This is a genomic window from Microvirga pakistanensis (genome assembly GCF_004458765.1).
GTDB lineage: Bacteria > Pseudomonadota > Alphaproteobacteria > Rhizobiales > Beijerinckiaceae > Microvirga > Microvirga pakistanensis.
The window spans coordinates 1-54,009 of the sequence record NZ_SPJX01000664.1 but is presented as its reverse complement, the minus strand read 5'-3'; the positions used below and the strand labels follow the sequence as shown (position 1 = coordinate 54,009).

Sequence of the window (54,009 nt, the reverse complement as noted above, 5' to 3'; positions counted from 1 at the left end):
GACGGTGCGTCAGGGCGAGGGCGCGGTGGCCGCCATCGGGCAGGCGCCGACCAAATTCGTGCTCGTGAGCCCGAACGACCGGGAGCAGATGCTGTTCTACATGAGCCTGCGGGAGGTTTTCCTCAATCTCCCGTCCTCGACGCTGGAGGTCCGGCAATCCAAAGCCGAAGGCGCCCGGCTCCAGGCTATCGCGCCCGAGGCCCGTACGACGGAGGACTGGCTGGCGCTTGCCGAGTTTCTGATGGGCTCCAGCGGCCGGCGTGCCGCGGAAGGACCCCTTGCCGAGGCTCTCGGCCGCCCGATGTCGGCAGCCCAGCGCGCCCGCGCCGATTATCTGAAGGCGCTCGCGGCTGGTGCGGAAAGGCGCTGGCACGATGCCATCCGTCTGTTTGATCGCGCGAGGCCCGGCCTGGATCCGCTGCGCCGGGGCTGGGCGGAGTATGGCCGCTACGCCGCGGCCTCCCTGGCGGACCCGAAGCGGGTCCAGCCTGCACCAAGGGTTGCCGTCGGTGATCCACGGACGGCGGAAATCGATGCCTATCTCACGGGTTTCCGTCAGGACCTCCAGGCAGCGGCCGCCGCAGCCGCGGCGGCCGAAAGGCGCTTCCCGCGCGATGTCGGCCTTGCCATTCTTTCTGCGTCGCTCGCACAGGACCTCGACCGCCGTGAGGACATGTATGCCGCCTATGAACGTGCCCGGGCCATCGATCCGACCGATCCGGTCGTGATCGCCTTCGGGGCGACCATCAAGGCGGATTATGACCGTGACATCGATGGCGCTCTTGCCGATCTCTACAAGGTTGCTGCGACCGATCCGACCTTCACGCTCCTGAACCAGATCGCCTCTCTGGAGGAGAGCCGGGGTGCCCATGTCGAAGCCGAAGCCGCCTACCGGCGCGCCATCGAGATGGAGCCGCACAATCCGATCCCGTATGTCAATCTGGCGATCTTCCTGCTTGATCAGAGCCGGGTCGAGGAGGCAGGCGCTCTCATCGACAAAGCGCTGGCTCTCGATCCGACGACAGCCTACTCGGCCCGCGGGCGCCATTTCCTGCAGACCGGCAGAATGGCCGAAGCGATCGAGGCCATGCTGGCCGGTTCCGCCGTGAACCCGGCACGTTCCAATGATCAGCTGATCCTTGCCGATGCCTATTTCCAGAACGGCGACTACGAACTCGCCCGGCAGACGCTCGACAATGCGGATCGCCTGGATCCCAGGGCGCCCATCGTTCCCATTCTGCGCACCGCCTTCGCCCTGGATCTCTACCTGGCCGACGAGGCGATTCTGGCCGCGCGCGAGGCCCTGCGGCGTTCCCGGGCGCGGGGCGGCGACTACGCCGGCATTTCCGTCAGTCAGCAGAGCGGGTCCTATCCGGTCGAAGCCTATCGCTTCATCGGTCTGCATGACTGGGCGCGGTTTTATGCCGACCGGACACTCGATCCGTTTCAGGCTCAAGGGTATTTCGATCAGGCGATCGTCAGCCGTCCGGGGCTGTTCCCGACCGAGCCGACGCTCGATACGGCGGAAGGCACCGAACTGAACGGGGCAGCCCTGAACCTTTCGATTCAGGGCCTTCTCCTGGACCCTCTGGCGGTTGCGGGTCGCATCGGGAGGTATGATCCGCTGCGGCGTCCCTTTCTGGACACGGAGATCCGCAGCAGCGTGATCACACGGGGCGGTGAGCTGGGCTGGGCGGGCGGGCTGCAGGTCAACGGGTTCTCGAACGAGCCCCTGCCGACGAGTTTCAGCGTGTCCGCCAGCGCAAACCGGGCACGGGGAGATCTCTCTGCGGATAACGAAAGTGGACGAGGCCTCACAGTGAGTCTCGGCACGGCCCCGACGGCGGCTGACCGCTTCATGTTCATGGGCTGGGCGACGGAGGGAAAGCCGGGCCTGACGGATCTCAACCGTATCGACTACATCCAGCATATCGAGCGCGACGCAACCGACCTCTTCGGTGTGGTGGGTTGGAGCCACACGTTCGGCTACCGGAATATCCTGTCGGCGGCCGTGTTCGCCACACGGAACGATACGCTCGATCGGGGAGAGCTGTGGGATTACACGTGGTTTCCCACGATCAATACCGTGTGGCAGGAAAAGCAGCGTCTCGATGGCGTTGTCGGAGCGGTGAGCCACGCAGTCGGGATCGGAGATTTCAATCTGCGTTACGGCCTGGAGGCTCAAGCCGGCAAGGCGCGATATAACGGCCTTAGCTTTACCCGCTATATCTATGGCGGAGGATACGAGGAATACGGGCAGGATTCGGCTGTTTTCGAAAGCCCGTTCCGCGGCGGCCGCAGCTACGCCGATCTCACATGGCGCCCGAACGACAGATTCGAAGCTCAGGCGGGCGTCCATCGCACCTTCCTCGACGTGAAATATGCCAAGCCCGACGTTTGGGTGTCGCCGCGCGTCGGCGTCGGCGTTTCGCCGCTGGAAGGGCAGTGGCTCCGTGCGGCCTATATCGAGAATGCCGAGCCCTTATTGACTTACACTCTCGGCCCGACGACCACCGTTGGACTGATCCCGCATGATGCGCCCGCCAGCGGACCGACGAAGAGCCTCGTCCTGCGCTGGGACGCGGAATGGACACCGCGTGTCTTCACCGCACTGGAGTATCAGCGGCAGATCTTGAACGACCTCAACATTCCAAGGATCAACACCCTCAGCAGCTTTCAGGACATCGAGAAAGCGCGCGCGGAATGGATCGCCGGAACGGTCAATGTCTGGCTGGGCTACGGCATCGGCGTCTTTGCCACGGTCGGCGGAACGACGTCTAGGATCCTGGAAAGCTCGTCGTTTCCCGAGCCGCGGGGCATCGGGGAGCCTGTGCCCTATATTCCGGAGCGCTTCGCACGTGCCGGCGTGACCTTCGTCCACCCGAGCCGCTTGCGTTTCACGCTGACCCAGAATTTCATCGGGGAGCGTTCCGGCTCCTATGAGAACGATCGGCTCGATTCCTACTGGACGACCGACGCGACGGTGAGCTGGGAAACATCGGACCGCCACCTGCAGGTGGGCCTCACGGCGTTGAACCTGTTCGACCAGAAATATGAATACGGGTTCGAGATACCGGCTCCAGGCCGTACCGTTGCTGCGACCGTGAAGGCGAGGTTCTAGAGCTGTTGCCACTTGCATGGAACAGCTCACTCCCTTGGCTCGCCGCGTTTCTTGAGCGGCGAACCGGCTCCAGCACCATCGGGACCTGGAATTGCAGCATCGCCGAGAAAGCTCGACATCCTTTCGATCAAGCGCACGTGCTTGGACCGATCATCTCCTTACCCGGCCGCTCTTCGTCGTGGCGAAGCCTTGTTCCGCTCATGGACCAGGCGGATGAAACTCCGTGCAGGGAGCCATCCGGATTAGTCTCGCAGCGGCAACAGGCTCAGGTATCGCTTACGGAGCTTGCCGTAGCATTCACATGCCGTTTGTTCGAGGCGTGAGCGGTCGCATATTGCGAGCCTTCCTCGACCCTGCTGAATCATTCCCCTGCTCTGAAGAGCATACAGGACCTCACTGACGGTCGAGCGCTGAACCCCGAGCATCTCCGCAAGCGCCTCGTGGGTAAGAGGCATATCGTTTTTGCCCGTGCGGTCGTGAGTCGCGACGATCCAGCGACAAGCGCGCGCTTCGACGCTATGAACCGCATTACAGGCCACATACTGGAGGGTAAGAGTCAGGAGAGCCTCCATGTACCGGGAGATCATATCCTGAACGGTCCGGCGGGAGGCAATTGCCTCCTCCATTTTCCTTGTGCTGATGCGCCACATCGAACCGGGTATTTGCACAACATAGCGTCCCAGGGACGCGCTTGGGGCGCCACATAGGGGCAGCCCGATCATCGCCTCCCGGCCGAAAGAGGCCATCTCGGCGATCCGGCCATCTCTCATATCACGAACGAGTGAAACAACCGCAGTGGTAGGAAAGCCAGTATATCGAAAGACCTCGTGCTCCCGCACAAGGATCATCCCCCGCTGAAGATCCACCTGTTCCAAGTGGGGCGTCAGCCAGCTGATGTCGTCTCGATTCAAGGTAGCCAGGAGGCGATTGGTCAGGAAGTCCACCATTCGGAAGTCCAGTATGATCCATCTCATGCGGATCGGATAATACGGATCATCGGCTGGTGGGCCAAGCCGCTCGGGTGCAAATGCGTTCACACGGAAACTCCGCCCGGGGTAGAGCCGGGCGGAGCTGTCTTTGGAGGCCTGATACGCAACGCAGCCTGCCGCTCTTGTACGGGTCATTCGTTAAAGAGTTCTACTCTGTGCAGCCATGACAAAAGGTCCAGGTGAAGTAGGCCCTCCAGGGTCATGCTCGACGCCTTGGCCCCAGCCCATTTTGGAGCGCGGAATCTTCATTCCAAGCTGCGACGTTAAAACAAAATTCAACACCATCGCGCATGGTAAAACAGCCTGAATTTTGCGCGTCAGGGGGCGTGCGCTTCCCGCGGCGTTGTGGGCAGGCAACAGAAGAACCATGCGACTTCTCATCCATTTCCTCGCGAAGCTCCTGCAGCAGGAGCCGCACCTCGCAGAATCGTGTGCGCCGCTCGGGCGCTCGTTCATCACTCAGCCTGCTCCAGTTGCGAAATCGGTGCGTTTCTGTCCGGCGTAGAAGCGGCCTGATCACACCACCGGGCTCGGGATACACCGATGCTCAACAAGTCACACGATAGCGAGAGTGGGCAGTCGTTATGGACGATCTCCTGATTGAGTTCCTCACAGAAACGTCCGAGCATTTGGACATCGTTGATGTGGAGATGGTGCGCTTCGAGCAGGATCCGAACAATCAGGCGATCCTCGGCAATATTTTCCGCCTGGTCCATACGATAAAGGGGACCTGTGGCTTTCTCGGGCTGCCGCGTCTTGAGTCGCTCGCCCACGCTGCCGAAACGTTGATGGGTCGATTCCGCGATGGCATGCCGGTAACCCCGCCCGCAATCTCACTTATTTTGGCCACATTGGATCGGATCAAGCAGATTCTCTCCGCGCTCGAACGTCAGGGCGCGGAGCCATCCGGTTCGGATCAGGACCTGATCGGCGCTCTGGGCGAGATGGCAGTCAATCTCTCGATCAATGAGCACTCCGTTGCGGCCGTACAAGCAGGAACGAATGGCACATTGCCTCATCAGGTTCTTGAACGCGAGCTGAAGCCAGGCGAGGTCTCCCTGGACGAGCTTGAAAAAGCCTTTCGTGAGGCCCCAGGTCCGGAAACGACTCAGCTTTCATCTGCACAAAGCGCTCCGCAGCCGCCATCGCTGACCAGGGACGCTCTGGTCGAGGCGAAGTCCGGCAAAGCGCCGGAGGTGGGCGAAAGGGAGGGCGCTTCGGCCAAAGTTCAGACGATCCGTGTGAATGTCGATACGCTCGAGCACCTGATGACAATGGTGTCGGAGCTCGTTCTGACACGCAACCAACTGTTGGAGATAGCCCGCCGCACCGCTGTCGATCATGGCTACAAGGTGCCCTTGCAACGGCTGTCGCAGGTCACAGCCGAGTTGCAGGAAGGTGTCATGAAGACCCGTATGCAGCCTATCGGCAATGCCTGGCAGAAGCTGCCGCGTGTGGTCCGCGATCTGTCGAACGAGCTTTCGAAGCAAATCGATCTCGTAATGGCAGGCGCTGATACCGAGCTCGACCGGCAGGTTCTCGATGTGATCAAGGATCCGCTCACTCACATGGTGCGTAACTCCGCGGACCATGGCATCGAGTCTCCTGCAGACCGTAGAGCCGCCGGGAAGCCCGAGAAGGGCACCATCCGCCTAAGCGCGTTCCACGAGGGGGGCTCGATCACCATCGAGATCGCTGACGATGGCAGGGGCCTCAACTTCGACGCCATCCGCAAAAAGGCTGTCGAGCGGGGAATTGCCTCTGAAGCAGAAGCAGAGCGGATAAGTGACGCGCAGGTCGCGAAGTTTATCTTCCACCCGGGCTTTTCGACGGCTGCCAAGGTGACATCAGTCTCGGGGCGCGGCGTTGGAATGGATGTCGTGAAAACGAATATCGAGCTGATCGGCGGGGTCATCGACATCCGATCTGAACAGGGTAGAGGATCTACCTTCATCATCAAGATTCCGTTGACGCTGGCGATCGTATCCGCGTTGATTGTGGCTGCAAAGAACCAGCGGTTTGCGGTTCCTCAGGGATCCGTGCAGGAACTGGTACGGGTCGGATCCGGCTCCGATCACATGATAGAGCGCATCAACGGCACTGCGGTGCTCCGACTGCGTGAGCGGTTGCTGCCGATCATACCGCTAGCCAAGGTGATGGGGCTCTCGGAGGACGATGGTGCCAGCGAGGGCTTCGTGGTTGTCACCCAGGTCGGGCCGCAGCGCTTCGGCATCATGGTCGACGAGGTTTTTCACACGGAAGAGATCGTGGTGAAGCCCATGTCCTCGAAGCTCCGCCATATTCCCCTGTTCTCCGGCAATACGATTCTTGGCGATGGCGCTGTCGTGCTCATTGTCGAACCCAATGGGCTCGCCCGCATGATCGGCTCGGGATCCGGTGACGGGCATCTTGCGACAGAGGGTGCGCGTGACGAGGCAGGCTCCGACGAAGACAGCGCGACAACGATGTTGGTCTTTCGCGGCAGCGGGCCTGCGCTCAAGGCCCTGCCACTCTCCTTAGTCACCCGCCTCGAGGTCATCGATGCGGCAGAAGTCGAATGGACCGGAGGGCGACCGCTCCTGCAATACCGCGGCAGGCTCATGCCCATCGTCCCGTGCGATGAGGCAATGGTCGTCAAAAGCCAAGGTAGTCAGTCGCTGATCGTTTTCTCGGATGGAGATCTGACTTTGGGGCTCGCGGTTGAAGAGATCGTCGACATCGTCGAGGATCGCCTCACCATCGAACTTGTGGCCGATCGCCCTGATCTGATTGGCTCGGCCGTTATCAGGGGCAGAACAACCGAGGTCGTCAATCTAGCCCATTATCTACCACTGGTCGCGCAAGCCTGGGTTCAGGCCGGCACGTCGGAACGGCGGGGCAGGTCAGTTCTGTTGGTCGATAACTCGGCTTTCTTTCGAGAAATGCTCGGGCCGGTGCTCAAGAGTTCCGGCTACAAAGTGCACATGGCGCCGAACACCATGGAGGCACAGCAGGTTCTTGTCTCGCGCGCATGCATCGACATCCTCGTGATTGACCTCGACCTTCTTGAGCGCTCCAGCTTTGACCTAATCGGGCAACTGCGGGGAACGGCAGCCCATGCCACGATTCCTGTGATCGGACTGACGCTCAAGCACGATCCTCAACAGGTCGCACTCGCTCGCAAATTGCGGGTCTCAGAATTGGTCTCACGGCACGATCGCAGAGGCCTCCTTGCTGCTCTCGCAGAGTCCAATCCCGTCATGGAACAGGCCGCGTAACAATGACCACAGCCGATATCAGAGACTTGCAAAAAGCCAAAACGTCTGCGGAGCCCATGGAATATCCAACCGTAGTCGTGGCGGGCCAATTGCTGGGCCTCCCCATCAGCCGGGTGCACGAGGTTTTCGTCACCAGCGAAATCACCTCTGTTCCACTGGCTTCGCCGGAAATCACCGGCCTCCTGAACCTTCGGGGGCGTGTCGTGACCGCCGTGTCCCTACGACGGCGTTTGGGTTTGCCCGATCTTGAAGACAGCCAGCGGCGATTAGCTGTCGGTCTTGAGCACAAGGGAGAACCTTATGGGCTGCTTGTGGACGAGGTTGGGGAAGTGCTGAAGCTCGATCCAAAGGTGATGCAACCGACTCCTGGTCATCTCGACGCGCGTTGGGCGGGTGTAGCCCAGGGAGTCCACCAGTTGGAGAACAGGCTCCTGATCATTCTTGACGTCGACGCCGTGTTGGAATTCACAGCCGAGCGGCAGGCGGCATAGCATCCAAAATCCCTAGGCAATCCTTTCAACGGTAAGATTTAAAATCGTGGCACTCAACACTTCCACTCCTGTTCTCGTTGTCGATGATTATCAGACGATGATCCGCATCATCAAAAACCTTCTCAAGCAAATTGGCTTCACCGACGTGGACGAGGCCAAGGACGGCAGTGAGGCCTTCGGCAAGCTGAAGGAGAAGAGATATGGCCTCGTGATCTCTGATTGGAACATGACCCCCATGACAGGGTACGAACTCCTGAAGATGGTGCGGGCCGATGGCGAGCTGAGCAGCCTCCCGTTCATCATGATCACCGCCGAAGCCAAGACCGAGAACGTGGTGGCGGCGAAGCAGGCGGGCGTCAACAACTATCTAGTAAAACCATTCAATGCTGAAACGCTGCGATCAAAGATCGTAGCGGTCCTGGGCGAGTGACGACATTGCGACCACCAAAGGATCTTTTTCAACCCTTGTCTCTAGACCAGATAACCATGGCGCGCGAGAGCATTGCGGCAAAGCGGCATGCTGAGATCATGCGGAGCTTCGCGGCCATTCAGGCCGCGCTCGAACCGGAGAGCGGGGCCTCGAAAGCGTTCATCGACCAGATCCGGGGGGATCTTCGAGAGGCTCTCAAGCTGAAGGAGGAACTCAGCGCGATCACGGAGTCGATCCAGCGCACCAAGCAGGAAATAGCCACACTCCGCTCCGTCAGTCCAGGAAACGGGGAGCCCTCCAGCGTCACCGATGAACTCGGAGCCGTGGTCAGTGGCACGGAGGTTGCCACGAACACGATCCTTGCTGCGGCGGAGGAGATCGACGAACTCGCCAATTCACTGAGCCGCAGCGTTCCTGATACAGAAGCGGACAAGGTCCTTCGAATCTCGAACTCGATCGTGACGATCTTCGAAGCCTGCAACTTCCAGGATATTACCGGTCAGCGCATCAGCAAGGTTGTGAACTCGATGCGGTTCATAGAGGAGCGGGTTGCCAAGATGATCGAGATCTGGGGTGGGCTGGAGAGCTTCAATGACGTCGAAGCCATAGAGACAGCCAGGAGAGAAGGGGATGACGCTCTTCTCAATGGACCTGCGCTGGACCGCGACCCGGCACGCATCTGTCAGGACGACATCGACAGCTTGTTTGGATGAGCTCGCGCGGTCGAGAAGAGTGAAATTTTCTAGATGGGAGCTACATGTTGCGTAGGCTTCCACTAACGCGTTTCTGAAGATGATCCTGGAAAGATGGTTCGCCAGTCACCGGAGCGACCGCCATGCCCAGGTCCATAGGGACACGTGCACTCCTCTCCCGTTTCCGCGCCGAAGGTCATTTTGTCGCACGGACGGCCTCGACCTGCAGTCGTGACGATCATCTTGAAGCACCGTGCTGATCGGGTGGGCGAAGTCTCAGATTTGTCTCGATAAAACAGTAGAAATCACAGAATTACGAATGTGTGGGCTCAACATATTGTTCTTAGAGCAGTCAGCCTCGCACAAGGTTAGCAGGCAATGGATATTCGGATTCCACTTGCTGCAGGTCATCAATGCGCGCGCTCAACAATTTCCCCCTCATCGTCAAACTTGCCATTCCCGCGGCGATCTTTGTCGCGATCACCATTGGTCTGGTCGCCATTGCTAAGCATGGGCTTGACGACCTATCGGCCGATACGAAAGAGCTGGCGCAGGTTGAGGCTGCCCGTCTGACAATGATCCTCAAGATCAACTCGGAAGTGAATGAGGCCAGTATTCAGGAGAAGAACCTGATCCTCTATTCGTCTGCGGACGTCGATAAGATGACCAACGCGGAGAAGAACTATCAGCAGTACAAGGCTCTCGCCCTGCAACATTCTGATGAGCTGATCGGACTGTCTGACACGCCAGAGCGCCGCACCCTCAATGAAGGGATCAAGGCAACAGTTTCCGGCTACTTCGCTCAAATGGACAAGAGCGTGGCCTATGCCGTGAAGGATCAGGATGCAGCTGCGCTCCAGATCTCTAATGGCGACGGACGGGATCTTCGCATCAAGGTCCGTAATCTCCTGAAGGACCGCGTCGAGGTCAACGAAAGGGCTCTCGATCAGGCTAGCGCTGAGGCAGAAGCACTCGCTTCCTCCACATCCACATCCCTGATTGTCTCATCTGCCGTGGGTATCCTGATCGCTGTCGCACTGCTGGGCTCGATCGTTGTGTTTGCCGTCGTGCGTCCCCTGAAGATCATGACCGGCGCTATGGGTCAGCTGGCGAATGGCGATCTCACCATCAATGTCACTGGTACCGAGCGTAAGGATGAAGTGGGAGCGCTTGCCCGCTCGCTCCAGGTGTTCAAAGACAATGCCATCGAGGCTCGTCGGCTCGCGGCCGAGCAGGAGGCGGAGAACCAAGCCAAGATGCGCCGGGCCGAGATGCTCGACCAGCTCACCAAGACCTTCGAGCGCAACGTCTCGTCGCTGACGCAGGGTCTGTCCTCGGCCGCCACCGAGATGGAAGCCACTGCTCGCTCCATGACGGGTGTGGCGAGTGAAACCAACCAGCGGTCCGTGACCGTGTCATCGGCGGCGCAGCAGACATCGGCCAATGTGCAGACGGTGGCGGCAGCCACGGAAGAGCTCTCCATCTCAATCCGCGAGATCGCCGCCCAGGTCGGCCAGTCCTCGCAGGTGGCCGAGCGCGCGGTCCAGGGCACCCGGCGCACCAACGAGACAGTGCAGGCGCTGGCGGCCTCCGCCGAGCGGATCGGTAACGTGGTCCAACTGATCAACACGATTGCGGGTCAGACCAACCTCTTGGCCCTCAACGCCACCATCGAGGCGGCCCGCGCGGGCGAAGCCGGCAAGGGCTTTGCCGTGGTGGCCACCGAGGTGAAGGAACTGGCGAGCCAGACCGCCAAGGCCACCGAGGAGATCTCGGCCCAGATCGCCTCCGTGCAGCAGGCCACCCAGGAGACGGTGGGGGCAATCCAGGAGATTGCCCGCACGATCACCGAGATGAGCCAGATCTCCACCTCGATCGCCGCCGCCATGGAGGAGCAGGGCGCCGCCACGTCGGAGATCGCCCGCAACGTCCAGGAGGCCGCCCGCGGCACCGAGCAGGTCACGGGAAGCATCGTGGACGTGCAGCAGGGGGCGGGTGAGACCGGTGCGGCCGCCAATCAGGTGCTGGGAGCGGCGCAGGAGTTGGCCCGCCACTCCAACGATCTCACTCATGAGGTGGCCACCTTCCTCTCTGGCGTCAAAGCGGCTTAGCGGGACGATGCTGCAGAGGATCGCTGATTCCAGCGATCCTTGACGTCTTTCTCTGCGCTGGTCAGGAGGCTCGCCTCGTCAGCGTGGGCAGGAGGGGCACATGTGCCGGGTTGTTTCGCCACGGAACTCAGTACGAATTTTGGACGAAGATCGACGACGGAGCCAGCCAGCCCCGTCTTAAGGCCAAGCTGACGCCTAATTGCCACGTTTGGCTGGAAAATCCCTCTCTGAAAATGAGGGATATGATGTTCGCTCGTCTGGTTCTAGGCATCGTTTTCGCCGCTTGTGCCCTGCCCGCATCTGCTTCCGACCGCGCCCTTATCGACGCTCTCGTGGCGCAGCATGCGAAAATTCACGGTGTGCCTGAAGCACTTGTGCATCGAATCATCCAACGGGAGAGCGGCTACAACCCTCGGGCCGCCAATCGAGACTTTCTCGGGCTCATGCAGATCCGCTACGCCACAGCGCGCGGCATGGGTTACAAAGGCCCTGCGTCGGGTCTGCTCGACGCCTATACGAACCTCGCTTACGCAGTCCCTTATCTGGCGAATGCCTATATGGTGGCCGGCCGAAACTCAGACCGTGCAGTCGCTCTCTACTCTGGCGGCTATTACTATGAGGCTAAGCGAAAGGGGCTGTTGCGACAGCTGAGGATCGCGACGAGCGAACCTGTATCGACAATTTCGGCTGCTCCCTCCGCTCTCGTGTCCGCCGGAAAGCGATAATCCTCGACGGACCTTGAGGGAGCGTCCAGGATAGACCGCGCCGGCGACAGCAACTACCCCTTTGTTTATTCACTGATGACGTAAACCTTACTTGAGAAGTCCGCGCCAACCCGACACAATCCAATGGCATGGCACTCATGGGACAGCACACGTGAAGCAGCAGGCTAGAGCGGAGCCGACATCGAGCCTCCAGCAGCATCCCCGCCCTGCAAAGGGCTCGTCCTTGGTCGAGAGGGTTTCAGAGAATGACTCTGCAGCACCGGACACTCACAGATCGGAGGGATGGATGACGCCCCTCAACATCCTGGCTGCCATCACTCTGGGCCTCCCTGGGCTGGCGATGATCTTGCTCATCGGTGGGAACCCCAGCATTCAGGAAGGAACCCTTGCGACGCTCGCCACGCTTCTGGTGCTGTCGGCCTTCGTGATTGCGGCCATATTCGAAATCAAGCGACTCGCGGATCAGCCATCCGACAAGAGACTTCCCTGAGAGTCGGCTCGGTCCGCTTACAGGGAGCAGACCGACAGTTCCGGCTCTCCGAATCGGCCAGGGTCATCACTGGACTGTCGGTTTCGGATCATAGCGTCATTGGGCATGCCGTGAGTGTTAATCCCTCATTTACCATGAAAGCCCATCGTATTGGCTCCATGATCGGAGCCTCGCCATGGCCTATGCTGAGTCGTTCTTCCGCACCTGTTCTGATTTCGGCGGCACAACAAGACAGATCGCGCTGAAAGCGGCGTTGGTAGGTCTCGCCTTCGCGGTGTTTCCCTGTTTTGCAGGCTCTGCTTCCGCCGAAAGTGCGTTCCACGCACGCGGCGCGGACTTCATTCGAGTGATAGGTGCTGCCGATCCCACCCAAGCCTGGACGAGGTTCTGCCGGCGCTATCCCCGTGAGTGTGGTGTCGATCTCTCCCAGCCTGCACGCATTTCGCTGTCTCCGGCTGTCTGGGCCACCCTCACTTCGGTGAATGAGCGCGTCAATGCATCGATTTTGTCAGTGACAGACCAGGATCGCTGGGGCGTTCTCGACCGGTGGGATTATCCTGATGACGGTCTCGGCGATTGCGAGGACATTCAGCTCCTGAAGCGGAAGCTTCTGGTCCAGGCAGGCCTGTCGCAACGTGCCTTGCGGATGGCTGCCGTCATCGATGAGCAAGGGCAGGGCCACGCCGTTCTGATGGTGCTCACGGATCGGGGGGACTTCATTCTCGACAATAAGCGCAACGATATCCTGTCCTGGCGTCAGGCAGGTTATACTTTCGTCAAGCGTGAAGGCACCAACGGAAAAAGCTGGGTCGCTCTTGGAGATCGGACAGCCCCTGCGATCACCGCCAACCGATAGCGCGGATGGAAGGCCGCGCTAGGCGGCCTTGTCCATTTCACGGCGCATGATGAACTTGGTCCTTGTTTCCTGCACGATAGAAAAGCCATGCCGTTCATAGAAGCGGCAGGCAGGATTATTCTTCAGAACGAACAGGGCTATCGAGCCCGCCGTTGCATGGCACTCCTGCAAAAGTCTTTGCATGACCTGGGAGCCAATGCCACGTCTTTGATGAACAGGCGAGATATAGAGCTGCTTCAAAAAGATCTCGTCGCCAGTCTTCCGGAATTCGATCCAGCCGATGTCCTCCTCGCCGTCTCGGGTGATGATCCGGGTGTCTTCCGGACGCCACAGGCTTGCAAATTGCGCCTCCTGTTCTTCATCGACCCACTCGATCCAGGCCCTTGCGAGAGGTTTGATCGTTTCGCGATAAAGATGAAGGGCAAACGTGTAATCGTCGGAGCGAGCAGGTCGTAAGGCAACAATCATCGGAATATCAGCGGGGAGGAAACGATGTGGTCCAGGCGAACGCACCATATTCGTGGCGCTCGTTACCAAAAACCTGCAGACCGGATCAAGTGATCCGACCTGCATCCGGTCAGGCGTTCAAGTCCACGAGATCGACCGCTTCGAGACATCGTTGCGGATTGTGGCCAAAACGCCATGGTGTTCCAACCGGCTGCTCGCCGACGGTCCGTATCTTCGGGAGGCGATTGCTGCGACAAGTATCAAGATAAGGACGGCTCCAACATGGCTCGTGAGCTTGTGCCAGCCTTCATCCCGTTTGGCTTTCGGCCCTTCATTTCCGCCCGCAATCTGGCGTTCTCGACTCGGAGGATTTCGGCTCTCTCCACGTGCTCACGGTTGGCACGGGTCAGCTCCCGGGTCTCGCTCCTCAGTTCCGCAATTTCGGCCTTGAGCTCCTCACGTTCGGCAGCCAGGCGATCGTCTTGCTTGGCTTGTGTCTGAAGCGCGCGAATCTGCTGCTTCTGATCCGTCACCTTCTGTTGCAGCTTCCTGATCTTCTGCTCAGCTTGCACGAGCAGCCGCTCCAGGTCTTTCGGCTGCTGCTCAGGTTTCCCTGGCCCGATGAGCTTTTCGCCTGATCCTGTACGAAGCACGTCTAACCAACCTTTCCTGTCTGCGCCTCAAAAAGAACAAACACAGAACATACCAAAAGGTCAAGCCAGGGCATGACCTTTCTTCGCTGATTTCCTGGGGCGAAAGAGGTGAAGGCGAAAAGACGAGGGATCCTCTCGTCAATGGTGCCACACAACCATAAAACCGAAGAAGCGGGATTCCTTGCGGACAGCATGAACCAGATGATCCGACCGCCACAGGCTGATCAGAGACCTGCACTCGAGACTCTCGCGGGTTCGGTGGAGCGCGTCACCTTCCATAATGCGGAGAACGGCTTTGCCGTTCTCAAAGTGCATGCGCGCGGAAAGCGCGACCTTGTAACAGTGGTCGGTCACACCCCAGCTGTTGCTGCAGGCGAATGGATCACTGCCAGCGGGGTGTGGGTCAGCGATCGTATTCACGGTCTGCAGTTCAAGGCCGAGGTGCTGAAGACGACGCCGCCAACCGGGGCAGAGGGGATCGAGAAGTATCTCGCGACCGGTCAGATGCGCGGCATCGGACCTGCCATGGCGAAACGGATCGTGGCAGCCTTCGGAACCGACACGTTCGAGATCATCGAGGCTCAGCCGGAACGTCTGACCGAGATTCCGGGCATCGGCCCCTGGCGAGCGTCGAAGATCGTAGCGGGCTGGGCCGAGCAGAGGGCCGTGCGGGAGATCATGATCTTCCTGCACGCCCATGGAGTCGGGACGGCGCGGGCTGTGCGCATCTTCAAGACCTATGGCTATGAGGCCATCCGGGTGATGACCGAGGATCCCTATCGCCTCGCGAAGGACGTCCGCGGGATCGGCTTCCGAACGGCGGATGCAATTGCAGCCAAGCTCGGCATGGAGAAGACTGCTCCGCAGCGTATCCGGGCGGGCATCTCATTCGCGCTTCAGACCGCCACGGACGAGGGCCATTGCGGTCTGCCGGTCGAAGCTCTCACCCGTTTGGCAGGACAATTGCTCGAAGTGGATGCGACGCTGATCCGCACCGCAATCGCCGAGGAGCTTGCGAACGGGGAGGTTGTCTCCGATACGATCGGCGGGGAGATGTGCCTGTTTCTCAAAGGGCTCTATTCGGCCGAGAAGGCGATTGCCTCGCGGCTGATCGAGCGGGCATCTGCTCCAGCGCCCTGGCCTGAGATCGATCTCGACAAGGCGGTGCCTTGGGTGGAAAGCCGCACAGGAAAGACCCTGGCGGCGTCACAGCGTGATGCTCTCACGCTGGTGCTCAGCGCCAAGGTGGCCGTGGTGACGGGAGGGCCGGGGGTCGGCAAGACGACTCTTCTCGATTCGATCCTGCGCCTGCTCGTCGCCAAGGGCGTCAAAGTAGCGTTGGCGGCTCCCACGGGACGTGCAGCCAAGCGCATGGTGGAGCAGACCGGGTTGGAGGCCAAGACCATTCACCGCCTCCTCGAAATCGATCCTCAGCACGGGGGATTCTCGCGCAACGAAGAGAATCCGCTCGATTGTGATCTGCTCGTTGTGGACGAGACCTCCATGGTCGACGTGCCGCTCATGAATGCCCTGACCAAGGCCATCCCGCCCCATGCCGGTCTGCTGCTCGTCGGCGATGTCGATCAGTTGCCCTCGGTCGGCTCGGGCCAGGTGCTGGCCGACATCATCGCCTCCGGGCGTATCCCCGTTGCCCGTCTGACCGAGGTCTTCCGACAAGCCGCGGAGAGCCGGATCGTGGTGAACGCTCACCGCATCAACAACGGCCAGATGCCGGAGCCACCCAGGGCAGGAGAGAACAGCGACTTCTACCTTATCGAAATCGATGATCCCGAAGAGGGAGTGCCGAAGATCATCGAGATGATCAAGAACCGCATTCCACGCCGGTTCGGCCTCGATCCGGTCAAGGATATCCAGGTTCTCTGCCCGATGAATCGAGGTGTGCTGGGAGCCCGCAACCTCAACATCCAGCTTCAGGAGGTGCTGAATCCAAATCCTCCCGCCAAGGTGGAACGGTTCGGCTGGCGCTTCTCTCCCGGCGACCGTGTGATGGAGACGCAGAACGATTACAACAGGGAGGTGTTCAACGGCGACCTCGGGACGGTCGCCAGGATCGACGAGGAGGAGGGAGCGCTGATCGCCTCGTTCGATGGCCGGGAGGTGTCGTATCCGTTCGGTGAACTCGACACCTTGGTGCCTGCGTACGCGACCACGATCCATAAGTCCCAGGGGTCGGAGTATCCGGCGGTGATCATTCCAGTTGTGACACAGCACTTTACGATGCTTGCTCGCAATCTGCTTTACACGGGCGTCACCCGAGGCAAGCGCCTGGTCGTTCTCATAGGACAGAAGAAGGCCGTCGCCATGACTGTCAAAGGCGGGAAGGCGAAGAGGCGTTGGACCAAGCTGCAGGAGTGGCTGTCTTCGGCCTGATGCGCTCAGGGGCAGATGGCTCAGATCTTCACGGCATCCGCTTGCCGGCCCGGGAGAGGTATGGATCGCCCTCCCTCTGACGCACACGTTCTTTTCTGACGCCGCTGCAGGGTGGCAGGTTGCTCCAGCTATAGGTGCTACTTCTTTCTATCAGAACGGGACGAGCCGGCTGCCATGGCATCCCATGGGGCTGCTTGTCCAACCTCCAGGCCCGCACTAACATGTTAATCGATCCAGGCTCGCGCCAGACGAGCCAGATCTAGGAAGGACGTTGCCCTGGAGGATCAGATGACACGCGCCACTCGCCTGTCTGCACTCGCTTTTGCCGGCTTTCTACTCTCATCCGTCTCCGCCTTTGCCGGACCTAAGATCGTGTCCGGCCCGGGTCCAGACCCGAACTGCTTCAAACCTTGGAGCGCGCAGACCAAGTACATGCAATGGGACAAGAAACCCGGCCCATACCGCATTGCGGTGGTGAACGGTTTCGTCGGCAACACCTGGCGCATCCAGATGCTCCAGACCGCCAAGGCTTATGCCGAGCAATCCGGAGTCAAGGAGAAGATCAAGGAGTTCAAGGTTGTTTCGACCGGTACCGATGTGGCCGCACAACTCGGCGCCATCGAGGATTTCATCAACCAAGGCTTCGACGCAATCATCACGATCGCGGTGGCGCCCGATGGATTCGACCGCGTGATTCGCTTGGCCGACCGCAACAATGTAGTCATCGTGCCCTTCGACAATGTGCTCGACACCGACAAGGTCATGCAGGTGAACGAGGATCAGCTCGAGATCGGCCGTCTCTCGGCGCGACATCTTCTGAAGGAGCTGGGTCAGAAACGGGACGGCAAGATCCTCGAGGTCAGAGGCTTGCCTGGCAACTCCGTCGATCGTGACCGCCACCTCGGCTTCCGCGAGGTGATGGAGAAGGAAGGTAAGTTCCAGATCGTCGAGGTCGTCGGCAATTGGGATGACGGCACCGCCCAGAAAGCCACTGCCGATGCGATTGCCGTGCACGGCAAGTTCGACGGGGTGTTCACCCAAGGCGGGTCCACCGGCTCCGTTCGCGCCATGATGGATGCCAAGCACCCCTTCGTGCCTATGGCAGGAGAGGGCGAGAATGGATTCCGCAAGCTCATCGCGCAACATGCGAGCGCCGGGCTCAAGGGATTCTCCTACAGCCAGTCACCCGGACTCGTGTCGATCTCCATGAAGGCTGCGATCTCGGCGCTTGAAGGCAACCCGATGCCTCAGCTCATCTCGGTGCCGATCCCTGCGGTCGATTATACGACGCTCAAGGACAACGTGAATTACTGGTCGAACCTCTCGGACAACTTTTTCGCCGCGAACGAATTCCCGGCCTGCGGCGTGAACGTCACCGCACCGGAGATCATGGCGAAGGACGCCAAGAACACCCAGTAAGACACGGACGACCCGCTGCTCCTCTCCTGCTGCCGTTCAGGAGAGGAGTACCTCCCGAGCCTCCAAGGGGTCCCATGACCGAGCCTGAGCCTTTCTTCGTTCTTGAGAACGTCTCGAAACGCTATGGAGGCGTCCACGCACTACAGGACGTGAATTTCGCATGCGCCCGAGGCTCGATTCACGCGGTTCTCGGAGAGAATGGCGCCGGCAAATCGACGCTCATGAAGATCATGGCCGGTGTCGTGCAGCCCGATGTCGGCCGCATGATGCTCGAGGGCTCTCCGGTCGCGTTCCCCAATCCCGCGGCAGCCAACCGGGCCGGCATCGTCTGCATCTTTCAGGAGCTCTCGCTGATGCCGGAGCTCACAGTGGCAGACAACATCACCCTGTCGAACCCGCCGTACCGCTTTGGCCTGATCGATGGGCGAGCCCAACGCCGACGCTCCGAGGAGTTGCTGGCCCGGGTTGGTTGCGAGGACATCAACCCCTCCAGCCGCGTGGCTGATTTGCCGTTGTCCCGCCGACAGATGGTTGAAATCGCGAAGGCGCTCGGCCGAAACCCGGATCTCCTCATCCTTGACGAGGCGACCTCCGCACTCACGGCTAAGGATGTGGATCGGGTTTACCGTCTGCTCTTCGACCTGAAGGCGAGAAATCTAAGCATTCTCTACATCTCCCACCGCATGCATGAGATCGAAGCGCTGGCCGATCGCTGCTCCGTCTTTCGCAATGGGCGGCATGTGGAGACCTTCACCAAGGGCGCGCGGAGCCGTGACGAAATCATCGGCCTCATGATCGGGCGCGAGATCGAAGGGCAGTTCCCGCCCAAGCCCAGTCGACCGAGGCCAGCTCCGCTCATCGAGATCCGGGATCTCGCCTGGGAGAACCGCCTCACTGGGGTGACGCTCGAGGCCGGTCGCGGTGAAATCGTGGGGCTGGGTGGCCTCGATGGTCAGGGCCAGAAGGAATTGCTGCTTGCTCTGTTTGGTGTGCTGCGGGGCGTGAGCGGAAAGGTGATGGTCGAGGGCAACGTCGTGGCGCCGTCGTCACCCAACGCCGCCAAGAACGGCAGAGCCCGTCTGGCGCTGGTGCCGGAGGATCGCAAGAGCGAAGGTCTCATCCTCTCGATGTCGATCTCCGATAATCTCTCCATGGCCTCGCTTGGCCGTCTCTCGTGGGGACCTTTCATCAATGCAGGCCGTGCCCGGGCCGCGGTGGAGAGAGCCATTGAGCAGCTGCGGATCAAGATTGGTGATCCGAGCGATCCGGTCTCGACCCTGTCGGGCGGCAATCAGCAGAAGGTGGTCATCGCCAAGTGGCTCGCGACGAATCCGGACGTGATCCTTCTGAACGATCCGACCCGCGGCATCGACGTAGGGACAAAGCAGGAGATCTACCGCCTCATGCGCGAACTCGCGGAGGCTGGGGCCTGCATTCTGTTCTACTCCACCGATTACGAGGAACTCATCGGGTGCTGCGATCGGGTCGCCGTCATGTACGACGGACGTATCGTGCGCGAACTCGCAGGTGACGCCATCAATGAGCACAACCTCATCGCGAGCGCATTGAACATTGTGGAGCAGCGGGAGCCGACCCATGTCTGATGCCGTTCTCACGCGCGACGCCGCCGAAGCAGGCGATGCCGCACGCCGGCGAGGCAGCCTCGGCCTGAAGCTGCAACAGCAGGCAGGCATTCTCGGCGCCCTGGCGCTCTTCATCGTTCTCTATCTCTTCTATCAGGCGAACCATCCCCGCGGCTTTACAGGGCAGATCCTGATCCAGAACGCCAACGAGGCTTTTGCCCTGGCGCTGATCGCGATGGCGCAGACGGTACCGGTTCTCATGGCAGGACTTGATCTCTCGGTGGGCGCCGTCATGACGCTTTCCGGCTGCATTGCCAGTCATCTTGTCAATGGGACGCCAAGCGAGATCGCGCTCGGTATCGCAACCTGTATTGGAGTCAGCGCCAGCTGCGGCTTCATCAACGGCTGTGTAGTGGTTTATGGGCGCATTCAGCCGATCATCGCGACCCTCGCCACGAGTGCGATCTACATGGGCTTCGCCCTCATTCTACGGCCGACACCGGGCGGCAAGGTGCATGAGGATCTTTCCTGGGCATTGACGAACGACGTGAGGGAGTTCGCGTTGACCTTCGGCCTTTTCGAGAACGGCGAGGCGGCGTGGCTGCAGCCATTCGCCTGGGTCCCGGTGCCGTTGGTCCTTCTCGGCCTCATTGTTGTGCTGATCTGGGTGCCGTTCACCCGCACCGTGACAGGCCGGACCGTCTATGCCATCGGGTCCTCGGAGGGAGCCGCCTACATGTCGGGGCTGCCCATCAATCGGGCGAAGCTCGCGGCCTTTACCATGGCCGGTCTCTTCGCCGGGCTCGGCGGCCTTTTCCTGGCGCTCCAGACTTCCTCCGGGAATGCCGACATCCCGCAGGCGGGCGCCTACACGCTGAATTCCATCGCGGCGGTGGTCATCGGCGGCACATCGCTTCTTGGTGGGACCGGAAGCGCTATCGGTTCCGTGATCGGCGCCCTGGTGTTGCGCACGATTTCGTTCAACTTCCGCATCTTCGACATCGCACCCCTCCTCCAGCCGCTCTTCGAGGGTCTCGTGCTTCTCGCCGCCGTGAGCCTCGGCGGTCTGAAGCTGCTGCGCCTCAAGAACAAACTCGAGGTGTTCCGGTGACCAGAGCCGCCGCTACCAGAAACACTCCGCAAGCCTATCGTCTCGGGCCCGACGACAAACCCGTGGTCTTCGCGGCCGGTTTCGTGCTGCTCATCCTGATCGTAGGGACGGGCTACACTCTCTTCACGCAAGGCAGCATGCCGCTCCTGCAGCCGCAGTATCTCCTTCAGCAGCTTCAGGTGGGATCCTTCCTGGGCATCGTGGCGGCCGGCCTCATGCTTGTGATCCTTCTCGGCCACATCGACCTTTCAGTGCCCTGGACCCTCACGGCCGCGGCCATGATGGCCACAGCCGCCGGAGGGGCATGGGCTCTTCCTGTCGGACTTGGGATCGGCCTTCTGGTGGGGGCCATCAATGGCCTCGGGGTCGCCTATCTGCGGGTGCCGTCCATGATTTTCACGCTTGGCGTGAACGCGGTGATGCGCGGCCTCATGGTAGCCCACACGGGCGGCTTTGCCCCGCAGACGGCAGCCACAGATCTGATGCAGTATCTTGCGGTCGCCCGCATCGGCGGCGTGATCCCTGTCGCGCTCCTCGTTTGGCTCGTCGTTTCGATCGTCGTCGTTGTGGTCCTGACGCGCACCATTCTCGGCCGCGCCATCTACGCTATCGGCAACCGGGAGCGGGCGGCCTATCTTTCGGGTATCCAGACGAACCGCGTGATCCTCGTCGCGTTCGCCCTGTCGGGCGCAATGTCTGGTCTTGCTGGCGTTCTTCTGGCGGGCTATTCCACGAAAGCCTATCAGGGCATGGGAGATGCGTATCTGCTGCCGGCGATCGCCGCCGTCGTCATCGGGGGTACCAACATCCTTGGCGGACGTGGCCGCTATCTCGGAACGCTTTTAGGCGTTATTCTGATCGTGCTCCTCAATTCCGTGCTTTCGATCATGCAGATGCCCGAGGCGGGCCGGCAGATCATTTACGGCACCGTTATCATTGCGATGCTGCTCGTTTACGGGCGCGGAAATACCGTTACAGGGTGACGCGCGCCTTGGCTGGAGAGGTTCGGATCTGACCCGGGCAGCGGTTCAAGTGATCAAATCATAGGAAGGGCGGAGATCCCGTTTTCGGCTCAAGACGAACTCTGTTTCGCCCATGATTAACGAAATAACGAGAACTGACGGTGGATACTGGCGATGATCGCCCTTGAGAATCCGAGTCGAACTGCGCTGTGTCAGCATATCTGATCCTGTTCCTGAGCCTTTTCGCCGCCATTCTGGTGATGGGCACGGCCATCCTCTTCCTGCACGGATACAACGACGATCTCGCACGAGCTGAGGGCGATTTGGCGAATCTGGCACTTGAACTTCAGGAGCGGACGGAGGGAACCTTTCGGGCCATCGAGAATGTACTGTGCGACGTCGTCGGGAGAATTCCTGAGCCCAGCCTCAAGGCGGGCGAATTAGATGCTTTCTCCGCATCGCAGGCGACAAAAGCCATTCTGGTGGGGGCGGCTCATTCCCTGGCTCAGATCATCCGCATCGATCTCATCAATGGCCGGGGGCGAATCGTAGGCTCATCGAATCCCCACCTGATCTCGGATTCGATCTATGTGACGGACACCTCCTATTTTCAGACTCTCTCGACGGATGCGTCTCTGCTTTCGTATCTGGGAGAGCCTATGACGATCAAGACAACCGGTAAAAAGGTTCTTTCCCTGGCTCGGAAAATCAGCGACGCCGAAGGAAATTTCCTCGGCATAATCGTGTCCACCATCGATCTCAGCCATTTAGAAAGAATTTACAAGGATCATCTCGGAACACGCTCGTTGGCGATCACGCTCTATCGACGTGACGGCATCGTTCTTTCCCATAGCCCGATCGCCCAGGGAGCGCTTGGGCGCCGATTCTGGAAGCCCAACACCCCTCTGCAGCGGGTGATCGCAAAAAACAACCCGACTCTCGTTCGCGACATGAGCAGGATCGACGAGAAGGAACGGTTGTTCGCGCTTCATCCTCTCGCCAACTATCCAGCCGGCATAGCGGTGAGCAGAACCATCTCCGAGCTCATGGCCGGACGCCGCCTTGAAGCTCGCTTGATCCGCTTCATCGCCTATCTCATGGATGTCGCAATAGACACTGCCAGCCTCCTCGGCCTGAGGCATGTCAGAACCGGCATTCTCAGGGCCGCCAGCGAGAGCTACCTGTCGCGCCACGATATTCTGACCAAGCTGCCCAACAGGCTGCTTTTCAGTGAGGAACTGAAGCGAACATTCCTGGCATCGCAAAGGTCTGGCTCAGATTTCGCTTTGTATCTTCTCGACCTCAACCGGTTCAAAGATATCAATGACACTCACGGGCATGGTGCGGGGGACGAGATCATTCGAACCGTGTCACGTCGATTGCGCGAGCGTCTCAGAAAGAGCGATTTCATCGCTCGAATTGGCAGCGATGAATTTGCAATCATTCAAAGGCCAATCAAAGGCCGGCAGCAGGTCATAGACCTTGCCATGGCCATGCAAGCCGCCATGAAGTTTCCATGCACTGCCAACAACGCGGAAATCGAAGTTGGGATTTCCATCGGGGTCGCGCTTGCATCCTCTGACGGCAAGACTGCGACCGAACTCATGAAGTCGGCCGATGTCGCCCTCTACGCGGCGAAGTCCGATTCCGAGAGCAGCTACCGGCTATACGATCCGAACATCAAGGATTCTCGGATCGAGCGCCGCGCCCTTGAAGGGGCCCTGAAGACCGCCCATGAGAACAGGGAATTCGAGTTGTTCTATCAGCCGATCCTTGATCTGGCGACCAATCGGATGTGGGGGTGCGAGGCCCTGGTGCGGTGGAAACACCCCAAGAAAGGAATGATCTCACCTCTCGAGTTCATCCCGACCGCAGAGGAATCCGGTCTCATCGGCCCCATTGGCGACTGGGTGCTCGAGGAAGCCTGCTTGACGGCCATGACGTGGGATCTCCCGTTGAAGGTCGCGATCAATCTCTCTCCGGTGCAATTCAGGCGGCGGGACGTTTATGCCAGCGTTAAAAAGGCCTTGGCCATATCCGGAATGCCGGCTCATCGACTGGTTCTGGAAATCACGGAATCCGTCAAACTCACCGAGGAAGCGACGGCAACCCTCAAACGACTCAAGGGGCTGGGAGCGTCGATCTCGTTGGATGATTTCGGCACGGGTTACGCATCAATGAGCTATCTCAGGAGTTTTCCGTTCGACAAGATCAAGATTGATCAGTCTTTCGTGCGGGGAATGATGGACTCATTGGACAGCCGTGCGATCATCAAAGCCACCATTGGTCTCGCCAAAGACCTCAAGATGAGTACGACCGCCGAAGGTGTCGAGACCGAAGAGCAACTCAACGCTCTGCGACTGGCCGGCGCCTCCCAAGCCCAGGGCTATCTCATAGCAAAGCCAATGCCCCGGGAAGCCATCGCAGATTTCATCGCGAATCTTCGAAAGGCTCAGCAGAATGCAAGAGACGATCAGTTTGCAGCCCGAGCCATAGCTTAGCACCTGGGCCGGATCATTGAGACTGCCAGCAACCTTGGATACACAGCAATGAGCAGTTCCAAGACGAACCGCTCTGTTGTCTCTGTTCAAGCACTAAGTCGACTGCCCCTGAAGATATCCCTTAGCCGCTCTAACCGGAGCGTTGCACCGCGGTGCTATGGTCGTGAGTACATCCTCGGGGGCGGTACGACCCAGCCAGACATCCAAAGCCGTAGTCGCAACCCAGCCCGGTTCACTCACCGCACGATCAGTAAGGATTGGGAGTGCAGCATCGGCGCAGGCTCTGACATCCGCAATGACCGCCTGAGGCGCGCGTGCCTCGGCGAGACGTTTGTCCATCTCAGCCTGTAGTGGATCAACAATCAGCAAATTGACGATGAAAGCCAAAATCTCGTGGAACATGTCCACCTCCCATTCCCGACAGTCAGATCAGATACGATCCGACATCACGTAAGTGTGGGCACAGCTTACGCCAGAGGGGCCCGGATCAGGGTCCCTACCAAGGTAGGTAGAGTTCGTAAGGGTTCAAGGCACGGGATACTAGGATCCGAAGATATCCTTTCAATCAGCGACTTCAGGCGGTTTGATCCAGTCCTCGGTAACAGGCTCCCGATATGATGGTGTCGGCCGGATTCATGTCGTCTGCATGGGCAATCGCAGAGCTTGGCTCAGTGGAGGTCTGCCTCCACCCGCGCTGAGATCGACCGTCCTGCCATGCCTCACTTGTGGTCAGCTTCGTCGCAGATCCTGGTTCAGTGACCTGAAAGAAAGCTCTATGAGCCGGAGCATCGATTGCCTCAACAGACCGATCCGAGGATCATGCCGGCTCCATGCCATTCCGGCGCTTTGTCGCTTCAGACTCGGACGAGTTCAGGTATTCGATGAAGGCACGCGCTTCCGCCGGCTGGGAGGCCGTTCTCGAGATGCCGACGGCGAACAGAATCAAGGCTTGAATCTGCGGAGGAAAAGGGCCGAGGATTTCGATGCCGGCGACACGAAGAAGCTCAATCAATTATTGAGAACCGAGTTCTGCTTCCCCGCTTGCTACGCGGCGCCGACCGGCACTCCTGGAGGAGCCTGGACCCGGCGCTGCGACACTGGTCCGGCGATGCCCCACCTGTCCAACAGTCAGATGACGTGATCGCCACTGGGTCCTGTAGAATAGCAGATGCTCCTTGCAGCGAGAACAGCTTGCCTCACCGCCTCCTCGCTGTCGATACGAACCCGTGACGAGCCTGAACGGGCGGCAATGGCAATGCCGGAACGGGCGAATCCCACAAGGCTTCTGGACTGGATGTATCCTCCTGACATCAGCTTCTCCATTGCGGTGGAGGCAAGGGCAACGATATCCGTGCCCGTGAATGCGTATTAAGCGCAACGGCAAAGTCATTGTCGTCATTCACATGCCGTAAAACAAAGCCCATCCTAGGCAGGATCAGTGACGCGAAAAGCCAGTCCGGTATTACCTGCGGCGCGTACGAGCGGCACATTCCTTCAGTCAAGAAGAAAAAGACAAAGAGGACGTGAGTCGTCGCAAGGACAATCAGTTTTTACCCTGAAAACTTCCGAGAGTCCGGTTCAATACAGGCCTTCTCCCCGAGGCTGGTTTCTGTTGCTCTTCCTGCTTCTCGGGTCTGAGTTAACCTTGGGAGACCTCGACTTTATTGGCTGTCTCTTGGATCCTGACAACGATGCTGTTGGGGGTCCTGTAGTCGGAGAAAGGGCTATTTATGTAAGGTCTTAAGCCTTCATTTGCCTTGGCTTCGTTCTTCTGCAGGTCAGGCACTTACATCCGATCGGCTTGATGAACGTTTCGAAATAGTTCTTGCCATAGTTGTAGGTGATTTCGTCACCTGGCTTGATGCGCTTGATGGCCTTGATGCGGATCCTCCCGCGCGAGACTACGGCTTCAGCATTCGGCCGGCAGGCGTGATTGATGTAGCGGGCCGTGTTCCAACGCGGTGAACCGTCGATTGTCCAGCGGCTGTTGATCTCGAACAGATAACGGGTGTTCCGGCGACGCTGGACCTCTTCATTCGAGATCTTTGGGCCCAGGTACTCAATGATGAACGCCCCCTTCTCGATCACTTCAGTTGCGAACAGGCCAAGGCCGGTTTCAGACCGCCTGACGCGAAAAGGCTCCTGCAACGCTATGACTCTCATGGACCGTGAATGCTCCGGTTCTTTTAAAAACACGCAAGTGTCTGTCAAACGTTCTGCAATTGATCAAGTTCGAAGAACGGATGAGCCGCCAAGCGCGCCAGGAGAGGAGGAGCCCCCAAAGGGCAGTGAGACGCTCCTGAGATGTGTTCCCACGAACAGCGTCATTTCAGCGAAGGCTGACAGGCCATTGTAGGGGCAGCCAATGATTCCAAGAAGGCGATGTGCTTGTGATTGGCCGGGCGCCATAGGCATCCCGACTCGCGTTTAAGAAGCTCGGCCGAGCGACTATGACGCTCCACGCAACGTTGCTTGAACGGCAAAACGGAGAGCGCAGGCGGAGATAACCCCGCCTGCGCTCTGGCAAACCAACGCCGGGTAACGAGCGATGTCTCAGCGTCAGAAAGGCAAATTAGTCACTGCTGTCCGCGACAGAGGCCCGGTACTGAACGCGCAAGTCTTCAACGGCTTGAACGAAAGGAAGGCGACTTGCCTCATGATGGCCCAGAATGTCCTGCCGCACGAAGTCCTTCAGTTCCTCCTCGGCGGAGCTTCTATTGACCCGCTCGAGTTCCAGCGCGATCCTTTGATCCATGTTTTCCAGAACATTCAAAAGGTAGTGCAGTTTTGCTTGTGCCTCTGAACTAAGGAGCGCTGGATAAGTGTCCGCGATCGTCTGCGTTTCAGACTTGAGCATATGCTCCATGGCTTGCCTCGCTGGTGGAACCTTAAGCAATAGTTTTTAGGCGAGGGAGAATAGGAGTGTGATCAGGCGTTCCGCAACACTTCCGGTGGTACTTGATACTTCTTGGCTAGTCACGGCCTCTATGAGAGGCTGTGATATACCCCGTTAGGATGATCCTCGGCATGAGAAGATTTGTTGGTTATCCCGTCTAGCGAACGTCTCAGCGCTTGCCGGTCGCGATGTGGCTTGGCAACAAGATGTCAGTCTTTCATAGGCCATGACATAGATCTTTGTGCCTTTATGAACGGGATTTCTGAGACTCAGCCGTCAGTCTAGGCAGATCCCTTGTCATCCAGGCGATCATGCTATCGGCCGTCTTGAGATGCTCAGGCATTGAGATGAAGGGGCCGTCCATAGCAGCGGTGGATGCTGGATCTTCTGGGTCCAGAATAAGATCGGCAGCGTTCTCTGGCTCCGAGTCTGTGGTCCTGCCGAATCCCAGGAAAAGCAGCAGAAGCATACCTAGTGAGCCGAGAGCCACAGCAAGCAGAGATATTGCTAAATCGACAGCCAACCCATTACCCTTGTCGTCGACAATCTTGGCAGACTAACACCATCCTGTCGCCCCTCCAACAACAAGCAACCGTCTTTGAACTCTGCTTCCAAGTTAAACATGGGGACAGGATTGATGGGTTTTTGTGTCCGCTGGCGCGGTGCCGCGCCCTGTCTCTTGCGAGACCTGCACATCGGACGCTTCGCTGGTTCGGCGTCGCACCAACTCTGAACCAGAGCATTGGGCTCAGCTGCGTGCTGGTCGGCGGCCCATTACAATCAAGGCCTCTTGCCAGTGTGGCGGAGTACAACCTCGCCAAGAGGTCATTTGCCTCTTCGTGGCGGGCATAGCGAGACGAGGGGCACCTGCTCTTGAAGAGTGCGCCGGGGGCCAAGGTCGAGGGAGCAGTCCTCCCTATGCTATAGAATTCCCTGCGCCAAACAAACAATCACCTCGACCCCGCATCTAGGAACTCGCCACGGGGTTCTGCTGCGAAGAAATCGCTGCCCGAGAAGCATTCTTGCGGTCTGATGCATTGAACTCGCGGCCGCCGCTCAAGTGGGAGAAGAGGGACGGGAAGGTTCTGTTGAGCAACCAAGCAGCCGCGAACGATATAACGAGAGTGAGGAACGTCGTACCGAAGTAATTCGCGATCAAGCCAGCATCTCCTTGAGGTGGCAGGAGTACCGCAAGGCCATCCTTGACGAAATGATTCAGCGGCCAGTGAATGGCGTGCAGGAAGAATGCGAGCGCACCCCAGGTCACGATCTGCCGTCCGATAAAGGTTCGCATCAGGAAGGGCGCGCAACCCCAGAAGGCATAGACGCCGAGCAGCCGCATCAAACGAGTCAGAGGCTCCAGAACAATATAGCCGAGCACGGTGCTCTCCGTCACGAAGGCTGGTGCGACAGTCCTCATGCCGACAACGATCAGGTAAACCACCATCGCGGCAATTGCTGCCTTCGGGGGAATGAAATCAAGGTTCCAGTTGCGGCTCTGAATCACGCCGCCGAGATAGAAGAAGAAGAGCACGTCGTTTCGGAAAAAGACCGGTACATCGAAGTCGAAGAGCCAGATCAGCCCGATGGCAGCAAGCCCAATGTAGGGGATCCTCCGAAGGATAAGACCTAGGAGAGGAGTGCAGAGAACCGTTAGGAAGAGGTCACGCAGAAACCAGAACTGGAAATTGACGGGGCGGCGAGTGATGCCCGCGAGTGCGTTGACGAGCTGAGTGAAACCGAGATCATCCAGATTGTAGTTGTCTATCAAAATCAGGAACCCGGAGTTGGGTGAGATCATCCGGATAACAAAGAAGACGACGAGGACGATTGCGCACCAGGAGATCATGGGAAGAAGGATCGAGAACGTCCGACTCCTGATCCGCTTCCAGTAGAATTCGATTCCAGGCCTCCAGTTTCTGAAGAACAGGTAGCCTGATATCGCGCCCAGGAGCGGTACGGAACTATAGAAGAGATAAACGAAATAGATGTTCACGAATGTCGCGAGCGCGTGCTCTTTGTCAAAGCCCGTGAAGCCATCGAAGGGGGAGGTGACCGAGCCCGGGAAGTTGCCGTAGTGCAGGAAAACGAGACCAATCACCAGAAGGAGACGTAGAAAATTTATCGCATCCCGATGCCTTTCTTCCATGGTGCAGCTCCTTGTTTCTGCGTCGCAATGCGCCTCGTCGAATGCGTCTCACACTTGGGCAGGCCCGCTATCTCAGAGGCGTGCCGAAGCGATCGGCAAGCGGAGAACCCCGTTCATGAAGCGGTTTGGACCAACAGCGGCATTCCCCGTGTAACACCTCGACTACTCACGGCGGTTCGGTGAGGCTTGTTCGCCGTAACATGCGCTTGATGGGTTGGCACGATAATCCCTTGGTGCAGCTCGATAGTGCGGATCTCACGAAGAATCTCGTGGAACAAAGCGTCAGATCGGAGATTCCTTCCGGCGTGAGCCGTTTCGCAACTGGCAAAACAGGACTTGCCCGGGACCTGTGATCTTCACGACGATTGCCAGTAGAGCGATTGCCGGACTTAGAACCATGATAAAGATAAGCGCCAGCACGAAGCCAAAAGGCAGATTTGCGGAAGATCGGCATCGGATCCAACACGCTCAAGGCATCCTGATCTATTCTCGTTGGACTGCACCATCCCTCGGTATTCGGAGCCCTCCATCTTGAAAGAATCAGCGGCAGCGTCGGGGGGTAGGCTTACTTATGGGGATAATACCGTCTATTACTACAACGGGTGATTGTTTGCTCGGAATGTGAGAGCTGTATCTAAGGGGTTATACCTGACGGTAGGAGTGTAGGCTCCGAGCTGTCTTGCAGCACACAGGCGACAACGTATTGGATGGTCGCATACCCCCGGAACACCCTCCTGAACAAAGCTCAAACTGATGGGACATGTAGGCGGATGTCGGTTCAGTAAGCCATATGCTTCATGAAAGAGATCCTGCTAGCGAGCGACCGGGAGCGAGCCATCCGTTGGGCCTTGGGTGCTCGGGAGATATCCTCTTTTCTGAGCTTTCCGCATCCGGGGTACTCGTCAATTCGCAACAATTTGCCTCTCGTGGCAGGCATTGTGAGACGGACGGGTCATCTTGCACCCTCACGTATCTCTCGATCCGGCCACGCGATCGATGTGACGATAGCATCCTCGGCTCCTTCCGGTATGGCTGAGTGATCGATAAGAATGGATGGAGTCACAGGGGATGATAGGAATTGGCTGCCTGGCGCCTCTCGTGCTGTTCGTGGCGGGAGCCATCCTCGGACATGTCGTGATGGGCTCGGTTGGCGTGCCGTGGGGAGCCGGCCTCGGATTTGGAGCCGGAGTGGCGATCCTGGGCCTCCTGGGGTGGGCCCTTGACAGGATCAAAAGACGGTAAACCTGGACAATGCGCCAAGTCGGTCGCGATAGCATGCTTCCCCCAAATCCGAACTGGCGCTACAGCTTCGGCTTCGATTCACATGAGACGGCCGATCCGGGATGGCAAGCTGGCGTGACGAGAAAAATCAGAAGGCACGTGTCCGCCTGGAGAAGCGCCTCACCGAATTTTTTCCGCCCTGCGTGCTCTCTCACGCGCTCCGACAGCCCCTGATCCCGCCGACCCAGCGGCGGGCGGTGGAGTCGTACTGGCGACATCGCCCTCTCCTGGCCGATCGGCTGGCGCGGGCTCTCTCGGCCCGAAGTGGCCAGCCTGCAGGCTGGCAGTGGCGTATCGGATCGGACAAGACATCCGGCGTGGCCCTATCCTTCCGCACGCCGCCGGCGCCTTACCGGGAGGCAGCCTTCGCCCGGGGATCGGGGCATTGCTGTGTCTGCGGCCAACCGGTTTACAGACTGGGATGGCATCGGGATCTCTGGGGCGACGGGAAGCCGAACCGGAATGCCACCTGGCATGCCGCCTGCGTTGTCGCGTGGCAGCTTTGGACTTCGCCGGCCGATCACCTGAAAGCGCTGAAAAGGCGCCAAGGGAGGAAATGCGCCAGGACAGGCCGACGTCTGCTCAGGAGCGCCGAGGTGGATCACCGTGTTCCACTCTACGCTGTCTGGTCGGAGCATCGCCTGCTGTCATGGCCTGAGCTGCTCGCCTTCTGGGGTGTGCCCAACCTCCAGGTGATCAACAGGGCGGCTCACCTTGACAAGTGCGCCGAGGAAGCGACGGAGCGGGCCAGGCGCCGCGCCGTCCTGCTGTCCCCGAGCGAGAGCGGCGCGGACGAGCCCATCTCGTGATCATTCAGCGTCAGTCCTCAACGGACTTGCGAAGGGGCCGCCGAGATACTGTTTCTCTCGAGAAGGATGCGTCCGTGCATCGTGCGGCGCTACGCTTCCCCCGCCTTGCCCAGGGCGGATCTCATCGTGAGCCGGATCAACGTCGGGGCTTCTGGCAACTCTCTCCTGCCGGGCTGGTTAATAGGAGTTGATCAGACGACCGCGTGGGGAACAAACCAATGCTTGAAATCGACGAAGGGCAGGTTCGTCAAAGTGAAGCTGCCTATCCTCAGCATGCCGCCTCAATTGCCCTGACCATCAACGGCGAGAGCTGTCAGCTCCAGGTCGATGCACGCACGACGCTCCTTGATGCGCTGCGGGACCGGCTTCATCTGACGGGAACGAAGAAGGGGTGCGGCCTCGGTCAATGCGGCGCCTGCACGGTGCTCGTCGATGGCCGCCGTGTCGTGTCATGCCTAACCTTGGCTGTTATGAACCAGGGCAAGTCGATCACCACGATAGAAGGAATCGGCGACGGCGAGCTGCATCCGCTCCAGAAGGCTTTCGTCGAGCACGACGGATTTCAGTGCGGCTATTGCACCCCGGGTCAGATCATGTCGGCCATCGGCTTGATCCAGGAGGGCCGAACCCGATCTGACGATGAAATCCGGGAGAATATGAGCGGCAATCTGTGCCGGTGCGGCGCCTACACCAATATCGTCAAGGCCATCAAGGATGCTCTCGTGCAGGGGGTCGACGCGCCTGAAGCCATGCGGCAGGCCGTCGAGGCGATCCGGCAGGATGCCGAGAAGGGGGAATAGCGTCATGGTCCCTTTGTCCTATATCGCCGTCGCGACTCCGGAAGCTGCAATCCGCCGAACCGCCGAAGGGCAGGGTGCCGAGTACATCGCGGGTGGCACCGACATGATTCAGCTTTTGCAGGAGGGCATCGTTGCGCCCTTGGAGCTCGTCGACATCAACGGCATCGCGTTCGATGATGTCTCCGTGGCCATCGATGGGATCCGGATCGGCGCGATGGCCCGGCTTTCCGATGTGGCGGACGATCCCGTGATCCGTGAACGTGTTCCGGTCGTTTCGAGAGCTCTGTACGAGTCGGCCTCGCCCCAGGTCCGCAACATGGCAACGGTCGGGGGAAATCTGCTTCAACGAACCCGCTGTCTTTACTTTCGCGATGCGACAACGCCTTGCAACAAGCGCGTGCCAGGGTCCGGATGCTCGGCGCTGGACGGGCAGAACCGCGTCAATGCCATTTTGGGCGGAAGTGATCACTGCATCGCAGCCTATCCTGGAGATCTCGCCGTGGCTCTTGTGGCGGTCGATGCCGAGTTGATGGTCACAGGTCCGACAGGTGAGCGCACGATTCTGGTCGAGAACCTGCATCAGCTTCCGGGCGACACGCCTCATATCGAGACGGTGCTCAAGCCTGGCGACCTGATCACGGCGATCTGGATCCCGCTCGCTGCTGCGGGACGACGCTCGCATTATCTGAAGGTTCGGGACAGGACCACATTCGAGTGGTCGCTCGCCTCCGCTGCCGTGTCCCTGGGCCTGCACGACGACGTGATCCTGGACGCCCGGGTCGCGGTCGGTGGGGTCGGGACGAAGCCCTGGCGCCTGCGGCACGTGGAGGACATGCTGGTCAACCAACGCCTGGACCAGGCTCTTGCTCGGGCCGCGGGTGAGTGCTCCGCAGATGGCGCGGAGCCGCGCGGGCAAAACGCCTTCAAGGTCACGCTGCTCCGGCGGACCGTTGAACGGGCTCTGCTTCAGATCGGAGGTCTGGCATGAATGCGCCCCTCACCCCATCCGTGGGCCAGCCTGTCAGCCGTGTGGACGGTCCGCTGAAGGTCACGGGCCATGCCCGCTATGCCGCCGAATTCGATATCCCCGACATGCTGCATGCCGCGTTGGTGTTGAGCACGGTGCCGAATGGAACCATCGCGGCGATCGACGATGAGGCTGCAAGGCGGGCTCCGGGCGTTCATGCCGTCATCACGCACGAGAACGCACCGCGCCTTCCCTACAGGCGCATGTCTCAGCGCCCCCAGGTCGACGCGCAGTCGGGCGACCAGCTGCAGGTCTTCCAGGGGCCGAAGATTCACTTCAACGGGCAGCCTGTTGCGGTCGTGGTGGCAGAGACGCTGGAGCAGGCGACCCATGCCGCGAGTCTGGTGAATGTCGCTTACGAGGAAGACGAAGCCTTCACCCGGTTCGAGCTCGACAGAGGCCAGCGTCCGAGCTCCGGGAACGAGAAGGCCGGCCGTCCGGCCGAAACCCAAATGGGAGATGCGGATGCGGCGTTTGCTGCCGCACCGGTGAAAGTGGACGCCACCTACATCCAGCCCCGTGAGCACCACAACGCCATCGAACCGCACGCTACGATTGCCCTTTGGGACGGTGATTTCCTGACCCTCTACGACAAGACGCAATGGGTCGATAACGACCGGAAGGAGATCGCCCATGTGTTCGGCATCCACGAGGATGCGATTCGGGTGGTGTCCCCCTTCGTCGGCGGCGCCTTCGGGTCGGCGTTGCGAACATGGCCCCATGTGACGGTCGCAGCCCTTGCGGCCAAAGTCGTAAGGCGGCCCGTCAGGGTCGAGCTGACCCGCCGCGAACTCTATACCTCCGTGGGCTTCCGGCCCCACACGGAACAACGGGTGGCGTTGGGAGCCGAACGGGACGGCACGCTCACGGCGATCATTCAGGAGGCCTGGACCCAGATCTCGGATTACGAGGAATATGCGGAGGTGACCCTCGACCCGGCGCGCAATACCTATGCGTGCCCGAATGTGCGCACCCGCTATCGCCTGGTCGAGATGAACACCAACTCGCCTTGCCCCATGCGCGGACCGGGCGTCGCCACAGGGCTGCTGGCCCACGAGACGGCCATGGATGAACTCGCGGTGGCGCTTGGCATGGATCCCATCGCGCTGCGCCTCAAGAACTATGCCGAGAAGGATCAGCACAAGGATCTTCCCTGGTCGAGCAAGGAGTTGCGGGAGTGTTACCGCATCGGGGCGGAGCGGTTCGGCTGGGCCGGACGCAACCCGGAGCCGCGCTCCATGCGGGCGGACGGGCAGTTGGTCGGCTATGGCATGGCGACGGCGGCCTACCCAGCCCACCGTTCCAAGGCATCTGCCGAGGCGACGCTGTTCTCGAATGGAACGGCGCTCATCCGCACGGCTGCATCCGACATGGGGCCGGGCACCTACACGTCGATGACACAGGTAGCCGCCGATGCTCTCGGGTTGCCCTTGGAGGCCGTCCGCTTCGAACTCGGCGATACCGATATGCCGTTCGCGCCCGTGCATGGCGGCTCGATCACGCTTGCCAGCGTCGGAACGGCTGTCGAGGCCGCCTGCCGGGCCTTGCTGGATGATCTTTCGCATGTGATCGGGGCGGATCTGAGCGGCCCCTTTGCCGGTCTGAGTGCCGACGACCTTGAATGGCGCGACGGAGGTGCCGTCAGGCGCGGCGGCGGAGAGATGGTGCCTTTTGAAAAGCTTCTGCGCGAGCTCAAGCTCGACAAGATCGTCGGGCATGGGACCTCGGCTCCGGGCCAGGAGAGTAAAACTTACTCGAGCTGCGCCTTCGGAGCCGTGTTCGCGGAGGTGCGTGTGGATCCGGACCTCGGCACCGTCCGCGTTCACCGCGTCATCGGCGCCTACGACATCGGGCGGGTCGTCAACCCCAAGACAGCTCACAGCCAGTGTATTGGCGGAATGGTCGGGGCCATCGGCATGGCACTTCTGGAGCAGGCGGAATGGGACGAGCGCTTCGGGCGGGTCATGAACAGCAATCTCGCCGAGTACCTCGTGCCGGTCTGTGCCGATATCCGGGAACTCGATGCATTCTTCGTGGAGAGCGAGGATAGGATCTTCAATCCGCTGGGAGTGAAGGGCGTCGCGGAACTGGGAATCTGTGGGGTCGCTCCCGCCATCGGCAATGCCGTCTACCACGCCACGGGCAGACGCATTCGCGACTTCCCCATTCTTCCCGACAAGCTCCTCTAGAGTATTTTTCGGCGAAGTGGATCCGGTTCGCCGAAAAATGCGGCACACCCAGGAAGAGATGATTCCACGCAAGTGGAAACAGCTCTAGTCCCGCGGGAAGGCAGCCAGGATTGCGACGCAGGAACAGAAGGAGGAGGCGGTGCAGCAGGAGCCTGCTGCCTGTGCATCTTAGCCAAGCGGCCAGTGCAGTTCTCGGATCCGGCCTTCGTCGGTTATCCGCTTGCCAGCCTGTCTGCAACGAAGGCGCCTGTCGGGCGTCGCGAACACTATCATGAAAAGCGCCCCTATGCTGTCATTCGCCAGATGTCCTGACCAAAGCAGTCACGGCCGCATGCCGTCCTTTCCTGAATTCGTGCTGCTCATCGCCCTGGTGATGAGTCTCGGTTCGCTGTCGATCGACAATCTGCTTCCGGCCTTCGGTCCGATCCAGGCCGACTTCGCCATCTCCAATCCCAACGACCTCCAGCTCCTGATCACCGCCTACATGGTGCCTTTCGCCATCATGCAACTGGTCTACGGTCCAGTCTCCGATGTGATCGGACGACGGCCGACCTTGATGATGGGTCTGGCGATCTATGTTGTCGGCGGGCTGATCGCGACGTTCGCCTCCAGCTTCGCCATGTTGCTGATCGGGCGGGCCGTCCAGGGGGCTGGATTGGCGTCGACGCGTGTGCTCACGGTCGCGATCGTGCGCGACCGGTTCGCCGGCCGGGAGATGGCGCGTGTCATGTCCATCACGATGATGGTCTTCATCATCGTGCCGATCCTGGCGCCCGCGTCAGGCAGCCTTCTGCTGCTTCTGGGCAGCTGGCATTGGATTTTCGGAACGATCGTCGGGGTCGCGGTTCTGGTGGCCGCCTGGTTCTACACCCGAATGCCCGAAACCCTTCACCAGGAGCACCGGAGATCCTTCTCGCTCGGTCAGATCGCATCGGCCGTCAGAATGACTGTCTCCACCCGCATCAGTATCGGGTATGCGACCGGGATGGGGCTCATGTTCGGCTGCCTCATGTCCTATATCGGTTCGTCCCAGCAGATCTTCGAGACGGAAGTCTATGGGCTCGGAGCCTGGTTCCCAGTGGCTTTCGGCAGCATCGCAATGCTGATGGGGCTTGCTTCCTTCACGAATGCGCGGCTCGTGCGGCGACTGGGAATGCGACGGCTGTCGCATATCGGCATCTGCGGCTTTACCCTTGTCGCCGCGACGCAGGTGGCCGTGGCGCTCCTCTTCGATGGGCGGCCGCCGCTTCTGCTCTACGCATCGATCTTCGCGATCAACCAGTTTCTGTTCAGCCTGACCATGCCCAACTTCAACGCCATGGCGATGGAGCCTCTCGGGTCCATCGCGGGCACGGCCTCGTCGTTCATCGGGTCTTATACGACTCTCGTGGGAGCGGTGTTGGGGTTTGTGATCGGCCGCTCGTTCAATGGAACGGTCATCCCGTTGAGCCTCGGCTATCTCTGTCTTGGAGCCGCATGCCTTCTCGTCGTTCTCTGGACCGAGCGAGGGCGTCTTTCCATTCGAGGCCAAACGGAGACCAGACCAGAGGAGCGTTTGTTGAAGAGTGCCGCAGAATAGAGACAGCTGCGCTCCGGCACAGAGTAGCGCCTCCCTTTTTCGACGCCGCGTGAACATTCTGCGGAGGGTCCGTCAACTTGGCCAGTTGATGCGCTCTTCCTGTCCCGCTCGCTCACCCGGGGTCCCTCATGATCAATTTCAAGGTCAACGGTGGAGATCGAAGCGTCGATGTGCCGCCGGACATGCCCCTGCTTTGGGCTCTCCGCGACATCATCGGCCTGACCGGAACGAAGTTCGGGTCGGCATCGCCCAATGCGGGGCCTGCATCGTTTACCTGGATGGCAAGCCGACCCGGTCCTGAATTCTGCCCGTCTCCTCGGTCGGCACCCGGCCGATCACACTCACTGACGTGGCCGCGGCACGTAAAATCGGTTCGTCCGGCCCATCTTGGATCAACACTGCAACGATATCCGTGAGGGAAGCGGAGGCCCTTCGCCGAGCTCCCGTATCGTGGCATGCATCCGATGAGCATAGCCGACCTCATCAGAATACCTCTGCTCGATAGGGGCCCGGCACCCGTTTAAATGGCAAGCCCGTACTTTATGGCACATAATGTGGTCAAAAAAGTACAGATCGGGTTCACTAATGGCCGTAGTCGACCCCAGATTGCCATCGTAGGCTCTCCCAAAGCTCCTCATCGAAGGGGCGGCAGGGTGGAAACGATGGCGGCTTCAGGTCCAAAGCTGAGCTACGACTTCATCATTGCGGGCGGAGGTTCCGCCGGATGTGTGGCGGCGACACGGCTGGTCCGTGATTTCGGCTGTCGTGTGCTCCTGATCGAGCGAGGACCCGCCAAGACGGCATCCATCATGCGCATGCCGGCCGGATATATGAAATATCTCGCCCGGGACGATTTTCTCGAGATGCACCAGACCGTGCCTCAGCGGCACCTCGGGGGAAGAGCCCCGATCGTTCCCCAGGCGAAGGTCCTCGGTGGCGGCAGCGCCGTGAACGCCATGGTCTACATGCGCGGTCAGCGAGAGGACTACGACAGCTGGAGCGCCTATCTCGGAGACGGGAGCCGCTGGTCGTACGCGGACGTGCTTCCTCACTTCAAGGCTTTGGAGCGAAACACGAAATTCAACAACGCCTACCATGGCATCGATGGCGACCTGCTCGTTTCCGACCCGGGAAGTCTGTGCGACACGACTCAGGACTTCATTCTCGCCGCACAGGGTCTGGGCCATCCTTACAATCTCGACTTCAACGGCGAGCGCCAAGAGGGCGTCGGCGTGATGCAGCACACCATGGGGCGCGCCGCCAACGGCCGGATGGTGCGCTGTGACGCCGTGGCGGCGTTCCTGTCACAGGTCATGGGGGATCCGCGCCTGACCGTCGTGACGGACGCTCTCGTCACCAGGATTCTCATCAAGGCCGGCCGCGCCGTCGGCGTGGAGTACAGCACCAACGGGCAGCAGGCTCAGGCCTATGCCGATGGCGAAGTGCTCGTGGCGACGGGCACATACAACACGGCGAAACTGCTTATGCTGTCGGGGCTCGGCCCAGCCGATCACCTGAGGGAGCATGAGATCCCCGTGGCGGCCGACCTTCCGGGAGTGGGAGCCAATCTGCAGGATCATCATGAGGTGCCGCTGATCGCATCGACGCACCGGCCCAGCGGATACTTCATGCAGGACAAAGGCTGGCGCATGGTGCGAAACGGCCTCCAGTATGTTCTCTTCGGGACCGGACCCGTCACGACGACCGGAATTGAAGCCTGTCTGTTCTACGATCCGGACGGTGGCGAGCGGCCGACCGTTCAGCTGTACTGCGCGCCGATCGTGTATCTGGACCGGGACGTATCGAGCGCAAAGCCAACCTATGGCGTTACGCTGACTTCGTGCCTGCTCCGACCAAGGGCGCGCGGCTCAGTCCGGCTGCGCTCCTCGAACCCTGCGGACAAGCCCATCGTCGACACGAATTTCTTTGGTCATCCGGACGATCTGCGCCTGACATTGGCTTCCCTCCGCTTCGCCCGCCGGCTGCTTGCAACGAAGCCGATTGGACCGAAAATTGCGGACGAGCTGCTGCCCGGACCCGGCGTGGAGAGTGACGAGGCTCTCGCCGATTATTGCGGCAAGACCGTCAAAACCAATTATCACCCCTCGGGCTCCGCCCGGATGGGTCCGGACAGCGACCCGACGGCCGTGCTCGATGCCCGGATGCGGGTGCGAGGGATCGAAGGCCTTCGGGTGATCGATTGCTCCGCTATACCGTTCATCCCTTCCGCCAACACGAATGCGGCCGCCATGATGCTGGGACATCGTGCGGCTGAATTCGTGGCAAATCCAAGCCAAGAAGTCGCCAAGGATCGACGCTACGAAATGGTATCCTAAAATCAAATCTGGCCCGGGAAGCGAGATTCACTGGGGAAGCCTGTAAAACAGTCAGCGTATTCGGCTCAATTCGACGAACGCGGATCTGTCGAAAGGACGCGAGAACGATAACCGCCAATGAGCGGAACGATGAGGAAACGGTCTGCTGCACGACATGGAGGGCGGCGAGAATGGAACGCAAGTCGGTCCCAGTCTATGAAGTTATTGTCTTTCCACCATCCGCATCGTTTCGGTGGAACGTGCATGACTACCCTCATCACCTAGCGAAATGGCATTATCACGCCGAATACGAACTCCATCTCATCCAGAACTCTTCGGGTACCATGATGATCGGGGATTTCGTTGGTCCTTTCGAGCCCGAGTGCCTTGTCCTGACCGGCCCCAACCTGCCTCACAACTGGCTGAGTGATTCAGGAAGCCTGACCGTTCCTGACAGAGACATGCTGATCCAGTTCAGCCCCGAATGCGCCGATCGGATTTGCACGAACTTTCCTGAATTCGAGGAGGTTCAGGTGCTGCTGTCCGAGGCTGCATTCGGACTGCTGTTCTCTGGTGAAACCGCGCGTCAGGGGGCCGCCCTTCTCAGGCAGATCGGTGGCGCTCAAGGTGCGCGACGGATGATCCTCTTTCTGGAACTGATGGCGATACTGGCAAGAAATCCTTCCGAGCGCAGAACGCTGTCCCATCGTGCTCCCGCTGCCACGATCCCGTCGCGCCCGTCGGAAAAAGCGGAGCGTGCCATCAACTACATTCACAACAATTATTATTCGGACGTTCATCTGACCGCCGTTGCACAACTCTGCGGGATGGAGCCGAGCGCCTTCTCGCGCTTCTTCAAGAAGCAGACCGGGCATACCTTCGCGAAATATGTCAACCAGACGCGTATTTACTCTGCCTGCACGCTCTTGGCTCACACCGACCGATCCGTCACCGAGATCTGCTTTGACGTCGGGTTCAACAATATTGCGAACTTCAATCGACAATTCGTGAAGTTCTGCGATCAAACACCTTCCGCCTATCGTCGAACGGCGCGCCGCTGCACCACGCCGGGGCCGGCTCCGCTTCAGGACCATGTTTTCCTGTCGTCCAGATACGGATTTAACCCGACGGCGGACAAAAAAGTACAAATCCCGATGAGGAGAGGCGTGGAAGAGTTCGCCGGCGCTTCATAAAATTTCCTAGGAAGCGGCACGAGACGTTCGCGCAGCTTCCGGGAGCCGGGTCAGACAATCACCTTCTGATTTGTTCGCCCCGAGCCTGCCAAAACAATACGGCCAGCTCCCAAGGAGGGGCGCCGCATATTCTGTTCTCGGCGAAACGACAATGCGTCTTTCGCCAGAACGAGTTCGGGAGGGAAAACGCCATGTATCACTTCAAGGGACTGATCGCCTCTGCATTTGCGACTGCATTGCTCTCAAGCACGACTCCGGCGCTTGCCGACTTTTGGTCTGACGCTGCGAAAGGACTGGAAGGGACGACCATCCGAGGCATCTCCGAGAGCACGCCGCCGTCCAACTACGCCAAGGACGTCCTGGGTCCTGCATTCACGAAGGCAACCGGCATCAAGGTCGAGTTCGAGGCAACGTCCTGGGACCAGATGTACGACAAGGCGATCAAGGACATGGAAGCCAATACCGGCATCTATGACTTCGTCTATATCGAGCAGGACATCATCTACAGCTATCTCGCCCGCAATTTCCTGGTGGATATCACTGCGGATCTGAACGAAAGCCCCAATCTCAAGTCGCCCACTTTCGACATATCGAAGTTCACGAGCTTCGTTGACAACTTCAAGAACGACAAGGGCAACCTGTTCGGCGTTCCGATGGAGGCTTTCATCAAGGTCTATCTGTACCGCAAGGACCTGTTCAACGATCCCAAGGTCAAGGAGGCCTACAAGGCCAAATACGGCGCCGACCTTGCCCCGGCAAAGGATCACAAGGAATATCGCCAGATCGCTGAGTTCTTCACGGAATGGGGAAAGTCCAGCGGCGGGGAGCTTTGGGGAACAACCGTCCAGGCGGCCTCGGGCCATCCTGCATCGGTTTATGAGGTGGTCGAAAGCGTTTTCCCGACCTATGGGATCTACAACTGGGGTATCGATGCGAAGACCTATGGCGCATCGGTTGCGAATGGCGGGCGTCTCAACAGTCCCGAAGCCAAGGCGGCTCTCGCTTGGTGGATCGGCAATCTCGCCTATGCACCACCGGAATCGACATCGAGCACCTGGGACGAGATTGCCGCGACCTTCGCTGCGGGCAGGGCGGCACAAGGACTCGTATACGGAGAGAATGCCGCCTGGATCGCAACGGATGACAAGAAGTCGACAGTCGTCGGAAAGGTCGGTGTGGCGCTCCCGCCCGTTGAACCCGGCGTCATCGAGCAGGCCACATCGGGCCAGGGCTATATCGGCTATTACGACGGCGGCGCCTTCGGCATCCCGCATTCGTCGAAGAACAAGAAGGCCGCTCTGCTCTGGCTGCAGTACATCGGGCAAGAATCCGTGCAGGCGGACTGGGCACTTGCCGGATCGCGCATCACCCATAATGCCACCTACGATGATCCGAAGGTGAAGGAGCAGGACAAGAAGGTCGACGGCTATTACACCCTGATGCGCGAGAAAGGACCGCTCTTCCGTGGTGCTCCTCCCTTCCCGTTCCACAATCAGGTGCGTGAGGCTATCGCTCCCTTCATCTACCAGGCGATCACAGGCGAGCTGAAGCCTGACGAAGCGCTCGACAAGGCGGCTGCTGCAGCGGATGCAGAGTTGAAGAATCTGGGCTACCGTAAGTAAAGCACCTATCCTCCTGAACTCTCTTGGCCACCGCGTTCCGCTGCGGTGGCCATCAAACCCAAATCGCTGATCCGTCGGGATCGGTTGGCAGGAGCACACGATGCGTTCGTCCTCGGTGGGATGGCTATTCCTCGCGCCGACCCTCCTCATCCTGTTCGTCTTTGGGGTTCTACCCTTCCTCTACGTGCTTGTCATCGGCTTCACGCAGTGGAACAGTTTCGCTGCCGACCCTGAGATGCGGTTTACGGGAGCCGACAATTTCAGGCGCCTCGTCTTTGACGACCAGTTCCTCTACTCCCTGTGGCTGACGCTGAAATTCGCGTTCTTTGCCGTCGTGAGCGAGATCGTGCTGGGATACTTTCTGGCCCAAGCGTTCATGCGGGACTTTCCCGGCAAGGGGTTCTTCCGCACCATTCACACATTGCCGCTTGTGATCGCCCCGATCGCTGTCGGCGCCACTTGGCGCCTTCTGACGGTGCCCGGCCTCGGACCCTTGCCGTATTACCTGAACCGCTGGTTCGGCTATGAGTTCAACATCAGCCGATATATCGATCAAGCCTTTTTCACCACGGTTGTCATGGATGTGTGGCATTGGACGCCACTCGTCACACTAACCCTTCTCGCGGCGCTCTCCTCCTTGCCGAAGGAGCCGTTCGAGCAGGCCCAGATCGATGGCGCGAACCGCTTTCAGATTTTCTGGCATATCACCCTGCCGCTGCTGAAGCCTGCCATTCTCGCAACGGTCTTCATCAGGATGATGGATGCGCTGCGCACCGTCGACGAGGTCTGGATGCTGACCGGCGGCGGGCCCGGGGCCGCCACACGTTACATCGGGCTGCACATCTGGCGTGTGGTGTTTCCAAAAACCGATTACGGGTATGGATCAGCCATGTCGCTCATCACACTCTATCTTACGATCGTCCTTTGCTGGATGCTCTACGCGGGGCTCGTCGCACGGCGCGACTTGAAGAGGGCTGACTGATGCGTCACTTGCGCAACAAAGCGTCGGCTTCGCTTGGGGCCATTCTGTTCTGGCTTATCTCCAGCATCGTCACGCTGCTGCCGATCTACTGGATGTTCGTCGTCTCCGCCAGGAGCCGCGTCCAGCTGTTCGGCAGCCCGAGTTTCCTGATCACGAGCTTCTTCACCGAAAACTATACGAGCACGGTGAGCGATCCGGCGTTCCAACGGTACATGGTCAATTCCATTGTTATTGCCACGGCAAATGCAGTTCTCGTGACGACCCTGGCCCTGTTCGCAACCTATGCCTTGTCGCGCTACAAGCTGCCAGGGAAGGAAAACCTGTTTTTCTGGACGATCACAAACCGTATGGCGCCGCCGGCAGTATTCCTGCTGCCGCTGTTCCTTCTCTATACCCAGGTCTTTGTGGTGGCGGATGTAAGGCTGTTCGACACGAAGATCGGCCTGATCCTTCTCTATTGCGTCTTCAATCTTCCGTTCGCGATCTGGACCTTGAGGGGGATGATCGACGCAATTCCGAAGGAGCTTGATGAGGCTGCCTTCGTCGACGGCGCCAACACATGGCAGGTCCTGACCAAAGTCATCCTGCCACTGGCCAAACCTGGTCTTGCTGTCACCGGAATTCTCACCTGGGTGTTCGCGTGGAACGAATACCTGTTCGCGGCAACGTTGACCAGCGTGCACGCGCGAACCATTACGACTGGACTTGCCGAGTTCGTGACCGTCACCGGCACCAATTGGGGTCGGATGGCTGCGACGGCGATGTTGACCCTTGTCCCGGCCCTTCTCGTGCTCGGCCTAGCGCAGCGTCACATCGTGGCGGGTCTTACCTTCGGGGCTGTCAAGGAGTGATCTGTGAGCGATCGAGCGGAGAAAACTGAGGGGAGGCGGCACGGTTTCCTACCTATTGAGACCAATGCGTTTGACCGTGTCTTCATCGCGGTCTTGCTGTTCGTGGCCTTGCACCTGTTCTGGATGCGCTTCGTCGAAGCTGCTCTCCCTCTCGGCGTTGCCACGGTGTTGTCGCTGGTCCTTGGGGCAATCATTGTCATGCGTGGATAAGGAGGAGCTTCGATGAAAGCGCTCGTTCTTGAGGAAAAGGGAAAGCTCGTTCTCCGTGATCACGTCGTCGAGGAGGAGCTTGGCCCGCGGGATGTTCGTATCCAGTTGAAGGTCGTGGGCGTGTGCGGCAGCGATGTGCATTATTACACGCATGGCGCCATCGGCCCGTTCGTGGTTCGGGAGCCTATGGTTCTCGGCCACGAGGCAGCCGGTGTCATTTCCGAGGTCGGCGCTGCCGTTCACGAGTTCAATGTGGGGGACCGGGTTTGCATGGAACCGGGAGTCCCGGATCCGGCCAGCCGGGCGACGCGCCTGGGATTGTATAATCTCGATCCCGCCGTCAGGTTCTGGGCCACGCCTCCGATTCACGGTGTCCTCCGTCCGAGTGTCGTTCATCCTGCGGATTTTACGTTCAAGCTGCCGGACAATGTGTCTTTCGAAGCGGCGGCCATGGTTGAGCCCCTGGCTGTGGGGGTTCATGCGGCGACGAAGGCTCAGGTCAGGCCCGGGGACATCGCGGTCGTCATCGGTGCTGGACCGATCGGTCTCGTGACGGTCCTCTCGGCTCTTGCAGCTGGATGTGCTCGGGTGATCGTGAGCGACGTCGATGACGACAAGCTCGCGATTGCTGCGACGCTGGGCCCGGTCAACCCGGTCAATGTGCGCGACCGCGATCTCGTCGAGGCGGTGCGTGCGGAAACGGACGGATGGGGGGCCGATATCGTGTTCGAATGCTCCGGGAACGAGAAAGCCGCGGCCGATGTGTTCGACCCGCTTTGCCCTGGAGGGAGGGTCATTTATGTGGGCATCCCGCTGGAGCCGATCGCTTACGACGTCGCCAAGGCTCAGGTGAAAGAGGCTCGGGTCGAGCACGTTTTTCGCTACGCTCATGTCTTCCCACGCTGTATCGCCATGCTTGCTTCGGGCGCTATCGATGTCAGTCCTTTGATCACACGGACCTTTCCTTTCTCCAGGAGCGTCGAAGCCTTTGAATATGCGGCCTCCGCCCCGAAAGGGGAGGTGAAGATTCAAATCGATATGCAGGACCAGGACTAGCGGAGGAAACATGGCGCCAGTCTCCATTGTCAATGTCAGGAAGCGGTATGGCTCTGCTGAAGTCATCCATGGGGTAACCGTGGACATCGACGACGGCGAGTTCGTCATCCTGGTCGGCCCTTCCGGCTGCGGGAAATCGACCTTGCTCCGCATGATCGCGGGGCTCGAGGAAATCTCATCGGGCGACGTCAGGATCGGCGGGAACATCGTGAACGACAAGCCGCCGAAGGACCGCGACATCGCCATGGTGTTCCAGAACTATGCGCTCTATCCCCATATGACGGTCTACGATAACATGAGTTTCTCCCTCAGATTGAAGGGGCGCCCGAAATCCGAGATCGACGCGAAGGTCAGGCGGGCGGCGGCTATTCTCGACCTGGAGAAACTGCTCGAGCGCTATCCGCGTCAGCTTTCGGGCGGGCAGCGCCAGCGGNTGCGCGTCGAGATCAAGGAACTGCACCAGCGCCTCAAGACCACGACGATCTACGTGACGCACGATCAGATCGAGGCCATGACCATGGCCGACAAGATCGTGGTCATGCACGACGGCATCGTGGAGCAGATCGGCGCGCCCCTCGAACTCTACGACCGGCCCAGGAACCTGTTCGTGGCTGGCTTCATCGGATCGCCGGCCATGAACTTCATCGAGGGACAGATTTCGGTCGTCAACGGCCGCCCTCAGGTGAGAACCGAGGACGGAATTGAGCTCCCGGTGTCAGTCCTGCCCAAGCAGGTCAGTGATGGGCAGAAGATCGTTTACGGCCTTCGCCCGGAGCACATCGCGCTGGGCGAGGGGGGGCAGGTGGCGAATGTCTCCGTGATCGAGCCGACGGGTTCGGAGACGCAGGCCTTCATGAGACTCGGTTCCAATCCGCTGGTAGGTGTCTTCCGGGAGCGGATTGTGTTGCGCCCGGGCGAACGCCTCGGCATTCGCCTCGATGCCGACAAGGCGCATCTCTTTGACAAGATGACAGGACAGCGGTTGTCTTGATGGAGAGCCGAATGGAATTTGAGGGCAAGAGTGTTCTTCTGACGGGGGCCGGCAAGGGGATCGGCCGGGCGACTGCCAAGCTCCTGGCGAATCGTGGTGCTCAGGTTGTGGCGATGACCCGCACGAAAGAGGATCTCGACAGTCTGGAGGGCGAAATCGGATGCCGGTCCATCGTCGTCGACCTTGCTGATGCCACCGCGACCCGGGAGGCCGCCCGTGTGGCCGTGCCGGTCGACTATCTGGTGAACTGCGCGGGAACGACGGCGCTCGATTCCTTCCTTGAGGTAACCGCCGAAACATTCGATTGGATCTATGCGGTCAATACGCGCGCGCCGATGATCATCGCCCAGGAATATGCGCGCGATCGCGTGGCTCGTGGATTGCCGGGTGCGATCGTGAATGTTTCGTCGGTGTCGTCCTTCATCGGTTTTGCAGACCACGCGGCATACTGCGCTTCGAAAGGCGCACTCGATGCCTTGACGCGGGTCATGGCCAACGAACTCGGACGCCACGGGATTCGTGTGAATGCCATCAACCCGACGGTCACGCTCACACCGATGGCGACGAAGGCCTGGAGCGATCCCGAGAAGTCGGCGCGGATGCTCTCGCGCATTCCCTTAGGACGTTTTGCAGAGCCCGATGATATCGCTGAGGTTATTCTCTATCTTCTGAGCGATCGGGCCGCCATGCTGAACGGGCTTGCGCTGCCTGTGGACGGAGGGTTCATGATCAATTGATACATCACGGGAGCGTCAGCCGAGGTGTTGCGGCTTGTGCAGGCTTGCTCCTTCACGATAGATGGATCCCGGTGTCTCAGTGGACAGGTTCAAGTCAGATGGCTCAATCCCTTTCCCTTCATAACCTTACGTTACTTCCAGAGGCGATCGCCACGCCACGATATGCGCGCGACGCGTTGCGCGCAGGGATTCTCCACATCGGGGTCGGGAACTTTCATCGTGCCCATCAGGCCGTATACCTGGATGATCTTTTCAACCTTGGAAAAAATCTGGATTGGGCGATCGTCGGCGCGGGCGTCCGCTCGGGCGATGCCGCCATGCGGCAAGCGCTGGAGTCCCAGGACTGGCTCACGACGGTTCTGGAGCTGGAGCCTGGAGCCAATCGCACACGCGTCACTGGATCCATGATTGGTTTCGTGCCAGTCAGCGAAAGTGGCAAGGCCATCGTGGATACATTGGATGACCCAGCCATCAGGATCGTGTCTCTGACGGTAACGGAGGGTGGTTATTGCATCGATCCGGCGACTGGATCCTTCAACCCGGAGCATCCGGAAATCCGTTACGACGCATCCCATCTCGACACGCCCAGAGGCGTGTTCGGCGTGCTGCTGGCGGCCTTGAGGCGACGTCGCGAGCGAAACCTCGCTCCTTTCACGATCATGTCGTGCGACAACATCCCCCATAATGGGCGCGTGGCCATGGAGGCCGTCGCAGGCCTCGCCGATTTGATCGACCCGTCCCTCGCTGCTTATGTGCGCGAGGCCGTCGCATTTCCTAACAGCATGGTCGATCGCATCACTCCTGCCACCACGGACCGGGAGCGCGCCATCCTGGAGGAGCGGTTCGGCATCCGCGACAACTGGCCTGTCTTCTGCGAGCCCTTCCGGCAGTGGGTCCTCGAGGACCGCTTCCCCACAGGACGACCTGCCCTCGAGGAGGTCGGCGTCACCTTCACGCCGCATGTTGCAGCCTTCGAGCTGATGAAACTGCGCATCCTCAATGGAGGGCATGCGGCCATCGCCTATCCGGCCGCCCTGCTGGGCATACATTTCGTCCATGACGCCATGGCGGATCCGCTCGTGCGGGGCTTTCTCGACAAGCTGGAGGCTGAAGAGATCATTCCTCATGTGCCACCGGTGCCGGGCGTCGACCTGATCGGGTATTATCAGCTCATCGCTCGTCGCTTTTCCAATCCTGACGTCGGCGATACCGTTCCCCGGTTGGCACAGGACGGTTCGAACCGGCAGCCGAAGTTCATCCTGCCGTCCACCCGCGCCCGGCTGCAGGCGGGAGCTGATGTGACCGGGCTTGCGCTGGAATCCGCTCTTTGGTGCCGCTATTGCGCAGCAACGACCGATGCAGGCGAACAGATCCTGCTCAATGATGCGAATGCCGAGCGCTTGACGCCAGCTGCCCTCGCGGCCCGAGGGAACCCTGGCGTCTTCTTGGAGCTGCATGACATTTTCGGCGATCTTGCCGCAGTACCGCAGTTCCGTTCACGTTTCCAAACGGCACTCGACTCCATCTGGCGGGAAGGCACGCGCGCGACGCTGCAACGCTACCTAGATGGAAAGCTCGGTTGACACCAACTGCTACACCATGAGCAACGAGCGATGTCATGAAGGAGGTAGCCGATGTACATGGGCATTGATTTAGGCACCTCCAGCGTCAAGGTTCTTCTCATCAAAGAAAGTGGAACGGTTATCGACGAGGCAGCAGTGCCGCTCGCCCTGTCACGTCCGCACCCTCTCTGGTCCGAGCAGGAACCGCAGGCATGGTGGGATGCCGCTGTGGCTGCCGTCCGCAGCTTGCGGGCGCGTCGCTCTCTCGACGGCGTGACTGGGATCGGCCTTTCCGGACAAATGCACGGTGCGGTTCTTTTGGACCAGAGCGACGAGGTCCTCCGACCGGCCATTCTCTGGAACGACGGACGTGCAGGGGCGGAATGCAAGGAGCTTGAGCGGCGTGAGCCTGCCAGCCGCACCATCACCGGGAACTTGGCGATGCCGGGCTTTACCGCTCCCAAGCTCATCTGGGTCGCCAAGAACGAGCCTGATGTTTTTGCGCGCATAGCGCGCATTCTGCTCCCGAAAGACTGGATCCGCCTGAAGCTCACGGGCGAGGCCGTGAGCGACATGTCCGATTCTGCCGGGACTCTTTGGCTGGATGTCGAGAAGCGACAATGGTCCGCTGCGATGCTCGAAGCGACGGGCCTCGACGAGAGACAGATGCCGCGCCTCGTCGAAGGAACCGAAGTATCCGGACATCTTTCGCGGAAGGCCGCGATGACGCTAGGTCTCCGTCCTGGCATCCCGGTCGCCGGAGGCGGCGGCGACAATGCCGCTGGAGCCGTCGGGATCGGCGTCGTGCGCCCTGGTGCGGCCTTCCTGTCGCTCGGCACATCGGGGGTGATCTTCGTAGCCGACGATGCCCTTAAGAAGGATCCCGAGCGGGCGGTTCATGCGTTCTGTCACTGCATTCCCGGCATGTGGCATCGCATGGCGGTGATCTTGTCGGCGGCTGCCACGCTGTCGTTCACGGCTCGCCTCGTTGGCGCTCCCGACGAAGCCTCGCTGCTCGCCGAGACGGAAGCGGCAGGTCTTGCAATCCAGAACCGGAGCCGCCTTGTCTTCCTGCCCTATCTCAGTGGAGAACGGACGCCTCACAACGATCCCAGCGCTTCAGGCGTCGTCTTCGGACTCGACGGGGCGACAACGCGGGCCGATCTCGGCCGTGCCGCTCTTGAAGGGGTGGCATTCGCTCTGGCGGATGGGCTGGAGGCCCTCGAAGCCCATGGTGGAACGATCAAAACACTCTCCGTCATCGGCGGAGGTGCTCGCTCGAGACTATGGGGGCGGATCCTGGCGGCGGCGCTGCAGAGGCCCCTCACATATCACCAGGGAGGGGAGGTGGGGCCGGCACTGGGTGCAGCGCGCTTGGCCGGAATCGCCGCCACGAGGGCAAGTGTCGATGAGGCCTGTCCCCCGCCACCTGTCTCTCATGTCATCGAACCGGAGCCTGACTTGGTGGAGACTCTGGAGCCACGCCGGGCGTTGTTCCGCCGACTCTATTCCGATCTGAAAGCGTCCTTTGCGGTATCGGTAGCCTGAATCATTGTTCCCGCATCGAGCAGGAGTACTCGGCACGACAGTTTTCTGCTCGGAGACTAGGCGGCTCAAGCATGAGTGCTACTTCTCCTGTATCCCATAGGCCTCTTCGCGGCCGACGATGGGTACGGGAGGAAAGTTATGCGACGACTTGCCAGTCTTACGGCCCTGCTGGCCGCTACAGGTAGCATTGCGTACGCCCAGAACACCTTGCCTCAGGTCAACGATGCCTATTTCCGTTCAGCTCAGGCCGCTCTCCAGGAGCGCCTCCGCATGTCGCCCAACACCAACCGCGCAAAGAACGTGATCCTGTTCGTTGGAGACGGCATGGGCATCTCCACGGTGACGGCCGGCCGGATCTATGAGGGGCAGAAGCGTGGTGTCGATGGCGAGTCGAACTCCCTCGCCATGGAGAAGCTGCCCTATGCCGCTCTTTCGAAGACCTACACTCACGATGCACAGGTGGCGGACTCTGCGCCCACCGCAGTCGCCATGGTGACCGGCGTCAAGACACGCAACGACGTGATCGGAGTGAATAGCGAAGTCGAGGTTGGCGATTGCGCCGGATCGAAGGGCCGAGAGGTCCTCAGCCTTGCTGCCTTGGCCGAGCGGGCAGGGCAGGCCACCGGCATCGTCTCGACGGCCCGCATCACCCATGCAACCCCAGCAGCCATGTATGCGCATACGCCCCATCGTGACTGGGAAGCGGACTCGAACATGCCGCCGGAAGCCATTGCGGCAGGATGCTGGGATATTGCTCAACAACTTGCAGCGTGGCCGCACGGCGACGGGTTCGAGGTCATCCTGGGCGGCGGCCGCGATCGCTTCCTGCCGGAAACCGAAAACGATCCCGAGGATAAGGACCGCAAGGGGTCCCGCAAAGACGGGCGCAACCTCGTGCAGGAATGGCAGAATCGCTATTCCAACAGTGGCGTATTCCTGTGGAACAAGGAGCAGTTCGACAAGCTCGATTCCAAGACCCCGCACGTCCTGGGGCTCTTCGAGCGGTCACATATGCGCTACGAAGCCGACCGACTCAAAGACAATGGCGGCGAGCCGTCTCTCGCAGAATTGACCGTGAAAAGCATCGACATGCTGAGACAGAATCCGAACGGGTTTTTTCTCATGGTGGAAGGCGGGCGCATCGATCACGCCCATCACGACGGCAATGCGTATCGATCGCTCGAGGACATGGTGGCGTTCGACAATGCCATCAAAGCGGCCCTGGAGAAGGTGAACCTGGACGAGACCCTGGTGATCGTGACCGCGGACCACAGCCACACGCTGACCATCAGCGGCTATCCGAAGCGCGGCAACCCGATCCTCGAGACGATCATTGAGCCTGACGGGAAGCCCAAACTTGGAAAGGATGGAAAGCCCTTCACAACCCTCGGATATGCGAATGGCCCTGGCGCCGTGAAAGAGAACGAGCCGCGTCCGACTCCCGCTAACACGACCTCGCCGGACTATAAGCAGCAATCTCTGGTGCCCCTCGACAGCGAGACGCATGGAGGCGAGGATGTTGCGATCTTCGCAGGTGGACCCTGGGCTCACCTCTTTGCCGGCGCGGTCGAGCAGAACTACATCTATCATGTGATCGACCACGCCACGAAGCTGAGCGAACGGTCGGGACTTCGAGCGGCCCAGTAGTCCTCCGTCGGGGCGGTCCCGCCGCCCCGATTGCCTCTCCCCTGCGCTCATCCGTCACTGGTTGATGGGGCAGTTATGCCTGACGTGCGCAGGAGCGCTGGAGCATGACCTGCGCGGAAAATCCCGTGAGAGATCCCTGCAGATTGTGCTGTCTCAAGAGCGATGCGCTGTTGAGTTTCGGAAGAAAGCTGACTACAGAACGGGTTCGTTCCCATTCGAACATTGCCCATGCATCTGCGATTCAGTCCCATCAGACCATTTCGGCCGGCCTGGCGAAGCATGTGCCGGGTCATGAGCCTCGATCCCCGGGAGCATGGGCCGGAGCAGCGATCTCGTTTTAGATCCGCTTTCTCGCCCCGTGTGATGGACTCCGCACGAACCGGCACCATCGCCATGGTGTCTTCCCCCCTGCAGCCGGTTTAAACGAATTTCGTTGCCGGTGTGGTCCGGCAGCCTCCTCTTCCTTCGCGTCTTTATTGGATCGTGATGCAGGACCGCCGGATCCCAGCCCGCTGAGAGAAGGAGCGCCCTGACGTGAACAGGGTATGGACAGAAGAAGAGCTTGAGATTCTGCGCCGTGACAGAGCTGCGAAAGTTCCGGTTCCTGTTACGGCTGCGAAACTCGGGAGACCGGTGCCCGCCACATATGCCAGAGCGCGCCTGATCGGCACGCTTGTCCAACCCCATCAGCCATGGGACGAGGCAAGCGTCGCTCGCCTGCGCGAGCTCGTGTCCGCAGACCCACCCATGACGGACAAGAGGATTGCGGAGGCGCTCGGGAGAACCGTCACCCAGATACGCTGGAAGATGCAGGACCTTGAGCTGATCGGTGTCAGGGATCTCTCAAAGCTGGCAAAGATCACAGCGTCCGGAACGGCGACAAGGCCTGCGAAGTTGCTCCCGCAGAAGTCAGGCCTTCCCACGCGAAGTGTCGCGAAGAAATCGCTTTCCGTTCCCGGCGCTGCACCTCAAGCGCAAGGGAGAAATCTCGTCAACAGGGCATATCCTGCGCCGGCTTACCACCCTCGTGCTGCCCTTGAGCGTGTGCTCAAGGACCTGGAAACTACCCTGGCGGAGCGCCTGAAAACTTTCGTCTCCGAAGCGGAGGCCGGCATGGTCCGAGCCGCGACTGATGCCATCGCGGAGAAGCGCCGCATCGACAAGCGCCTTGCGGAACTCGGCAAGCGTATCGTCGATGCGCAAGCGGACCGCATTGCGAGAGTCGCGCCCATGAAGGTTCAAGCAAAGGCAGCCGATGTTCATGTGCCATCACAGCGTCGTGCGCACCAGGCTGCGCCGCTCGTGCGCGAACACGAACCTTCTTCGAACGAGCCAAATCCCACCCCCACCAGATCTCTTTCCAAATCTCTTGCAAGGAAGCCTGTTATTCCCGCGGCACAGGTTGTGTCTCAGGCCGCATCTCCTCGTCAGACGCAGCCGTCGGCTCCGCCTCCAAAGATCCTTGTGGTAGAAGCGCCGGCGGCGATCCGTGCCGAGCCAAGTCCGAGCTCGGATCCGGTTCAGGTCTCTGGCCGAGGTGGATGGAAATCCGTGCGCCGGGATCCGGCACGCGTCGCGGCTCAGGCGAAAGCCAAGGCGACAAGTCGTGCCGATGCTGTCGATCTCGCCCAAGCCGCTCAGGCCGCCATCAACCGTTTCATCGCGGAGCGTGGTGTCACGAAGACAGAGAGAAGAGGAGTTCAGGCACTAGTCTCTCGCCTCCAGGCGAGGGGCTATATCGTGGTTCAGGATGGAGACGGCTGGGTCATCGACCAGCGTCATCGTGTTGAGAACGAAACTGCGCTCATTGCCTTCGCAGAGGCTCGCGGCATCTCGGATAATATGGCTGCATGAGAAACCGGGTCAGCTCCTCGCAGGACAGAGATGGAGGAGTTGACCTTTTGTCCGTTGCAGAATGCTGTCTGTCTCACCTCATGATGGTTGAATAAAACAAGAGGAGGGTCGCGATGTCGGTGCGCGCTCCTGGGACCACTTGTCCAACCTTCGAACGTATTGTCGAACACAGTCTCCTGCGAGGGCGCGAGATTATCATTTAAGTGATGTAGCGGCAGGATTGTGTGCTCTTGAGGCGGTGAAAAGGCGAAGCCGCTTCTATTGAACCGTGGAGACGCTTGTGACTTGGTGTGAGGTCTGGTTGTGTGTCTTTGTGGTGTGGTGTTTTGTGGTTTGGATAGCCCGCAAGCCTGCGTCGTTGCCATAGCAGACCCCTGATACGCCAAGCCCCCTGACGCGGGTTGCGTTCAGGGGGCTTTGGTGTGTTGGTTGCGGGGACAGGATTTGAACCTGTGACCTTCAGGTTATGAGCCTGACGAGCT

42 protein-coding genes and 2 pseudogenes are annotated in these 54,009 nt (G+C 59.9%); 37 read left to right on the top strand and 7 right to left on the bottom strand.

All coding sequences use genetic code 11. From position 1 onward, the window contains the following. A partial coding sequence (locus E4K09_RS26295; protein ID WP_134500596.1) for a tetratricopeptide repeat protein occupies window positions 1-3,121 on the top strand: 3,121 nt, incomplete at its 5' end. Window positions 3,122-3,363: 242 nt separating this feature from the next. Here E4K09_RS26295 and E4K09_RS26290 read toward each other — a convergent pair. Then, on the bottom strand, window positions 3,364-4,158 hold the full coding sequence (locus E4K09_RS26290) for a Crp/Fnr family transcriptional regulator (RefSeq protein WP_244610702.1): 795 nt from the start codon (window positions 4,156-4,158) through the stop codon (window positions 3,364-3,366). 536 nt (window positions 4,159-4,694) lie between these two features. Between E4K09_RS26290 and E4K09_RS26285 the strand changes: the two genes are divergently transcribed. The 8 genes from E4K09_RS26285 to E4K09_RS26250 all read left to right on the top strand — a co-directional run bounded on the left by E4K09_RS26285 (window position 4,695) and on the right by E4K09_RS26250 (window position 13,162). Further along, window positions 4,695-7,367: a hybrid sensor histidine kinase/response regulator gene (locus tag E4K09_RS26285; RefSeq protein WP_134500595.1), complete on the top strand. Its 2,673-nt coding sequence runs from the start codon at window positions 4,695-4,697 to the stop codon at window positions 7,365-7,367. 2 nt (window positions 7,368-7,369) lie between these two features. Beyond that, a complete protein-coding gene (locus E4K09_RS26280) occupies window positions 7,370-7,858 on the top strand; it encodes a chemotaxis protein CheW (RefSeq protein WP_134500594.1) in 489 nt (162 codons plus the stop codon). A gap of 46 nt (window positions 7,859-7,904) precedes the next feature. Continuing rightward, entirely contained in the window at window positions 7,905-8,288 is a 384-nt protein-coding gene (locus E4K09_RS26275) for a response regulator (protein WP_134500593.1), read from the top strand. A gap of 56 nt (window positions 8,289-8,344) precedes the next feature. Continuing rightward, window positions 8,345-9,001, top strand: a complete 657-nt coding sequence (locus tag E4K09_RS26270) for a protein phosphatase CheZ (RefSeq protein ID WP_244610701.1) — start codon at window positions 8,345-8,347, stop codon at window positions 8,999-9,001. A 392-nt stretch (window positions 9,002-9,393) separates the two neighbouring features. Next, the gene (locus tag E4K09_RS26265; protein ID WP_134500591.1) at window positions 9,394-11,091 is read left to right on the top strand and encodes a methyl-accepting chemotaxis protein; all 1,698 of its coding nucleotides are present in this window, start codon (window positions 9,394-9,396) and stop codon (window positions 11,089-11,091) included. A gap of 245 nt (window positions 11,092-11,336) precedes the next feature. Then, window positions 11,337-11,816 (top strand): lytic transglycosylase domain-containing protein, encoded by a 480-nt coding sequence (locus tag E4K09_RS26260; protein ID WP_134500590.1) that lies wholly within the window; start codon window positions 11,337-11,339, stop codon window positions 11,814-11,816. A 286-nt stretch (window positions 11,817-12,102) separates the two neighbouring features. After that, entirely contained in the window at window positions 12,103-12,306 is a 204-nt protein-coding gene (locus E4K09_RS26255) for a hypothetical protein (RefSeq protein WP_134500589.1), read from the top strand. Window positions 12,307-12,481: 175 nt separating this feature from the next. Further along, window positions 12,482-13,162, top strand: coding sequence for a transglutaminase-like cysteine peptidase (locus E4K09_RS26250; RefSeq protein WP_134500588.1), 681 nt, complete (start codon window positions 12,482-12,484; stop codon window positions 13,160-13,162). Between the two features lie 18 nt (window positions 13,163-13,180). Here E4K09_RS26250 and E4K09_RS26245 read toward each other — a convergent pair whose 3' ends face one another. Further along, a complete protein-coding gene (locus E4K09_RS26245; RefSeq protein ID WP_166802528.1) occupies window positions 13,181-13,678 on the bottom strand; it encodes a GNAT family N-acetyltransferase in 498 nt (165 codons plus the stop codon). 776 nt (window positions 13,679-14,454) lie between these two features. Between E4K09_RS26245 and recD2 the strand changes: the two genes are divergently transcribed. The 6 genes from recD2 to E4K09_RS26210 all read left to right on the top strand — a co-directional run bounded on the left by recD2 (window position 14,455) and on the right by E4K09_RS26210 (window position 24,229). Further along, window positions 14,455-16,653: an SF1B family DNA helicase RecD2 gene (gene recD2 / locus E4K09_RS26235; protein ID WP_134500585.1), complete on the top strand. Its 2,199-nt coding sequence runs from the start codon at window positions 14,455-14,457 to the stop codon at window positions 16,651-16,653. Window positions 16,654-16,941: 288 nt separating this feature from the next. Then, the gene (locus tag E4K09_RS26230; RefSeq protein ID WP_134500584.1) at window positions 16,942-18,072 is read left to right on the top strand and encodes a sugar ABC transporter substrate-binding protein; all 1,131 of its coding nucleotides are present in this window, start codon (window positions 16,942-16,944) and stop codon (window positions 18,070-18,072) included. A 74-nt stretch (window positions 18,073-18,146) separates the two neighbouring features. After that, a complete protein-coding gene (locus E4K09_RS26225; protein ID WP_134500583.1) occupies window positions 18,147-19,676 on the top strand; it encodes a sugar ABC transporter ATP-binding protein in 1,530 nt (509 codons plus the stop codon). Further along, window positions 19,669-20,766, top strand: a complete 1,098-nt coding sequence (locus E4K09_RS26220) for an ABC transporter permease (RefSeq protein ID WP_134500582.1) — start codon at window positions 19,669-19,671, stop codon at window positions 20,764-20,766. Before E4K09_RS26225 ends, E4K09_RS26220 begins: the two co-directional genes overlap by 8 nt. Further along, entirely contained in the window at window positions 20,763-21,749 is a 987-nt protein-coding gene (locus E4K09_RS26215) for an ABC transporter permease (RefSeq protein WP_134500581.1), read from the top strand. Before E4K09_RS26220 ends, E4K09_RS26215 begins: the two co-directional genes overlap by 4 nt. Before the next feature lie 188 nt (window positions 21,750-21,937). Then, window positions 21,938-24,229, top strand: a complete 2,292-nt coding sequence (locus tag E4K09_RS26210) for a putative bifunctional diguanylate cyclase/phosphodiesterase (RefSeq protein WP_134500580.1) — start codon at window positions 21,938-21,940, stop codon at window positions 24,227-24,229. Window positions 24,230-24,322: 93 nt separating this feature from the next. Here E4K09_RS26210 and E4K09_RS26205 read toward each other — a convergent pair whose 3' ends face one another. Continuing rightward, on the bottom strand, window positions 24,323-24,631 hold the full coding sequence (locus E4K09_RS26205; protein ID WP_134500579.1) for a hypothetical protein: 309 nt from the start codon (window positions 24,629-24,631) through the stop codon (window positions 24,323-24,325). Between the two features lie 373 nt (window positions 24,632-25,004). On the opposite strand from E4K09_RS26205, the gene E4K09_RS30530 reads away from it, so the two are divergent. Then, window positions 25,005-25,370 carry a hypothetical protein gene (locus E4K09_RS30530; protein WP_244610700.1) on the top strand — a complete coding sequence of 122 codons (366 nt, stop codon included), beginning with the start codon at window positions 25,005-25,007 and terminating at the stop codon, window positions 25,368-25,370. Here E4K09_RS30530 and E4K09_RS31190 read toward each other — a convergent pair. The 4 genes from E4K09_RS31190 to E4K09_RS26185 all read right to left on the bottom strand — a co-directional run bounded on the left by E4K09_RS31190 (window position 25,358) and on the right by E4K09_RS26185 (window position 29,274). After that, a complete protein-coding gene (locus tag E4K09_RS31190) occupies window positions 25,358-25,540 on the bottom strand; it encodes a hypothetical protein (RefSeq protein ID WP_425293887.1) in 183 nt (60 codons plus the stop codon). The two genes, E4K09_RS30530 and E4K09_RS31190, sit on opposite strands and share 13 nt — an antisense overlap. 429 nt (window positions 25,541-25,969) lie before the next feature. Then, entirely contained in the window at window positions 25,970-26,392 is a 423-nt protein-coding gene (locus E4K09_RS26195) for an SET domain-containing protein (protein ID WP_134500577.1), read from the bottom strand. 409 nt (window positions 26,393-26,801) lie between these two features. Further along, complete coding sequence (locus tag E4K09_RS26190) at window positions 26,802-27,095, bottom strand: hypothetical protein (protein ID WP_134500576.1); 294 nt, start codon at window positions 27,093-27,095, stop codon at window positions 26,802-26,804. Window positions 27,096-28,092: 997 nt separating this feature from the next. Further along, window positions 28,093-29,274, bottom strand: a complete 1,182-nt coding sequence (locus E4K09_RS26185) for an acyltransferase family protein (protein ID WP_134500575.1) — start codon at window positions 29,272-29,274, stop codon at window positions 28,093-28,095. A 1,068-nt stretch (window positions 29,275-30,342) separates the two neighbouring features. Between E4K09_RS26185 and E4K09_RS29520 the strand changes: the two genes are divergently transcribed. The 21 genes and pseudogenes from E4K09_RS29520 to E4K09_RS26085 all read left to right on the top strand — a co-directional run bounded on the left by E4K09_RS29520 (window position 30,343) and on the right by E4K09_RS26085 (window position 53,527). Beyond that, window positions 30,343-30,516, top strand: coding sequence for a hypothetical protein (locus E4K09_RS29520; RefSeq protein ID WP_166802527.1), 174 nt, complete (start codon window positions 30,343-30,345; stop codon window positions 30,514-30,516). A 101-nt stretch (window positions 30,517-30,617) separates the two neighbouring features. Next, window positions 30,618-31,364 carry a hypothetical protein gene (locus E4K09_RS26175; protein ID WP_134500573.1) on the top strand — a complete coding sequence of 249 codons (747 nt, stop codon included), beginning with the start codon at window positions 30,618-30,620 and terminating at the stop codon, window positions 31,362-31,364. Window positions 31,365-31,582: 218 nt separating this feature from the next. Beyond that, entirely contained in the window at window positions 31,583-32,164 is a 582-nt protein-coding gene (locus E4K09_RS26170) for a (2Fe-2S)-binding protein (protein ID WP_134500572.1), read from the top strand. Window positions 32,165-32,168: 4 nt separating this feature from the next. Then, complete coding sequence (locus tag E4K09_RS26165; RefSeq protein WP_134500571.1) at window positions 32,169-33,152, top strand: FAD binding domain-containing protein; 984 nt, start codon at window positions 32,169-32,171, stop codon at window positions 33,150-33,152. Beyond that, the gene (locus tag E4K09_RS26160; protein WP_134500570.1) at window positions 33,149-35,380 is read left to right on the top strand and encodes a xanthine dehydrogenase family protein molybdopterin-binding subunit; all 2,232 of its coding nucleotides are present in this window, start codon (window positions 33,149-33,151) and stop codon (window positions 35,378-35,380) included. Before E4K09_RS26165 ends, E4K09_RS26160 begins: the two co-directional genes overlap by 4 nt. Window positions 35,381-35,711: 331 nt before the next feature. Then, complete coding sequence (locus E4K09_RS26155; protein WP_244610699.1) at window positions 35,712-36,959, top strand: multidrug effflux MFS transporter; 1,248 nt, start codon at window positions 35,712-35,714, stop codon at window positions 36,957-36,959. Window positions 36,960-37,087: 128 nt separating this feature from the next. Continuing rightward, window positions 37,088-37,257 (top strand): annotated as a pseudogene (locus E4K09_RS30525) ((2Fe-2S)-binding protein); the annotation flags it as partial. A 364-nt stretch (window positions 37,258-37,621) separates the two neighbouring features. Next, on the top strand, window positions 37,622-39,295 hold the full coding sequence (locus E4K09_RS26145) for a GMC family oxidoreductase (RefSeq protein ID WP_134500569.1): 1,674 nt from the start codon (window positions 37,622-37,624) through the stop codon (window positions 39,293-39,295). A gap of 170 nt (window positions 39,296-39,465) precedes the next feature. Next, window positions 39,466-40,467: an AraC family transcriptional regulator gene (locus E4K09_RS26140; protein WP_134500568.1), complete on the top strand. Its 1,002-nt coding sequence runs from the start codon at window positions 39,466-39,468 to the stop codon at window positions 40,465-40,467. 191 nt (window positions 40,468-40,658) lie between these two features. After that, window positions 40,659-42,089: an ABC transporter substrate-binding protein gene (locus E4K09_RS26135; protein ID WP_134500567.1), complete on the top strand. Its 1,431-nt coding sequence runs from the start codon at window positions 40,659-40,661 to the stop codon at window positions 42,087-42,089. Between the two features lie 100 nt (window positions 42,090-42,189). Further along, complete coding sequence (locus E4K09_RS26130; RefSeq protein WP_134500566.1) at window positions 42,190-43,071, top strand: carbohydrate ABC transporter permease; 882 nt, start codon at window positions 42,190-42,192, stop codon at window positions 43,069-43,071. Next, a complete protein-coding gene (locus E4K09_RS26125; RefSeq protein ID WP_134500565.1) occupies window positions 43,071-43,922 on the top strand; it encodes a carbohydrate ABC transporter permease in 852 nt (283 codons plus the stop codon). The genes E4K09_RS26130 and E4K09_RS26125 overlap by 1 nt, the downstream gene beginning before the upstream one ends. Before the next feature lie 3 nt (window positions 43,923-43,925). Further along, entirely contained in the window at window positions 43,926-44,132 is a 207-nt protein-coding gene (locus E4K09_RS26120) for a DUF2160 family membrane protein (protein WP_134500564.1), read from the top strand. Window positions 44,133-44,144: 12 nt separating this feature from the next. Continuing rightward, the gene (locus E4K09_RS26115) at window positions 44,145-45,188 is read left to right on the top strand and encodes an NAD(P)-dependent alcohol dehydrogenase (RefSeq protein ID WP_134500563.1); all 1,044 of its coding nucleotides are present in this window, start codon (window positions 44,145-44,147) and stop codon (window positions 45,186-45,188) included. A 10-nt stretch (window positions 45,189-45,198) separates the two neighbouring features. Beyond that, window positions 45,199-45,621 (top strand): annotated as a pseudogene (locus E4K09_RS30520) (ABC transporter ATP-binding protein); the annotation flags it as partial. 1 nt (window position 45,622) lies between these two features. Then, window positions 45,623-46,179 (top strand): ABC transporter ATP-binding protein (locus E4K09_RS30515; RefSeq protein WP_244610698.1); only part of this gene is annotated, 557 nt, incomplete at its 5' end. Between the two features lie 11 nt (window positions 46,180-46,190). Then, window positions 46,191-46,916 (top strand): SDR family oxidoreductase, encoded by a 726-nt coding sequence (locus tag E4K09_RS26105; protein ID WP_134500561.1) that lies wholly within the window; start codon window positions 46,191-46,193, stop codon window positions 46,914-46,916. A gap of 98 nt (window positions 46,917-47,014) precedes the next feature. Next, complete coding sequence (locus E4K09_RS26100) at window positions 47,015-48,499, top strand: mannitol dehydrogenase family protein (protein ID WP_134500560.1); 1,485 nt, start codon at window positions 47,015-47,017, stop codon at window positions 48,497-48,499. Between the two features lie 51 nt (window positions 48,500-48,550). Further along, the gene (xylB, locus tag E4K09_RS26095) at window positions 48,551-50,026 is read left to right on the top strand and encodes a xylulokinase (protein ID WP_134500559.1); all 1,476 of its coding nucleotides are present in this window, start codon (window positions 48,551-48,553) and stop codon (window positions 50,024-50,026) included. Between the two features lie 138 nt (window positions 50,027-50,164). Continuing rightward, window positions 50,165-51,673: an alkaline phosphatase gene (locus E4K09_RS26090; RefSeq protein WP_134500558.1), complete on the top strand. Its 1,509-nt coding sequence runs from the start codon at window positions 50,165-50,167 to the stop codon at window positions 51,671-51,673. 633 nt (window positions 51,674-52,306) lie between these two features. Continuing rightward, window positions 52,307-53,527, top strand: coding sequence for a hypothetical protein (locus tag E4K09_RS26085; protein WP_134500557.1), 1,221 nt, complete (start codon window positions 52,307-52,309; stop codon window positions 53,525-53,527). Window positions 53,528-54,009 lie beyond the last annotated feature (482 nt).

Coding starts and splice junctions, on each gene's coding strand:
- E4K09_RS26285 (WP_134500595.1), top strand. CDS start 4,695: ATGGACGATCTCCTGATTGAGTTCCTCACAGAAACGTCCGAGCATTTG.
- E4K09_RS26280 (WP_134500594.1), top strand. CDS start 7,370: ATGACCACAGCCGATATCAGAGACTTGCAAAAAGCCAAAACGTCTGCG.
- E4K09_RS26270 (WP_244610701.1), top strand. CDS start 8,345: ATGGCGCGCGAGAGCATTGCGGCAAAGCGGCATGCTGAGATCATGCGG.
- E4K09_RS26265 (WP_134500591.1), top strand. CDS start 9,394: ATGCGCGCGCTCAACAATTTCCCCCTCATCGTCAAACTTGCCATTCCC.
- E4K09_RS26260 (WP_134500590.1), top strand. CDS start 11,337: ATGTTCGCTCGTCTGGTTCTAGGCATCGTTTTCGCCGCTTGTGCCCTG.
- E4K09_RS26255 (WP_134500589.1), top strand. CDS start 12,103: ATGACGCCCCTCAACATCCTGGCTGCCATCACTCTGGGCCTCCCTGGG.
- E4K09_RS26250 (WP_134500588.1), top strand. CDS start 12,482: ATGGCCTATGCTGAGTCGTTCTTCCGCACCTGTTCTGATTTCGGCGGC.
- E4K09_RS26245 (WP_166802528.1), bottom strand. CDS start 13,678: ATGGTGCGTTCGCCTGGACCACATCGTTTCCTCCCCGCTGATATTCCG.
- recD2 (WP_134500585.1), top strand. CDS start 14,455: ATGAACCAGATGATCCGACCGCCACAGGCTGATCAGAGACCTGCACTC.
- E4K09_RS26230 (WP_134500584.1), top strand. CDS start 16,942: ATGACACGCGCCACTCGCCTGTCTGCACTCGCTTTTGCCGGCTTTCTA.
- E4K09_RS26225 (WP_134500583.1), top strand. CDS start 18,147: ATGACCGAGCCTGAGCCTTTCTTCGTTCTTGAGAACGTCTCGAAACGC.
- E4K09_RS26220 (WP_134500582.1), top strand. CDS start 19,669: ATGTCTGATGCCGTTCTCACGCGCGACGCCGCCGAAGCAGGCGATGCC.
- E4K09_RS26205 (WP_134500579.1), bottom strand. CDS start 24,631: ATGTTCCACGAGATTTTGGCTTTCATCGTCAATTTGCTGATTGTTGAT.
- E4K09_RS30530 (WP_244610700.1), top strand. CDS start 25,005: ATGAGCCGGAGCATCGATTGCCTCAACAGACCGATCCGAGGATCATGC.
- E4K09_RS31190 (WP_425293887.1), bottom strand. CDS start 25,540: ATGTCAGGAGGATACATCCAGTCCAGAAGCCTTGTGGGATTCGCCCGT.
- E4K09_RS26195 (WP_134500577.1), bottom strand. CDS start 26,392: ATGAGAGTCATAGCGTTGCAGGAGCCTTTTCGCGTCAGGCGGTCTGAA.
- E4K09_RS26190 (WP_134500576.1), bottom strand. CDS start 27,095: ATGGAGCATATGCTCAAGTCTGAAACGCAGACGATCGCGGACACTTAT.
- E4K09_RS26185 (WP_134500575.1), bottom strand. CDS start 29,274: ATGGAAGAAAGGCATCGGGATGCGATAAATTTTCTACGTCTCCTTCTG.
- E4K09_RS29520 (WP_166802527.1), top strand. CDS start 30,343: ATGATAGGAATTGGCTGCCTGGCGCCTCTCGTGCTGTTCGTGGCGGGA.
- E4K09_RS26175 (WP_134500573.1), top strand. CDS start 30,618: ATGGCAAGCTGGCGTGACGAGAAAAATCAGAAGGCACGTGTCCGCCTG.
- E4K09_RS26170 (WP_134500572.1), top strand. CDS start 31,583: ATGCTTGAAATCGACGAAGGGCAGGTTCGTCAAAGTGAAGCTGCCTAT.
- E4K09_RS26165 (WP_134500571.1), top strand. CDS start 32,169: ATGGTCCCTTTGTCCTATATCGCCGTCGCGACTCCGGAAGCTGCAATC.
- E4K09_RS26160 (WP_134500570.1), top strand. CDS start 33,149: ATGAATGCGCCCCTCACCCCATCCGTGGGCCAGCCTGTCAGCCGTGTG.
- E4K09_RS26155 (WP_244610699.1), top strand. CDS start 35,712: ATGCCGTCCTTTCCTGAATTCGTGCTGCTCATCGCCCTGGTGATGAGT.
- E4K09_RS26145 (WP_134500569.1), top strand. CDS start 37,622: ATGGCGGCTTCAGGTCCAAAGCTGAGCTACGACTTCATCATTGCGGGC.
- E4K09_RS26140 (WP_134500568.1), top strand. CDS start 39,466: ATGGAACGCAAGTCGGTCCCAGTCTATGAAGTTATTGTCTTTCCACCA.
- E4K09_RS26135 (WP_134500567.1), top strand. CDS start 40,659: ATGTATCACTTCAAGGGACTGATCGCCTCTGCATTTGCGACTGCATTG.
- E4K09_RS26130 (WP_134500566.1), top strand. CDS start 42,190: ATGCGTTCGTCCTCGGTGGGATGGCTATTCCTCGCGCCGACCCTCCTC.
- E4K09_RS26125 (WP_134500565.1), top strand. CDS start 43,071: ATGCGTCACTTGCGCAACAAAGCGTCGGCTTCGCTTGGGGCCATTCTG.
- E4K09_RS26115 (WP_134500563.1), top strand. CDS start 44,145: ATGAAAGCGCTCGTTCTTGAGGAAAAGGGAAAGCTCGTTCTCCGTGAT.
- E4K09_RS26105 (WP_134500561.1), top strand. CDS start 46,191: ATGGAATTTGAGGGCAAGAGTGTTCTTCTGACGGGGGCCGGCAAGGGG.
- E4K09_RS26100 (WP_134500560.1), top strand. CDS start 47,015: ATGGCTCAATCCCTTTCCCTTCATAACCTTACGTTACTTCCAGAGGCG.
- xylB (WP_134500559.1), top strand. CDS start 48,551: ATGTACATGGGCATTGATTTAGGCACCTCCAGCGTCAAGGTTCTTCTC.
- E4K09_RS26090 (WP_134500558.1), top strand. CDS start 50,165: ATGCGACGACTTGCCAGTCTTACGGCCCTGCTGGCCGCTACAGGTAGC.